Source organism: Cohnella sp. OV330, assembly GCF_900112065.1.
Taxonomy (GTDB): Bacteria; Bacillota; Bacilli; order Paenibacillales; family Paenibacillaceae; genus Cohnella.
Map to the genome: position 1 here is coordinate 403,239 of NZ_FOKE01000006.1, position 57,671 is coordinate 460,909.

Annotated in this window: 42 protein-coding genes (2 of these 42 cut by a window edge); 38 read left to right on the forward strand and 4 right to left on the reverse strand. The window is 62.4% G+C overall.

Features of this window, described 5'->3' with window-relative positions:
- The 17 genes from BM235_RS16990 to BM235_RS17070 form a co-directional block, all read left to right on the forward strand.
- Positions 1-1,541, forward strand: the 3' portion of a protein-coding gene (locus BM235_RS16990; protein ID WP_090115393.1) for an AraC family transcriptional regulator. The gene continues 754 nt to the left of window position 1, outside the view; 1,541 of the gene's 2,295 nt are visible here — the last part of the coding sequence; its start codon lies off the left edge, out of view; its stop codon occupies positions 1,539-1,541.
- A gap of 538 nt (positions 1,542-2,079) precedes the next feature.
- Entirely contained in the window at positions 2,080-3,057 is a 978-nt protein-coding gene (locus BM235_RS16995) for an ABC transporter permease (protein ID WP_090115394.1), read from the forward strand.
- A 15-nt stretch (positions 3,058-3,072) separates the two neighbouring features.
- Entirely contained in the window at positions 3,073-3,981 is a 909-nt protein-coding gene (locus BM235_RS17000) for a carbohydrate ABC transporter permease (protein ID WP_090115395.1), read from the forward strand.
- A gap of 94 nt (positions 3,982-4,075) precedes the next feature.
- On the forward strand, positions 4,076-5,755 hold the full coding sequence (locus tag BM235_RS17005) for an extracellular solute-binding protein (RefSeq protein WP_369803520.1): 1,680 nt from the start codon (positions 4,076-4,078) through the stop codon (positions 5,753-5,755).
- A gap of 162 nt (positions 5,756-5,917) precedes the next feature.
- Positions 5,918-8,314, forward strand: coding sequence for a glycosyl hydrolase family 95 catalytic domain-containing protein (locus BM235_RS17010; RefSeq protein WP_255374436.1), 2,397 nt, complete (start codon positions 5,918-5,920; stop codon positions 8,312-8,314).
- Positions 8,315-8,319: 5 nt separating this feature from the next.
- Positions 8,320-13,011 (forward strand): X2-like carbohydrate binding domain-containing protein, encoded by a 4,692-nt coding sequence (locus BM235_RS17015; RefSeq protein ID WP_090115397.1) that lies wholly within the window; start codon positions 8,320-8,322, stop codon positions 13,009-13,011.
- A gap of 218 nt (positions 13,012-13,229) precedes the next feature.
- Positions 13,230-14,855, forward strand: coding sequence for a response regulator (locus BM235_RS17020; RefSeq protein WP_255374437.1), 1,626 nt, complete (start codon positions 13,230-13,232; stop codon positions 14,853-14,855).
- Entirely contained in the window at positions 14,848-16,635 is a 1,788-nt protein-coding gene (locus BM235_RS17025) for a cache domain-containing sensor histidine kinase (RefSeq protein ID WP_090115399.1), read from the forward strand. The genes BM235_RS17020 and BM235_RS17025 overlap by 8 nt, the downstream gene beginning before the upstream one ends.
- A 190-nt stretch (positions 16,636-16,825) precedes the next feature.
- Entirely contained in the window at positions 16,826-17,767 is a 942-nt protein-coding gene (locus tag BM235_RS17030; protein WP_090115400.1) for an ABC transporter permease, read from the forward strand.
- 27 nt (positions 17,768-17,794) lie between these two features.
- A complete protein-coding gene (locus tag BM235_RS17035; RefSeq protein WP_090115401.1) occupies positions 17,795-18,688 on the forward strand; it encodes a carbohydrate ABC transporter permease in 894 nt (297 codons plus the stop codon).
- A gap of 73 nt (positions 18,689-18,761) precedes the next feature.
- Positions 18,762-20,465 carry a type 2 periplasmic-binding domain-containing protein gene (locus BM235_RS17040; RefSeq protein ID WP_090115402.1) on the forward strand — a complete coding sequence of 568 codons (1,704 nt, stop codon included), beginning with the start codon at positions 18,762-18,764 and terminating at the stop codon, positions 20,463-20,465.
- Positions 20,466-20,489: 24 nt separating this feature from the next.
- A complete protein-coding gene (locus tag BM235_RS17045) occupies positions 20,490-22,532 on the forward strand; it encodes an endo-alpha-N-acetylgalactosaminidase family protein (protein ID WP_090115403.1) in 2,043 nt (680 codons plus the stop codon).
- Between the two features lie 159 nt (positions 22,533-22,691).
- Positions 22,692-24,404 (forward strand): right-handed parallel beta-helix repeat-containing protein, encoded by a 1,713-nt coding sequence (locus tag BM235_RS17050; protein ID WP_143106691.1) that lies wholly within the window; start codon positions 22,692-22,694, stop codon positions 24,402-24,404.
- A 70-nt stretch (positions 24,405-24,474) separates the two neighbouring features.
- Positions 24,475-25,137 (forward strand): GntR family transcriptional regulator, encoded by a 663-nt coding sequence (locus BM235_RS17055; protein WP_090115405.1) that lies wholly within the window; start codon positions 24,475-24,477, stop codon positions 25,135-25,137.
- 117 nt (positions 25,138-25,254) lie between these two features.
- Entirely contained in the window at positions 25,255-26,016 is a 762-nt protein-coding gene (locus BM235_RS17060; protein WP_090115406.1) for an SDR family NAD(P)-dependent oxidoreductase, read from the forward strand.
- A 28-nt stretch (positions 26,017-26,044) separates the two neighbouring features.
- On the forward strand, positions 26,045-27,142 hold the full coding sequence (locus tag BM235_RS17065; RefSeq protein ID WP_090115407.1) for a mandelate racemase/muconate lactonizing enzyme family protein: 1,098 nt from the start codon (positions 26,045-26,047) through the stop codon (positions 27,140-27,142).
- 53 nt (positions 27,143-27,195) lie between these two features.
- Positions 27,196-28,473 carry an alpha-L-fucosidase gene (locus BM235_RS17070; RefSeq protein ID WP_090115408.1) on the forward strand — a complete coding sequence of 426 codons (1,278 nt, stop codon included), beginning with the start codon at positions 27,196-27,198 and terminating at the stop codon, positions 28,471-28,473.
- Positions 28,474-28,489: 16 nt separating this feature from the next.
- On the opposite strand, the gene BM235_RS17075 is transcribed toward BM235_RS17070, so the two are convergent.
- Together BM235_RS17075 and BM235_RS17080 are read right to left on the reverse strand one after the other, a co-directional pair.
- Complete coding sequence (locus BM235_RS17075; RefSeq protein ID WP_090115409.1) at positions 28,490-30,280, reverse strand: sensor histidine kinase; 1,791 nt, start codon at positions 30,278-30,280, stop codon at positions 28,490-28,492.
- Positions 30,277-31,005, reverse strand: coding sequence for a response regulator transcription factor (locus BM235_RS17080; RefSeq protein WP_090115410.1), 729 nt, complete (start codon positions 31,003-31,005; stop codon positions 30,277-30,279). Before BM235_RS17080 ends, BM235_RS17075 begins: the two co-directional genes overlap by 4 nt.
- Before the next feature lie 193 nt (positions 31,006-31,198).
- Here BM235_RS17080 and BM235_RS32850 point away from each other — a divergent pair, with 193 nt between their 5' ends.
- Positions 31,199-32,227, forward strand: a complete 1,029-nt coding sequence (locus tag BM235_RS32850; protein ID WP_158543958.1) for a M23 family metallopeptidase — start codon at positions 31,199-31,201, stop codon at positions 32,225-32,227.
- Entirely contained in the window at positions 32,224-32,976 is a 753-nt protein-coding gene (locus BM235_RS17090) for an alpha/beta fold hydrolase (protein ID WP_090115412.1), read from the forward strand. The genes BM235_RS32850 and BM235_RS17090 overlap by 4 nt, the downstream gene beginning before the upstream one ends.
- Before the next feature lie 29 nt (positions 32,977-33,005).
- Here BM235_RS17090 and BM235_RS17095 read toward each other — a convergent pair whose 3' ends face one another.
- The gene (locus BM235_RS17095; protein WP_090115413.1) at positions 33,006-34,736 is read right to left on the reverse strand and encodes an Rqc2 family fibronectin-binding protein; all 1,731 of its coding nucleotides are present in this window, start codon (positions 34,734-34,736) and stop codon (positions 33,006-33,008) included.
- A gap of 179 nt (positions 34,737-34,915) precedes the next feature.
- On the opposite strand from BM235_RS17095, the gene BM235_RS17100 reads away from it, so the two are divergent.
- The 17 genes from BM235_RS17100 (at position 34,916) to spoVM (ending at position 56,365) form a co-directional block, all read left to right on the forward strand.
- The gene (locus BM235_RS17100) at positions 34,916-37,738 is read left to right on the forward strand and encodes a calcium-translocating P-type ATPase, SERCA-type (RefSeq protein WP_090115414.1); all 2,823 of its coding nucleotides are present in this window, start codon (positions 34,916-34,918) and stop codon (positions 37,736-37,738) included.
- 417 nt (positions 37,739-38,155) lie between these two features.
- Positions 38,156-38,986 carry a diaminopimelate epimerase gene (gene dapF / locus BM235_RS17105; protein WP_090115415.1) on the forward strand — a complete coding sequence of 277 codons (831 nt, stop codon included), beginning with the start codon at positions 38,156-38,158 and terminating at the stop codon, positions 38,984-38,986.
- Positions 38,987-39,194: 208 nt separating this feature from the next.
- Positions 39,195-41,108, forward strand: coding sequence for a bifunctional homocysteine S-methyltransferase/methylenetetrahydrofolate reductase (locus BM235_RS17110; protein WP_090115416.1), 1,914 nt, complete (start codon positions 39,195-39,197; stop codon positions 41,106-41,108).
- A gap of 168 nt (positions 41,109-41,276) precedes the next feature.
- On the forward strand, positions 41,277-41,537 hold the full coding sequence (gene remA, locus BM235_RS17115; protein ID WP_027084220.1) for an extracellular matrix/biofilm regulator RemA: 261 nt from the start codon (positions 41,277-41,279) through the stop codon (positions 41,535-41,537).
- 13 nt (positions 41,538-41,550) lie between these two features.
- Complete coding sequence (gmk, locus tag BM235_RS17120; protein WP_090115466.1) at positions 41,551-42,186, forward strand: guanylate kinase; 636 nt, start codon at positions 41,551-41,553, stop codon at positions 42,184-42,186.
- Positions 42,187-42,190: 4 nt separating this feature from the next.
- Complete coding sequence (rpoZ, locus tag BM235_RS17125) at positions 42,191-42,427, forward strand: DNA-directed RNA polymerase subunit omega (RefSeq protein WP_090115417.1); 237 nt, start codon at positions 42,191-42,193, stop codon at positions 42,425-42,427.
- A 63-nt stretch (positions 42,428-42,490) separates the two neighbouring features.
- On the forward strand, positions 42,491-43,759 hold the full coding sequence (coaBC, locus tag BM235_RS17130; RefSeq protein WP_090115418.1) for a bifunctional phosphopantothenoylcysteine decarboxylase/phosphopantothenate--cysteine ligase CoaBC: 1,269 nt from the start codon (positions 42,491-42,493) through the stop codon (positions 43,757-43,759).
- Complete coding sequence (gene priA / locus BM235_RS17135) at positions 43,756-46,266, forward strand: primosomal protein N' (protein WP_090115419.1); 2,511 nt, start codon at positions 43,756-43,758, stop codon at positions 46,264-46,266. Before coaBC ends, priA begins: the two co-directional genes overlap by 4 nt.
- A 56-nt stretch (positions 46,267-46,322) precedes the next feature.
- On the forward strand, positions 46,323-46,814 hold the full coding sequence (gene def, locus BM235_RS17140; RefSeq protein WP_090115467.1) for a peptide deformylase: 492 nt from the start codon (positions 46,323-46,325) through the stop codon (positions 46,812-46,814).
- Between the two features lie 3 nt (positions 46,815-46,817).
- Positions 46,818-47,777, forward strand: coding sequence for a methionyl-tRNA formyltransferase (fmt, locus tag BM235_RS17145; protein ID WP_090115420.1), 960 nt, complete (start codon positions 46,818-46,820; stop codon positions 47,775-47,777).
- A gap of 942 nt (positions 47,778-48,719) precedes the next feature.
- Positions 48,720-50,312 (forward strand): 16S rRNA (cytosine(967)-C(5))-methyltransferase RsmB, encoded by a 1,593-nt coding sequence (gene rsmB, locus BM235_RS17150; RefSeq protein ID WP_090115421.1) that lies wholly within the window; start codon positions 48,720-48,722, stop codon positions 50,310-50,312.
- A gap of 163 nt (positions 50,313-50,475) precedes the next feature.
- Positions 50,476-51,561 carry a dual-specificity RNA methyltransferase RlmN gene (gene rlmN / locus BM235_RS17155; RefSeq protein ID WP_255374426.1) on the forward strand — a complete coding sequence of 362 codons (1,086 nt, stop codon included), beginning with the start codon at positions 50,476-50,478 and terminating at the stop codon, positions 51,559-51,561.
- 5 nt (positions 51,562-51,566) lie between these two features.
- Positions 51,567-52,334: a Stp1/IreP family PP2C-type Ser/Thr phosphatase gene (locus tag BM235_RS17160; RefSeq protein WP_255374438.1), complete on the forward strand. Its 768-nt coding sequence runs from the start codon at positions 51,567-51,569 to the stop codon at positions 52,332-52,334.
- Complete coding sequence (gene pknB, locus BM235_RS17165) at positions 52,331-54,526, forward strand: Stk1 family PASTA domain-containing Ser/Thr kinase (RefSeq protein WP_090115423.1); 2,196 nt, start codon at positions 52,331-52,333, stop codon at positions 54,524-54,526. The genes BM235_RS17160 and pknB overlap by 4 nt, the downstream gene beginning before the upstream one ends.
- Before the next feature lie 3 nt (positions 54,527-54,529).
- Positions 54,530-55,477: a ribosome small subunit-dependent GTPase A gene (gene rsgA, locus BM235_RS17170; protein WP_090115424.1), complete on the forward strand. Its 948-nt coding sequence runs from the start codon at positions 54,530-54,532 to the stop codon at positions 55,475-55,477.
- 3 nt (positions 55,478-55,480) lie between these two features.
- A complete protein-coding gene (gene rpe / locus BM235_RS17175; protein WP_090115425.1) occupies positions 55,481-56,128 on the forward strand; it encodes a ribulose-phosphate 3-epimerase in 648 nt (215 codons plus the stop codon).
- Positions 56,129-56,284: 156 nt separating this feature from the next.
- Positions 56,285-56,365 (forward strand): stage V sporulation protein SpoVM, encoded by an 81-nt coding sequence (gene spoVM, locus BM235_RS17180; RefSeq protein ID WP_040711006.1) that lies wholly within the window; start codon positions 56,285-56,287, stop codon positions 56,363-56,365.
- 281 nt (positions 56,366-56,646) lie between these two features.
- Here the strand turns inward: spoVM and rpmB are convergent, their stop codons facing one another.
- Entirely contained in the window at positions 56,647-56,835 is a 189-nt protein-coding gene (gene rpmB / locus BM235_RS17185; protein ID WP_090115426.1) for a 50S ribosomal protein L28, read from the reverse strand.
- 184 nt (positions 56,836-57,019) lie between these two features.
- On the opposite strand from rpmB, the gene BM235_RS17190 reads away from it, so the two are divergent.
- On the forward strand, positions 57,020-57,379 hold the full coding sequence (locus tag BM235_RS17190) for an Asp23/Gls24 family envelope stress response protein (protein WP_090115427.1): 360 nt from the start codon (positions 57,020-57,022) through the stop codon (positions 57,377-57,379).
- Between the two features lie 108 nt (positions 57,380-57,487).
- Positions 57,488-57,671, forward strand: partial view of a DAK2 domain-containing protein gene (locus tag BM235_RS17195; RefSeq protein WP_090115428.1) — the 5' end (the start) only. Its footprint extends 1,646 nt past the window's final position; 184 of the gene's 1,830 nt are visible here — the first part of the coding sequence; it begins with the start codon at positions 57,488-57,490; its stop codon lies beyond the right edge, outside the window.

The window sequence follows — 57,671 nt, forward strand, 5'->3', positions numbered from 1 at the left end:
TGCGCGCGGACGAACAGAGCCAATTTTACGGCGACGACCTGGTCATCGCCATTCAGTCCGACAAGACGGGATGGACGTACCGTGCGGGCATCCCGCGGGCCGTGCTCATGGAAAACGCGAACCATATTAAATTCATCACGTGGACGGTGACGGCCGTCGCGCTGGTCGTCGGACTGCTGGCGGGCATCGTCTTGTCGTACCGGAACAGCGCCCCGATCAACCGGCTGCTCGGCGTTTTTCGCGACCAATTCGCCAAGGACCAGCCGCCGCTCGGCAACGCCTACGATTTCCTGCACGGCAACGTCGCCAATATGCTGACGAGCAACAAATGGCTGCAGAGCGAGCTCGATCGGCAGCTCCCGCTCGTGCAGGACGCCTATCTGAAGCGGCTGCTCTCCGGCGAATTCCAGACGCGCGACGAGGCCGAGGCCGCGGCGGACCAAGCGGGCCTTCGGTTCGGCTTCGCGTCCGGCGCCGTCGGCATTTTGCGCGTCGAAGGCTACGCCGGGCTGGACACGGTCGAGATTCTGAACGAATTGAACGCTGCGCGCCTGCTCGTCAAGCAAAACCTGCGCGAGCTATTCCCGGACCTGCAAATGACGGATATGGGCTCGGACCGGGTGGCGGCGCTGTTCGGCTTCCTGGCCGAGCAGCCGGAGGAAGCGGGGGAAAGCGAGATCGAGAGCCTGCTGCGTCCGCTCGCCGTCCGCTTGTTCGACGAGTACAAAATTTCCGTCACCGCCGCGTTCGGCGAAAGCTTTGGCACGGCGCTTGAGGTCAGCCGCTCGTGCGAGCAGGCGCGGGAGACGCTCGAGTACGCCGATTACGCCGTCCGCAAGGACATCTTGTGGCATCGGGACATCCGTTCCGAGAGCGCGACCTATTATTATCCGCTGGAGACGGAGCTTCGGCTCATCGGCACGATCAGAGCGGGCGAGCGGGAAGAGGCGCGCCGGATGGTGGAGGAGCTGCTCGCCCGCAATGCGGAGAGCCGGGAGCTCTCGCCGGATATGAAGCGGCAACTGATCGGGGAGTTAAAAGGAACGCTGCTCAAAGTGCTCGACCAGAAGACGTTCCAATCCGCCGAACCGTTCGAGTCGGTCAAAAACCGGACGCTTGCGATCCAGGAGACGGATTCGCTGGAGGCGGTCCGCGACGAGATCGGACAGATTACCGATACGCTGTGCGGCGTCGTGGCCGCGAAGAAAAACGATTTGCACCACAAGACGGTAGAGGAGATCAAGAAATACATCGCGGAGAAGTATTCCGACGCCGAGCTCACGCTGTACAAGGTAGCCGAGCAGGTGGAGCGGCCGGAGAAGTACATCTCGCAGCTGTTCAAGGACGTCACCGGCACGAATCTGTCCGATTACCTGGAGAAAATCCGCATGGATCATGCGGCCGAGCTGCTGCGGGACCGGAGCGCGACGATCGACGAGATCGCGTACAGGGTCGGTTATAATAGCTCGCATTCGTTCCGCCGGGCGTTCAAGCGGGTGTCGGGCGTATCGCCGAGCGCGTACAGACAGTCTTTTGATTGAAAATATGCCTAAACGACCGTCAGGGGGAATCCTCTGACGGTTTTTTTGCGCTGCGTGCATCATGGCGAGACGAAAATGGACCGAGTAGCCGGACCGTAAAGCCGCTATTTGCGGGAAGAGGGGCGAATTTCGGATCGTTGCGGACTTTGGATCCGCTATTTTCAATTTTTAAGGCATGCAGACGGGCTTCGAACGGGAATAACGGATGCTGAGTCCGCTTGCAGGTTCAAAGGCGTCTGCAGAGCAAAATAACGGCACTGGTGTCCGAAACGAAGGAAATCCGAGTTGCAGCCGCAAGAACGCCGCTTTAACGCCGCCCGAACCGACCGTACCGTTATCCCGATGGCCCGTCCCCGCGTCAGATCAGGGAAAATGGGCCGTTCCAAGGCGAATCGGCTCCTCGAAATCGGGTTTATGGTACCTCGAAATACCGATTTGTACCTTCCGAACGGCGATTTGGTTGCGCTATCATCGGACCTGTAGAAAGCGCTGCCAAGCAAAATTGGCGCTAGGGAACGATAGGAGGGGATCGTCAACGATGGATGGAGAAATCGCATGGGAAGGCAACGCGCAGCCGCAGCCGATCCGCAAGCGGGTGAAAAGGAGCCGGACGCTCGAAGCCAGGAAAAGCTTCAAGAAACATTGGCAGCTGTACCTGGTCGTCCTGCCGCCGCTTTTATTCTTTTTAATTTTTAAGTACTACCCGATGGCGAACGCCGTGCTCGCGTTCAAAGATTACAACGTCATCAAGGGAATCTGGGGCAGTCCCTGGGTGGGTTTTCGGAACTTCAAGCTCTTCTTCGATAACCCGATCTTCTGGGATCTGATCCGCAATACGATCCTGCTGAGCGGCTACCTGCTGCTGGCGGGCTTCCCGATTCCGATCCTGCTCGCGCTCATGCTGAACGAGATCCGCAGCGGCCGCTTCAAGCGCATCGTGCAGCTCGTGACGTTCGCGCCTTACTTTATCTCGACGGTCGTCATGGTGTCGATCATCATGCTGTTCCTTGCGCCGAGACTCGGCTTCGCCAATGTCGCCCTGAACCATCTGGGCTTCGATTCGATCAACTTCCTCGGCGAGCCCGGCATGTTCCGCTCCATCTACGTCTGGTCTGACATCTGGCAGACGGCCGGCTACTCCGCGGTCATCTATCTGGCGGCGCTGGCGGGCATCGATCCGACGCTTTACGAGGCGGCCAAGGTGGACGGCGCATCCCGTTTCCAAAAGATCGTTCATGTCGATCTGCCGGGCATTCTGCCCACGATCGTCGTCATCTTGATCCTCAACGTCGGCAACGTGATGGCGATCGGCTTCGAGAAGGTATACCTGCTGCAAAATCCGCTGAACCAATCGACTTCGGAAATTATCGCGACTTACGTTTACAGCATCGGCCTGCTGAACGCCAACTACAGCTTCGCTACGGCGGTCGGCCTGTTCAACTCGGTCATTAATCTGGTGCTGCTGCTCCTGGTCAACGGCATCGCCAAGCGCCTGACGAATAGCAGCATCTGGTAGAAAGGAGATTCGAACATGCAAGCACAAGCCGCAACCAAACGAACGGCGATCCGCGAATCGGCCGGCGACCGTCTGTTCATGGCCGTCGTCTATACGATTCTCACGATCGTCCTGATCGCCGTCCTGTATCCGCTCATTTATATTCTCAGCAGCTCGATCAGCAGCCCCGCCGCCGTCACGTCGGGACGCGTCTTCCTGTGGCCGGTGGATATCTCCTTCAAGGGCTTCGAGACGCTTTTCAACACGCCCGCCATATTGACGGGATACGGCAATTCGATCTTCTACACGGCCGCGGGAACGCTGATCAGCGTCGCGCTGACGGTGATGATCGCCTACCCGCTGTCCCGCAAAACGTTTTTCGGACGCAACGCCATCATGATGATCGTCACCTTCACGATGATTTTCAGCGGCGGCCTGATCCCGACCTACATGGTCGTCAAGTCGCTTCATCTGATCGATACCCGGTGGGCGCTGCTTATCCCGAACGCGATCTGGGTGTGGCAGGTCATCATCGCCCGCACGTTTTTCCAAGCTTCGATACCCGATGAACTCGCCGAGGCCGCCGAGATCGACGGCTGCAGCGACTTGCGCTTCATGCGCAGCGTCGTCATCCCGCTCTCCAAGCCGATTCTCGCCGTGCTGGTGCTTATGTACGCCGTCGGCCAGTGGAATGCTTACTTCGACGCGCTGATTTACTTGAAGTCCGCCAATCTGTTCCCGCTTCAACTCGTCCTGCGAAGCATCATCATCCAGAACAACAGCTCCGGCATGATGGACGCGATGAAGATGGTCGAGCGGCAGCAGCTGTCAGAGCTGCTCAAGTATTCGCTTATCGTCGTAGCGACGCTGCCTGTGCTCATCATCTATCCGTTCGTGCAGCGCTATTTCGTTCAGGGCATGCTGGTCGGTTCCGTGAAGGGATAACAAGGGACCGCGGCGAATGTGAGAGGGGGGATGCGTATGTAGCACGCTGCCGCAAACTTAGCATGCAACTATCCAAGAAAAGGGAGCGACCCACTTGAAAAAGAGAATCGTAAGTCTGCTGGCGATCGTCATCGCCCTAAGCATGGCACTCGCGGCCTGCGCCAAAAACGACAATTCGTCCGCCTCTTCCGGCGGCGCCTCGTCTTCATCCGCAGCCGCATCCGGGAGCGCTTCGGCCTCCGCCGCACCGGTGCCGATCAAGGTGTTCTCGATCCAGGAGTCCAACATCGATCTGACGACAAACAAATTCTCCAAGTTTATCGAAGATAAATTCAACATCAAGTTCGACTGGCAGCTGAACCCGTCCGACGGCGCGAAGGAAAAACGCCAGATCTCGCTCGCGAGCGGCGACTACCCGGACGCTTATATCCTGCCTTCTTACATCGATCATTTCTCGCAAGCGGATTTGCTCAAGTACGGCAAGCAGGGCGTCATCGTCCCGCTGAACGACCTGATCGACCAATACGGTCCGAACATCAAGGCAGCGATGGAAGCCCATCCCGACCTGAAGCAGTACATCACGGCGCCGGACGGCAACATTTACGGCCTCGTGTCCTACACGCAGTGCTTCCACTGCTCGTATCCGAACAAGATGTGGGTCAACACCAAGTGGATGAAGCAGCTCGGCATCCAGCCGCCGAAGACGACCGAAGAGTTCAAGGCGATGCTCGAAGCGTTCAAGACGAAGGATCCGAACGGCAACGGCAAGCAAGACGAAGTGCCGCTGAGCGGTTCGATCGAAGACTTCGGCGTACGCGTCGTGCCTTATCTGATGAACGGCTTCGTCTATGACGACGACCGCAACTACCTGAACCTAAAGGACGGCAAGGTCGTGTCCGCCGCGATCACGCCGGAATGGAAGGAAGGCCTCGCCTACATCAAGTCGCTGTACGACGAGAAGCTGATCGACCCGGGCGCCTTCACGCAAAACGCCGAAGCGTTCAAGAAGATCGGCGAGAACGGCGACGCGCAAATTCTCGGCGCAGGCGCAGGCATGCACCCCGCCATCTTCGTCAACATCGACAAAGGCAACCGTTTCTCCGCAGACTACGACGCATTGCCTCCGCTGACCGGCCCGAACGGCTCGTTCGCGACGCATGATGGCGGCGGCGTCGATCCGGGCGCCAAGTTCGTCATCACGAACAAGGCCAGCAAGGAAGCGCAAGTCGCGCTGATCAAGATGGTCGACTATCTGTTCACGCCGGAAGGCCAGACGAACGGCGCATCCGGCATGGAAGGCATCGATTGGGAGAAGCCGGGTCCGGACGACGTGGCTCTGGACGAGAGCGTCAAGGCGCAGTTCAAGCCGATCCCGGCAACCGAAGGCGAAGCGCCTCGCAATGCAGGCTGGAGCGGCGTCGCTCACTTCTACCAACCGAAGGAATACCGCGACAGCTTCGTCTCCGCTACGGACATCTACGATTCGGCCGGCTACGAGCGCAGACTGTACCAAGCGACCCTCGAGTATCAAGGCCACGAGCCGAAGGAACTGTTCCCGCTCTGGTCGCTGTGGATCGATCCGTCGTTGACCGACGAAGCCAGCATTCTGCAGACCAACCTCAAGAACTACATTGAGCGCAGCGAGCTTCAATTCATCACTGGCAACCTCGATCTGAACAAGGACTGGGACAGCTACGTCAAGGGCCTGAAGGACCTGAAACTGGACCGTTACCTGGAAATCCTGCAGCAAGCGTACGACAAGGCCGCGAAGTAAGCACGAACCGGCCGGCATAGGAACGCGCAGCACAGGCCTTCTGGCCGCAAAGCCGGAAGGCCTGGCTCGTCATGCCCGAAAAAGGAATCCGAGGGGAGGCGGGCTAGTGAAACCGCGTAAGCCATACATCAAACATGCAATGGAGGACACCGCTTGAACGTCATGGAACGGGCAGCCGCCCACGGCATCCGGTACGATCGTCCGGCCGCGACGTTCTTCGAAGGCGCGCTGCTCGGCAACGGCAAGCTCGGCGCCGTCGTCACGACCCGGCCGGATGCGGTCGTCATCCATTTCGGCCATAACAACGTTTGGGACATCCGGATCGCGGAAAACAACAAGGAAAAGCTCGGTAACTTCGAGAGCCTGTTCGCGCGGCTTAAAGAGATTCCCGCGCATTACGGCTCGCTCTCCGAGGAGCCGTGGTATCGCGAGTACGTGGAAATGGCGGCCGAAAATTACGCCAAGCCGTATCCGCGCCCGATGCCCTGCGGCTCGCTGCTGCTCGGCTTCGACCGGCGGCGGGTCGAGGTGCTCGGCCACACGCTGCGCATACACGACGGCATGTGCGAGATCGATTTGCTCGCGGACGGCAAGCAAGTACAGCTTTTGACGTTCGTCGAGCAAGATGCGGACGCGCTGCGACTGGCGCTCAGGACGGATGGCGGATCGGACGTACCGATCGTGTTCAACCGCGTCAAGCTGATCGCCGATCCGGAGACGCCGCAAGAGCTGCCTGCGCCGAAGCCCTATATCGATGCGTCGCGGGGGCTGATGGCCTTTCGCCAGCGTCTGCCCGCCGCAGCGGGCGATGGGACGGACGATGCCGGACAGGCAAACGACCGCGCCTTCCGCCTGACGGCGACGTTCGAACCGGCGTCCGTCCTGCAGGCAGGCGTTTCCTCCTGGGAAGGGCTGCTGAATCCGGTGCCGACGGAGCAAAGGTTCGAGGTGCGCGTCACGCTTGACGAGGGTCCTGACGCAGACGTGCCGGAGCTGGAAGCGTCGCAACAGGACGGCAAAGCCGGATTTGCAAGCGCATTCGCGCAGTCGGCGGACTGCTGGTCGCGCTATTGGTCGCGCTCCGGCGTGGCGCTCGGCGACGCTTTTCTCGAGCGGGTCTGGTACCGCAATTTATACTTTTTCAACTGTGCCGTCTCGCCGGACGCGATCTGTCCGGGCTTGTTCGCCAACTGGAGCTACGGCAAGATCGGCTCCGAATGGCATGGAGATTACCACATGAACTACAATACGCAGCAGCCGTTCTGGCTTGCCTTTTCGAGCAACCATGTCGACAAGCATCTTGCCTACGTGGACATGGTCGAACGGATCGGACCGATCAGCCGCAAATGGGCGCGCGAGTATTACGGCCTGCGGGGCGCTTATTACCCGCACTCCGCATACCCGGTCGAGATGACTATGATGCCTTATCCCGTCCCGCACTGGGGCTGGGAAATTTGCGAGACGCCATGGACCGTGCAGAGCCTATGGTGGCATTACCTGTATACGATGGATCTCGAATTTCTCGGCGGACGCGCGTTCGGCCCGATCCGCGACGCCGTGCTGTTCATGGTCGACTACATGAAAAGGCCGGACGCGCGGGGCGAAGCTTGGGGCGACGACCGCTATCACGTTTATCCGACCGTCGCGCCGGAGCTGTACGAGCTGACGCCGGGCTTCAAGCTGAACCGGGATTGCATCGTCGACCTGACGCTGACGAAGTTCTTGTTCCGCGCTTTCGGGCAAGCTTGCGCGGCGCTCGGGCGGACGGAAGAAGAGGCGGAGCTGCTCGCGGAGGTCGAGGAGGTGCTGACGCATTTCCCGGACTATCCGACCGCCCGATCGGCGCGGGAGACCGTGTTCGTCTCGGTGCCGGGCGAGGACCCTGAGGTCGTGTACAACGTGCCGAACGGCATCGCTACGGTGTTCCCGGGCGAGGACCACGGCTTGCATTCGCCGCCGGACGATTATGCGACCGCGGCGAACAGCTACCTCAACCATCGCAACGAGGGCGGCAACGATTTGGTGTTTTACGCGATGGCCGGCGCTCGCCTGGGCATGCTCGATCTCGAACGGTTCAAACGTCAGATCGATTACTGCCTGCTGCCGAACGGTACCTGCACCGACAAACTGCTCGAGGCGGGCGGCCGCTATTCCGATACGACGCCGTTCGATTATATGGGGCAAATGGGCATTTGGATCGAAAACTTCGCGCTGCCGGCGGTCATCAACGAGTGTCTGCTGCAGAGCTACAACGGCGTATTGCGGCTGTTCCCCAACTGGCCCAAGCACCTGCCGGCTTCGTTCTCCACGCTGCGGGCGGCGGGCGGCTTTCTCGTAAGCGCTTCCTTTGAAAACGGCCAAGTACGATGGGTCGAGATTTTCAGCGAGGCCGGCGCTCCCCTTCAAGTCTGCAATCCATGGTCGGGCGATGCGACCGTTCTGCGAGACGACGCTGAGGAAAGGGCGTCCGGCGCGCTGCTGGCGTTCGATGCGCCGGCTGGAACGTCGATTCGGCTGACGCCGGTTAAAGATGGATTCTATCAATTAATAAGGAGCTGATTGATTTGCATCGAATCCTTAAGACAAAAAGCCTCGTCCTGCTGCTCGTCGTCGCGCTCTTCGCGCAGCTCGGTCTCGTCGCGCCGGGCGCCGAACGGGCGGCGGCTGCCGACAAAGAGCTGGCGCAGAAACCTTACATGGGCTGGAGCAGCTACAGCATGCAGGTGTACGACGGTCCGTCCGGCGGCTGGACATCGGCTGCCAAGATCAAGCAAATGTCCGATGCGATGCACGAAAAGCTGCAATCGCACGGTTATAACTATATCAATATCGATGCCGGCTGGAACGGCGGCATGGACGAATACGCCCGCCCGATTCCGAGCGAGACGCTGTATCCGGACGGCTTTCAGAGCGTCATCGACTACGTCCACGCCAACGGGCAGAAAATCGGGATTTATCTGATCCCGGGCTTGTCCCCTGCCGCATATGAAGCCAACCTGCCGATTTACGGCACGGAGAGCTGCCATATTCGGGACATCACGAAGGAGCCTGTCCAAACCGCGGACTATTGGAAAATCGGCTACAAAATCGATTTCAACAAGAGCCCCCTTTGCGCGCAGGCCTATATCGATTCGATCGCGGATCTGATCGGCTCCTGGGGCATCGACTTCGTCAAGTTCGACAGCGTGACGCCGGGCTCCGGCCACAACGATACGTCGATCGACGCGCGCGACGACGTGGCGGCCTGGTCCAAGGCGCTGGCCCGTCATAACATCTGGTTCGAGCTGTCCTGGGCGCTCGACCATAACTATGCCGACGTGTGGAAAAAGTACGCCAACGGCTGGCGCGTCGACTGGGACGTCGAGTCCTACGATCCGAAGGTCGGCCTGACGCAGTGGGCGAACATCGCCCGGCTGTTCCCGGACGCCGCGATCTGGTGGCGAGACGCGGGTCCGCGCACCGGCTGGAACGACTTCGACTCCTTGAACGTCGGCAACGGCGCGATGGACGGCCTGACCAAGGACGAGCGCCAAACGGCGATGACCTTCTGGGCCGTATCGGCTGCGCCGCTCTACACGGGCAACGATCTGACGCGCCTCGACAGCTACGGCCTCCAGCTGCTGACGAACGACGAGGTGATCGCCATCGATCAAGCGGGCCGCCCGGCGCACCCCGTATCGACCGCGACCAGCCAGCAAGTCTGGTACGCGAACAACGGCGACGGCACGTATAATGTCGCGGTGTTCAACCTCGGCACGAAAGCTGAATCGATCACGGTCAATTGGAGCGATATCGGACTGGACGGTCCGGCGTCGGTCCGCGATCTGTGGAGCCATAGCGAACTCGGGACGTTCGAGAAGGGCTATACGGCGGAAAGCGTCGATCCGCATGCCTCGCGCCTGTTCAAGGTGACCGCGAAGAGCGGCACGTCGTTCGTAAACGACGACGATACGGGCTTCATCTATGACGGCGCCTGGACGCGCAACGGCGGCAAGGAAGTGTCCGCCGAATCGCAGGATCTGACGGTGAACGTCGGCAGCGCAGCGCCGGGCCTCGCGGCAGGCGCAACCATTTCGGTAGATGGATCGGAGACGCTCGAGGCTGCGAATGGCGGCAATCAGGTGAATGGGTTGCTCGCTACTCCGGCGGATCATTATATCGTCGTCAACGACGATGACGCGGATATTCATTACACCGGCGTCTGGAACGACAGCAACAATCGAGGCGTCGGCGACTACCTGGATGACGCTCATTGGACGCAAGGAAACGGCAATTATTTCGAATATGCGTTCAAAGGCACGGGTATCGACTATATAACCGAAAAAGAAGGCGATCAGGGCAACGTCGACGTCTATCTAGACGATGCGCTGCAAGGCACGGCGGATACGGATAGCGACTCGGGCCGATCGGTACAGCAGACCGTCTACTCGATTGATGGGCTTGACGGCAAGACCCATACGCTGAAAGGCGTAAAACAGTCCGGCGGCTACGCGCTGCTTGACGCGCTGAAGGTGCATGTCGAGCATCTCATCGACCCGGCGGCAGCCGCGTTCGACTCGGATCAACCGGCCGACGTCCAGGCCGCGCTGAAGGTGGACGCCCGCTATCTGAAAGGCGTGACGCTGAACGGCAGCGCGCTCGCAAGTCCTGCGGACTACACAGTAGCAAGCGGTACGGTCACGGTGAAAAAGGACGCCTTCGCGGGACTCGCTGCCGGCGATGCGACGCTCGCCTTCTCCTTCGCGGGCGGCGATTCGGAGACCAAGACGGTCACGATCAGCGGACAGAGCAGCGCGATCAACCCGAAGGCGGCTTCCTTCGACAAGAAGCCTGCGAACCAAGCCGACGTGTCCACGACGCTGACGCTGAACGGCAACACGCTTGTCGGCATCGCGAACGGCGATAACGCGTTGACGGCGGGCGCGGATTATACCGTCGCGGGTAACACGGTCACCGTCAAGAAATCGTACCTGGCCGGTCTGCCCGTCGGCACGGCGCAGCTGGCGTTCTCGTTCAGCGGCGGCGCGCCGCAGACGCTGGCGATCAACGTGACCGATACTTCGGGCCTTCGGTACGTGCTCGTGAACAACAGCGATGCGGGCATCGCCTACAGCGGCTCCTGGAACAATAACGGCGGCCGTCCGTACGGCGATTATCAGGGCGACGTGCAATTTACGGAAAATAACGGCGATTCGTTCACGTATGTCTTCTCGGGTACGGGGATCGGCATCGTCACGGAAAAAGACAATTCCCAAGGCGATATGGAAGTGTACCTGGACGGACAGCTCGTCTCGACGGCCGACACGCGCAGCACGGTTCGCCAGGGCTTCCAGACCGTGTACAGCGTCTCCGGTCTGCCGAACGGCCAGCATACGCTGAAGGGCGTCAAGAAAAACGGCCAATTCATGCTGCTGGACGCGCTACGGATCGAAAAGCCGAGCCTGCTCGGCGAGGAAGCGATCGGTTTCGATCCGGCGCAGCCGGCGGACGCGACGGTTACCTTGCTCCGCGACAGCGGCAGCCTGGTCGACGTCAAGAACGGAACCAAAACGCTGTCGGCAGGCACGGATTATACCGTGACCGGCAATACGGTGACGATTCGCTCCGCCTATCTGGCATCCCTGCCGGCCGGCGCGACGACGCTCACGTTCGGCTTTAAAGGCGATGCGTTCAGCGATATCCACTATACGACAGCGGACGGCGACGCCTACAGTTACACGTTTAAAGGGACGGGGTTCGCACTGACCATGCCGACCGGTCCGTCGCAAGGAGATTTCGAAGTTTACGTGGACGGGGAATCGAAAGGAACGGGCAGCGCCATGAGCGCCTCGCTCAAGCTGCAGCAAAACGTTTTCCATCTCGACGGCTTGACGAACGGCATGCATACGGTGAAGGTCGTGAAAACATCGGGCGACCTGCTGCTCGCCGACGGCCTTGCATATACGGTGGCTGGCGCGGACGCGGTGCCGCAGACGCCGTCAGGCCCCGTCTCTCAGACGCCTGCGCCTGAAAAGGTTCAAGGCAGCGTAGAAGGCGCGTCCGGCAGCGGCGCGGTCTCCGTAGACGTCAGCCGTACGACGCTTAGCGACGGCACCAAGCGGGACGAATTGTCCTTCTCGGGCACGTCGGTTAAAGATGCGATCGCCAAGCAGGCTGCGGCCGGCGCAAAATCGATTACGCTTGCCATTCCCGATGCTAAGGACGCAGTGTCCGAGACGAAAGTGACGATCGCGGCAGAGATCGCCAAGCTGCTCGCGGACGGCAAGCAGGACTTGAAATTATCGGTCGGCGGTACCGCTATCGTCATCCCGGCAGCATCGTTTAGCGCTGCCGGCGCGGATCTCGTCTTTACGATCAAGCCGCTGAAGAGCGAGGCGGACCGGTCGGCCGCGCAAAGCCGCGCGAACGCGTCGAGCGTCGTCAAGGCCGCTTACGGCAAAGAGGCGGCCGTCATCGGACGCCCGCTGACGATCGATACGAATTTGCAAGGCCATGACGTCGACGTCGTGCTGCCGCTCGGCGAAGCCGTCGGCGCCGGCGCGAATCAACTGGGCGTCTACGTCGAGCACAGCGACGGTTCGACCGAGCTGAAGCGCGGCGAGATCGTCGATCTGGGCACCGGCAAAGGCTTGAAAATTACGGTGAACAAGTTCAGCACCTTCACGCTGCTGAAGCTGGGCGATCAGCCGGCGACGTCCCGCAAAGCTTATATTCAAGGCTTTGCGGACGGTACCTTCAGACCCGGCGCCGCGCTGACGCGGGCGCAAATCGCGACGATCGTCGCGAGGCTCGGCGCAGACTCGAGCGGCACATCCGACGGGCAGTCCAAGTCCTATAAGGACGTAGCCGCAAGCCACTGGGCCGCGGCGGACATCGCTGCCGTCGGCAAGCTCGGACTCATGAACGGCTACGCGGACGGCACGTTCCGTCCGGATCAGCCGGTCACGCGCGCCGAGATGGCGGCACTGGCCGTGAAGCTCGCGCAGCCTTCCGGCACGCCGGGCGCCGGATTCGGCGACACGGCCGGCAGCTGGGCCGAAGCGGCGATCAAGCAAGCGCAGGGCGCAGGCTGGATCGGCGGTTACGGGGACGGCTCGTTCCGTCCCGGGCAGGCGCTGACGCGCGCAGAAGCGGTGACGATGCTGAACCGCGTGCTGGGCCGCGAGCCTGCGCAAGCGGGCGGCGTCTCCAAGTGGTCCGACGTGCCCGCCGGGCACTGGGCGCTGGCCGATCTGCTCGAAGCGTCGGCTGATTGACCGATCCGATGGCGAACTGACAAAAGACGGGCTCTTCCAATATGGAAGAGCCCGGTTTTTTTTTAGGAGGAACGAATTCATTAGAATTGTCCGAGTAAAGCTTAGAATCGTCATCGTTGACTTCGGTCCGGGCATGGCGAACAATAAAACGGTGGAACGATAGGTGCGTTGCCGTCCATACAGCCAGATCCCTGCGAGGAGGAGCAGACTTGTACAAAGTGTTGATCGTGGAGGATGAACCGGCCATTCGCATCGGCCTGGCGCGTCATTCGATCTGGAGCGAGCTCGGCTGCGGGCAGGTGCTCGACGCCGACGACGGTACCGGCGCCCTCGAGCTGGCGGCAAGCGATCCGGATATCCGGCTAGTCGTCACGGACATCCGGATGAAAAAGATGTCCGGCCTGACGCTTATCGCGCAGCTGTACGATACGTTGGATTTTAAGGGCAAAGTCATCGTTCTGAGCGGTTACGACGATTTCCAATATGCGCGCGCGGCGATGGCTTACGGCGTCGTCGATTACTTGCTGAAACCGGTCGATATGGCCGAGCTGGCTTCGGCCGCGGCCCGAACGCTGGACAGGCTGGCGCGGGAGGATCGGCAGCACGAGCGTCTGCGCGTCATGGACAGTGCCCTGCCGAAGCTGCAGGAGGAGCTGCTGCAGCGGCTCACGGAAGGACCGTCCGGCGCCGAGACTGCATCCGCGCTTCGACGGGAATTGGAGTCCCGCGGCTTGTCGTGGCTGGCGTCCGAGAGGTTGTCCTTGCTGGTGCTCGAAGCGGACAATTTACGAGTCCCGCATCCGCCGCAGGTCGGAGCGGCCGATCCTGACCTGGCTTTTTTCGCCGTCGGCAACGTGGCGGAGTTTTCGTTATACGAATACGGGTCCCGCATCGGGCCGTACGCGAAGTTCCGCTCTTCGCGGCATGACCGGTGGATCGTTATTTTCGGAGAGTCGCCGGGTACGGCGGATGCCGGCCGGGGATGGCTCGACGAGCTGGAGCGCTTGCTTGGAGAGCGAATGCGAACCTACGTGAAGATCGGGGTCACCGTCGCCGCGATCGCCGGAGCGGCCGGCATGCCGGCAGACGAACTGTACAGAGCCGCGATAGACAAGCTCAATCGGATCCGTCTGTACGGCTCGGCGGACGAAGAAGAAGCGCAGGGCGAGGGCGGCTACCGCGAGGTCGACGCCTTGTCCGGGGCGCAGCCGCTCGTCGACCTGCTGCGATACGGACAAGCCGCCGACGTGACCGAGGCTATGTCCCATTTTCCGCTGCTCGTCAGGGAATGGGATCCCGGCAGCGTCCGCGAGCTTCACCGGCGGTCGTTCGATTGGCTGCTCGAGCTGTTCGAGACCGCGCGCAAGGCCGGCTGGAAAGAGGATTATTGGCGGCGCGATCCGATCCTGCTGTGGGAGCGCATCCAGGCTTACGATACGGTCGAGGCGCTGCAGGCGTTTATCGAGGCGCAGCTGCTTCAGGTGCACGGGACGCTGCGCGAGGCGCCGAGGAGCCAGGTGCTGCAGCAGGCCGAACGGTACATTCGCGAACATTTCACCGAGCCGCTGACCGTTCAGGCGATCGCGGAGCGAGTGTACGTTACGCCCGAATGGCTCAGCACCCTGTTCAAGAAAAATCACGATTGCACCGTGCTCGATTACGTTACCCGCCTTCGCATGGAGAAGGCGAAGGAGCTGCTTAACGACGTCGGCTTGAAGATCTACCAGATCGGCGGAATGGTCGGCTATAGGGACAGCGTCTACTTTTCAAGGCTGTTCCGCAGGCTGACCGGCGCGACGCCGAAGGAGTACCGCAATCAGAGGGGCTTACCGGCCGATGAGTAAACCGATCCGCTTGACGCGGCTGTCGATGCGGTATCGGGTTCTGTTCGTTTTTTTCGTCCTGATCGTCGTGCCGTTTCTGCTCGTCGGGTATATCGCGCTGTCCAAGTCGGAGAAGACGATACGGCAAACGAACTTGGACGCCGTCGTGCTCACCGGTAAAAACCTGAATTCTTTTTTCCACTACGTCCAAAACGAGCAGGACAAGCTGATGGCTTCGGACGAGCTGCAGGCGCTCATGTCACGGGGCGTCCGGCAGGGGACGGACGAGATCGCGTTCGCAAACGAGCTGCTTTCGTATATCGACAGCGTCAATTATTCGAATCAATTGTTCAATATTCGCGTCCTGCCGCTGGATCCGGCCGCCATGCCTACTTTTATGCATTCCGCTTACGGCGCGCAGGACGTGGCTTCGCAAGGGTGGTATCGCAGCATTGTGCAAGAAGGACGCGCTTTTTGGAAGGTATTCGCGCCCGCGGAGCTACCCGGAGCGGCGCTGGAACCGACGCTAAGCGATATCAAGCGTCTGCACAGCCTGAAGTCATTCGCGCCGCTCGGCGTCGTCGTCATGGACATTCGGCCTTCCATGCTGTCCAGCTTCATCGATCCGATCAAGCAGTTTCCCAATCAACGGATATGGCTGCTGACCAAGGACGACCGGATCGTATACGCGACGGACGGCCGTTACGGCGATCTGCCGCCGGACGCCGCCATGCTCGGAACGCTCTCGCCTCCGAAAGCTTCAGCGACCTTGAAATTCGACGGGCAGCCGTCCCTCGTCAACGCCGCGTCGCTGCTTGAGAACGAGCTGAAACTGGTGAGCGTCACGCCGCTTACGGATCTGGACAATCCCGTCTCGGTGCTGAGCCGGCTGAATTTCACCTTTTTGCTGTTTTACTTTGCGTTGTCTATCACGCTGGCGGGCTACATCACCGTGAAATACACGAATCCGATCACCGCGCTCGTCCGGGAAATGAGGGAGATCGTTCGTCACAGCTTCAGCGAGACGGCCGTATCCGAATCGCGACTCGCCGACAGGCGCGACGAGATCGGCTGGCTGTACAGGGGCATGTACAACATGATCCGGGAGATCCAGCATCTGCTTAAGGAGACGAAGGAGTCCGAGAAGCGCAAAAAGCAGCTTCAGTTCGAAGTGCTGAATTATCAGATCAATCCTCACTTTCTGTACAACACGCTCGACACGATTCGCTGGAAAGCGGAGGAGAAGCAGGCAAGCGAGATCGGAGAGATCGCGAGCTCCCTCGCCTCGTTGTTCAGATTGACGCTGAACCGCGGCAAGGAGATCACGACGGTTCGCCGGGAGCTTGCGCTGCTCCAGGCGTATCTGAACATTGAGCAGGCGCGCCAGGACAGGCCGGTCCCCGTTATCTTCCGAATCGACGACGCCTTGCTGGAGCTGCCGCTCATGCGCCTTATTTTGCAGCCGCTCGTGGAGAATGCGATCCGGCACGGCATTGCGGACAAAGGCGAGGAAGGCATGATCGTCGTCCAGGGCGGGCTGGAAGACGGCCGGATCGAGTTCAGGATCGCCGACAACGGCCCGGGCATCCCGGAGGACATCCGCAGTACGCTGCTCGAGCCGTCGGCGGCGGCGAAGCGGGACCGGGAGGGCGGATTGGGCCTCATCAACGTCCATGAACGGCTGCGCCATTATTTCGGCGAGCCGTTCGGCCTGCAGGCGATCAGCGAACCGGGAAGAGGTACGACCATCGTGCTGATCCACCCCGTGCTGCCCGACGGGCGGACCGAGCTGGACGAGTAAGAGACAGCCATTCAAGCCCCTCCGGCCCTTGCGGGCAGGAGGGGTATTTTGCAGACCGCGCATGTCTGCCGGACCGCGCCAGGCGCACCGCGCGATAAACGGCTTAGTCCTGTATCAGTAAACCTTATTCCCGTCACATGTCAGCATGCGGGCGCTCGGTGCTATGCTGAATGCAGGGAGGGAAGCAAGGATGAAGGACGCGTTTCGAAGACGCAAAAGAAGGGGCGGAAGCGGACTCGGGACGTTCAGGTCCCAGCTTACGCTGCAGCTGATGGTGCTGCCCTGCATGGCGTTTTTGCTGATTTTCGCTTATGTGCCGATCGCGGGGAACGTCATCGCTTTTCAGGATTTTAACTTGTCGGGCGGATTTTTCGGCAGCCGGTTTATCGGGCTGGCTCATTTTCGCGAGATGTTCTCCGACCCGAGCTTTTACATGGCGATGAGAAATACCGTCATTCTAAGCTTGCTCAATATGCTTATCGTTTTTCCGGCGCCGCTGCTTTTCGCGCTGATCGTGAACGAGATTCCTATTTTGCGGTTCAAAAAAATCGTTCAGACGAGCAGTTATTTGCCCAACTTCATCTCGTTCGCGATGGTCGCTTCGATGTGGATTTTTCTGCTGGACCCGAAGGGCATGGTCAATCAATCGCTGATGCTGCTCCATCTGACGAAGCATCCGATCGAATTTTGGACGGAGCCCGGGCTGTTCCGCCCGCTGTCCGTCGTGATCGGCATCTGGAAAGGCGTCGGCTGGGGCGCGATCATTTATCTCGCCGCGATCTCGGGCATCAATCCCGATCTGTACGAGGCGGCCAAGATGGACGGAGCCGGACGGATCAAGCGCATTTTTTACATCACGCTGCCCAATCTGATTCCTTTGTTCTCGATTCTGTTCATTTTGAACGTCGGAACGCTGTTCAGCGGCAATCTCGACCAATCGGTACTGCTGGGCAACTCCTTCAACAAAGAAACCTCTTACGTGATCGAGTACTATTCGCTGCAGATGGGATTGGAGCTTACCCGCTATTCTTACGCAACGGCCGTCAGCTTTTTCCAATCCGTCATGGCGATCGTACTGGTGCTTATCGCGAATTGGTTCTCGGGAAAAGTATCCGGCAACCGCTTGTTCTAATATCGCTGCGAACGGAGATGAAAGCACATGCATGCCCGCATCAGGCTTACGGCGGAGGACAAGGCCGTCAACGTATTCGTGATCGTCGTCACCGTCCTTGCGCTGCTGGCGACCTTTTATCCGATCTATTACTTGCTCGTTTATTCGCTCAACGATCCGATCGACGCCGCGAGCGGCGGCCTCTATTGGTTCCCCCGCAAATTCACGCTCGAAAATTACGAATACGTGTTCAAAAACGACCATTTGCTGGGCTCGTTTCTGATCACGGCGGCCCGTACCGCGCTCGGGACGCTGACCGGCGTGCTGTTTACGGCTTTGGGCGCCTACGCCCTGTCCAAGGATCGGCTTGCGCTGCGCAAGGTTTATTCGATCGTGGGCCTGGTTACGATGTATTTCAGCGGCGGCCTGATTCCCAGCTACCTGCTGTACCAGCGGCTGCACTTGCTCGACACGTTTTGGGTATATATCGTCCCGGCGCTGTTCAGCATTTACAACGCCCTGCTGTTCATGGCTTTTTTCCGTCAGCTGCCGAGCGAGCTCGAAGAGTCGGCCAAAGTGGACGGGGCGGGGGATTTCTACATTTTCGCAAGGCTGGTGCTTCCTTTATCCAAGCCCGTGCTGGCAACCGTTTCTTTGTTCGTAGCCGTCAACCATTGGAACGACTGGTTCTCCTCGGCCTATTTCGTATCGAATCAAAATCTGTGGACGCTGCCGACGATCATCGTACGCATGCTGTCGGACAATTCGATCATGGACAATATGAAAAACATGTCTCCGGGCATGCGCATGGATCCGCTGTCCACGCTGCTGGCGATCAAGTACGCGACGCTGATCGTCACGATCCTGCCGATCGCGGCCGTGTATCCGTTCATCCAGAAGTATTTCGTCCAAGGCATGATGGTCGGGGCGATCAAGGCTTAATTTCCGCTGCGGTATCTGAGGCCTTCGGGCCTTTCGATATAAAAGGTAGAACAGATCTGGGGAGGAAACGAAAATGGGGAAAAAAGCGAAGGGTTTGTCTGCGCTGCTCGCCGTCTGCATGGGAGCCGCGCTGCTGGCGGGCTGCGCCGGCAATAACGACGGGGGCGCCGCCAGCGCGACCGGCACGAACGGCGCCGCGGGAACGAACGAATCGGCCGCATCCGGCACGGCTGCCGCAAGCGGCGATTCGTCGCCGATCACGCTCAGCCTGTATTCGGACAGAGGCTGGTACAGCGACTGGACCGGGCCCGGCGCGCAGCGGATCGAACAGAAGACCGGCGTTCATTTCAACGTCAAAAAACCGGTCCAGGACGATGGGGACGGCAAAGACATCGCGCTAATGATCGCCAGCAATAACATGCCGGACGTGATGGTGGTCGATTCGGGCAACAAAATGCTGCAGCAATTGATCGAAGGCAATTATTTGTATTCAATGGATGAATTGATCGAAAAATACGCGCCCGGTCTCGGCACGATCCTGAATGAGCAGTACGGGCCGGAGCTGCTGACCAATTTCAAGGAAAAGGACGGCAAAACGTACAAGCTCGTGTCCGGCTATCAGACGGAAAAATACTTGGAGGAAGCGAAGAAAAACGCGGGACTCGCGCCGGTGTGGCTGCCGCAGCTCGTCGTCCGCAAAGATTACTACGACGAGATCGGACGGCCGGACACGTCTACGCCTGAGAAATTCATGAAAGCGCTCGAGCAGATGGCCGCCAAGCATCCCGACAAAATCCCTTATATCGGCGACAAAAGCCAGCATACCGGCGATCTCAGCTGGTTTAATCCGCAATTCGGCGTCGCCCCCTATTACGTGGACGGGGACAGCGTTAAAAATACGATTCACGATCCAAAGTGGAAAGAGGCGCTCAAGTTCGGCTTTGAGCTCGCTAGCAAAGGCTTGCTGACGAAGGAATCGTTCGTCAACACCAACGACGTGACCGCGCAAAAGGTCGCGGCCGGCGACGCGATCGTATGGGCTTACAATTCGACGGCCGAAAACGCCGCGCCGCCCAAAGACAATCCGGACACGCAATTCGAGGTATTGCCTCCGTTCGAGAGCTACATGTATCCGACGATCCCGACGGGATGGCTCGCGCTCGTCGTTCCGAAGAGCAACAAAAATCCGGCGCGCACGATGAAGATGCTCGAGTACGCGGCGTCCAAGGAAGGCCAGGAGGACTTTTTCTTCGGCATCCAGGGACAAGGCGCGGACGACTTCAAGAGCCTGTCCGACGGTCCCCACTTCTATTTCGACTCGGCGGTGCCGAACGATTATTTCCAGGAAGGCAAGCCGACCTACACGAAAAGCTTCTCGGACGCGCTGAACAAGGATTGGGGCGGAACGTGGAGCCAAGTCGGATTCGGCGAGCCGATCGTGCTGATCGCCAATTGGGCCGTCACCAATACCGTGCAGTGGAATCCGACCGACGAGAAGAAGGTCGCTTACGATAAGCTCATGTCTTCCAAGATGAAGTTTTTCCCGGAATTCAACTTCAAGATCGACAGCGCCGGCGAGTTCGGGGTCATCGACGCGAAGATCAAATCGCTGAAGGCCGACTATGTGACGAAGCTCGTATTCGCGCATTCGGAAGCCGAGTTCGAGTCGACGTTCGCCAGCTTCGAGAAGGTCGCCGACCAACTTGGCATCGCCAAGCTCGAGGCGGAGTACACAAGGCAATACGCGGAGTTGAAGCAGAAGCTGGGCAATCCGTAACAAAAGCGGGAGTGGAGAGGTCTTATGCTTGAAATTGAGAACGATCGGCTGGCCGTTCGCTTGTACGAATGGCCGGCAGTCGAGCGGTATACGCACAAAGCGACCGGAACGAAGCTTGGCGGCAGCGGGCCCGAGGGACGATTGGCCGTCAACGGCGAGGAGGTCGGCTGGGACGAGTGGGCGATCGTGCGCTCGCCGTCGGCCGACCGGACGGCGCTCGGCTACACTCTGACGATGAAGCGGACCGGCCTGCGGATCGCGATGGACTATCGGCTGGAGGAGGCTGCGCTGAAACTGACCGTCACGGTGACGGACGACCCCGGCGAGCGGCTGGTACGTTTGGATTGGATGGGCCAGCCGCTGCTATCCTGCGACGGATCGGCATTCTCCTTCGAGCGGACGGAGATCCGGCAGAAGAGCTGGAAGCTGATCCCCGGCGGAGGAAGAGGACTGTATGACCGGAGCCGGGAATTCGACAAGATCGGCGATGCGATCCCGGACGCCGCCGACGTGCCGACCATGCACGCCTGCCTGTTCGATGGCCGACTATGCTGCTTCGTGCAGACGAATTATCCCGTCATTCCGCTGCTCAGCCGCTTGTCGCCGCACAAGCGCGACCCGGGCCGCTCGGGCGGCTTCGCGATCGGGCCGAATACGTACCAGTACCGTGTCCGCAAGCAAACGATGGAGCCGCTGGAGCTGAAGGTCGTATTTCTGGAGGATATGAACGGGGACGGCATCGCCGACGAATGCGACTACCAGCTGTGGATGAACAGGCAGCTGCCCGACGCCGATCCGATGTATACGAAGGGAATCTGGTACAAGGTGTTCAACGCGGAGAAGGAACGCGGCGTGCTGACGTCCTTCAAGGAGACGCTGGAGATCATACGAATGATCTATCAGGTGACGGATGGCATGCCGCAGATCGCTTATCTGACCGGCTGGCAGTTCGACGGTCACGATACGGGGTATCCGTCCATGAACCGCGTCAATCCGAAGCTGGCCGAAAATCCGGAGCGCGCTTCGGAGGAGCTTGAGGCGCTCGTTCGCGTCGCGCGCGAGCGGTACAATTGCATCGTGAGCTACCATATCAATCTGGACGACGCATACGTGGATGCGCCCGACTTTAATCCGGACCTGCTCAGCCGCGACCCGGACGGTGCGGCGCGAATCTGGCTCGACACGGCGAAGCAGCGCGCTTATCACATGAGTCATACGAAGGACGTAGAGAGCGGCGACGTCTTCCGGAGAATCGACGACTTTTTGCGGACGGTTCCCGTATCGCATACCGTGCAGGTGGACGCGTTCCGAAATACGAACGCCAGCTGGGAGCCGGACGGATATATCGGTCCGCTGGAAGAACTCGTCTGCGGCATGAAGCCGATATTGGCCTATTTCCGGGAGCGCGGCATCGACGTGTCGACGGAAGGACAGAACGGCATGCCGGTAGAGGACGGCGGATTGTTCGGCGCCTACTGGCACTATTCGCCTTCCCTTCAGTACCACGGCAAGATCGTGGGCGGCGGCAGCGTCGACATGAATGCGGTCGCCTGGGGCAAAGGCGCATCCTTCGACTCCGACGTGCTGTACCGGGGAGCGCCGACGCGGCTGCTCGGCGAGCAGTTTCATGCCAACGATTTCGTAGCGGGCTGGGAACGCATCCTCGACATTATTTTTCTGGGTTCGCTGCTCTATCAATTTTACCTGGCCCGCGAGATGGTCGAATGGCGGGAAGACGAGAAGAAGGTATACATCCGGTACGCGGACGGCGTGACGGTGAATATCCGCAAGGCGGAGCAGCAGCTGGCGGTTCGCTGGGACCGGCTCGCGATCGCCGACAACGACGATCGGTTCATTCCGCTTGGAGAACGAATCTACCTGTACAGCAAGCACGGCGCCGACCGGTCCTGGCCGCTGCCGCCGGATTGGCAGGAGACGGGCATCGCGGCTGTCCGGCTGGAGTCGGACGGCGGGAGACCGCCGGTGGCGTTCGAACAGGCGGACGGGGAGATCCGGCTGCGGCTCGATCCAAGATCGCCCGTCATGCTGACCCGTTCGGGAGCCTGATTGCATTCATTTATTTAATCCATGCCTTAGATAAGGAAATGCCTGCCGGGAAGCCGGACAGGCATTTCCTTGCGCTTCTGAAGGAAACGGCGGCGCAGCTTAACTTTGACTGCCAGAAAGGGGAAAGAGATGAAGAAGCAGAAAGCAGGACACGAAGCTTTGGCATCAAATTCATTGGATCGAGCCGTTTTTCGGCTTGAAGACTACGGCGCGAAGCCGGATTCCGGCCTGGATGCCACGGTCGCAATGCGCCGCGCGATCGCCGCGGTTTCGTCCGCAGGAAGACCGGCACTGCTAGCCTGCGGACCGGGGCGATACGATTTTTATCCCGCAGAGGCCGCGAAGGTGCCTTATTTTATAACGAATACGGCCAGCGAAGCGGAAAATCCAGATATCACGAAGACGATCGGCATTTATCTGAAAAACGTACGAGATCTGACGATCGACGGGGGCGGCGCGCTCTTCGTCTTCCACGGCAAGCAAACGATGCTTGCCCTGGATCGCTGCGATCGTATCGCGATTCGTCGGCTCCGCTTTGACTATGCGGCGCCGACGGTGACGGAGGCGAAAGTGACCGGCGTCGGCGCATACTGGCTGACGCTTGAGGCGCATTCCGACAGCCGATATGAGATCGACGACGGCCAATTGTATTGGACCGGAGAAGGCTGGCGATTCCGCGACGGTCCGATGCAGGCATTCGATCCCGCGAGCGATTCGACCTGGCGGATCGATAATTTGATTCAAGCGGCTTCCTCGGCGGAGGCGGAGGGGCCGGGGCGGATTCGGCTGCAGTTCGACGCATCCGGCGCGCGGACGCTGTCCGGCATCGAACCGGGGTTCGTCCTGCAATGCCGCGACGGCATCCGCGACCAGGTCGGCGTGTTCCTGCTGAACAGCCGGGACGTGACGATGGAGGAGGTCGGCCTGCACTTCATGCATGGGTTGGGCGTAGTCGGACAGTACAGCGAGCGCCTTGCTTTTTCGCGGCTCACGCTCGCTCCCCGTCCGGAGACGGGCCGCACCGTTGCCGCATTCGCGGACTTCATTCATTTGATGGGCTGCAGGGACAAAATCTCAATCGCGGACAGCTTTTTCTCCGGCGCCCACGACGACGCCGTCAATGTGCACGGTACTTATTTGCGTATCGAGGGGAGGCCCGCGCCAAACCGGCTCCTTGTGCGGTTCATGCATCCGCAGAGCTACGGCTTCGAAGCTTTTCGCGCGGGCGACGAGATCGAATTCGCCGGCGCCCGCACGCTGACGGCGAGCGGCATGGGAACGGTCACGGCTGTACAGCGGCTCAGCGACCGGTTGCTCGAATTGTCGCTGGCGGAGCCGGCGCCGGAGGCAGTCGGCGTGGGGGACGTCGTGGAGAACGTGACCTGGACGCCGGAGGTGCATATCGCCGGCAACCGGTTCGCGCGCATTCCGACGCGCGGCATCCTCCTGACGACGCGCCGCCCGGCAATCATTGAAAACAATTCGTTCGAACGGACGCGGATGAGCGCCGTTTGGATCGAGGGCGACGCGTCCTCCTGGTTCGAATCCGGTCCGGTGCGCGATCTGACGATCCGCGGGAACCGGTTCGCCGACTGCGGCGACGCCGACTGTCCGGTAATCGCGATCGTGCCGGCCGTTTCCGAGCCGGATGCGGAGCGGCCGGTCCACAGCCATATCCGTATCGAGGACAATCGCTTCGAGACGCGGGACGCCATCGTGCTGGAGGCGCGCGGAACGCGGGGCCTTGCATTCGTCGGCAACGAGATTCGCGCGTCGCAGGCGGCAGGCTTCGGTAAGCCCGACGACGCGATCCGGCTGACGGCATGCGCCGATACGGACATGCGGGGCAACCGGTTGTTTTTTAGCGGATAACGGGTCTTAAACCAGGCGCGGCATGTATCGTGTATGATAAGATGGAGCAAACATTGAAGAGGGTGAGCCCATGCCGGACAATCCGCCGTCCTTGAACCGATACGTCCTCGCCGACGAGCTGTATGCATTGCTGAAAAAGCGCATATTGTCCCATGAAATGTCCGCAGGAGACAAAATCAATATCGACAAGCTCGCGAGAGACCTGGGCGTCAGCAACATTCCGATCCGCGAGGCGCTCTCGCGGCTTTCATCCGAGGGACTCGTATCCGTCGTCCCTTTTAAAGGCATGTTCGTGGCGGCGATGAACGCCAAGGACATCGACGAGATCTTCGAGATCAGACTTTCTCTGGAGTCGCTCGCCCTGCGCAAAGCGGCAGCCCGCATCCCGAAGGATCGGCTTCGCCTGATTTTGGCCGAGACGAAGGCCCCGCAAGAGGATGCGGACGCGAATCAGGAGTCTGCGAGCCGGATGTTCAAAATGAACGAAGGGCTGCATGGCACGATATTGGCTTATGCCGACAACGAAAATTTGCAGCGCATGGTCGTGTCGTTGATCGAGCGTATATACCGCTATTTGAACTTGCTGAACTTTACGATCGCGCTCGCCGACGAAAGGGAGGAGCACGTTCGGATTTTGAACGCGCTGCTTGCGGACGACATGGACGAAGCAGGCGCCGCCTTGGAGCGGCATTTGCAGCGCGCGCGGCAGCGTCTGCGAGACAGTTTTAATTAAGCAAAAACGGGGAACGATTCCCCTTTACGGAATGAATCATGTATGATACTTTTAAAATCATACACGATTTATGATTTTGCTAAACCGGCAGCAGCCGGAGAAAGGCAGGGCAGACCCATGCTGCTAAACGAGAAAGTATGCCTTATTACGGGGGGCGCTTCGGGGATCGGCGAGGTGGCCGCCCGGCGATTCGCTGCCGAAGGCGCGATCGTCGCGGTGGTCGATATCGACGCCGACAACGGGCGCCGCGTCGCGGACGCGATCGCGGCCGAAGGGGGGCGAGCCTTCGCCGTACGCGCGGACGTCTCTTCGGAAGCGGATGTCGCGCGTGCCGTGGCGGAGATCTTGCAGGCCTACGGCAGGATCGACGTGCTGCTCAACAACGCGGCGACGATCTTGCCCAAGCCGCTTGAAGAGGTGAGCGAGGAGGAGTGGACGCGCGTCATCTCCATTAACCTGAAAAGCGTGTACCTGACGATCAAGCATGCGATTCCCGCGCTGCGCCGTTCGAAGGGCAACATCGTGAACATGGCCTCGCTTAACGGTCTCGTGGGCCAGAAGCAAAACGCCGTCTACGCGTCTACGAAGGGAGCGGTCATCGCGATGACGAAGGCGCTGGCGCTCGATTATGCGCCCGACGGCGTCCGCGTGAATTGTCTGTGTCCCGCCGGCGTCATGACGCCGCTGCTGGAGCAGTGGCGGCTTCGGCAGCCGGATCCCGACGCGACGACCCGTCTGCTGAACGACATGCACCCGCTCGGGCGACCGGCCTCGTCCGAGGAGATCGCGGACGCCGCCCTCTTTCTCGCCTCGGAAGGCGCCCGGTTCATTACCGGCGTCGCGCTGCCCGTGGACGGCGGCGCCTCGCTCGGTTATTGATGCACTTATAAACTTTAGGAGGATACCCATGAAAATCACGAAAGCCGAAAGCTTTATTTTGCACGTGCCGATCACCCCGCCCATCACCGACGCCATCAACGTCGCCACGCACTGGGGCGTCACCGGCGTCCGCATCGAGACGGACGAAGGCATCGTCGGGTACGGCTATACCGGGACGACCGCCAAGGGAGACGAGATGATCGCGGATACGATAGACCGCTATTACGCGCCCGCGCTCATCGGCAGGGACCCTTTTATGGTCAGGCGCATTTGGGACGATCTCCGTTTCGGGCCGATGCACTGGGTCGGACGCGCGGGCATTACGCATATGGCACTCGCGGCCGTGGACGTCGCGCTCTGGGACATCATGTCCAAGGCGGCCGGCAAGCCGCTCTGGCAGTACCTCGGCGGGCACAAGCCGGACAAGATCAAAGCCTACAACACGAACGGCGGCTGGCTCAACTGGAGCAAGGAGCGGCTGATCGCGGACATGACGGCGATGCTGGAGCAGGGCTTCACGGCGGTGAAAATGAAGGTGGGCAAGCCGGACCCGCGAGAAGATTTCGACCGGGTGCAAGCCGTCCGCAAAGCGATCGGAGACGAGGCGGGGCTCATGATCGACGTCAATCAGCAGTGGAACATCACGACGGCGATGACGTGGGGAAAAAAGCTGGAGCAGTTCGACCTGATTTGGCTCGAGGAGCCGCTTAATCCAGACGATATCCCGGGTCACCGCAAGCTGGCCGACGAACTGAACGTGCCGATCGCGCTCGGCGAGCATGTGTACAACAAATACGCGTTCCGCGATTATATCGCGCAGGGCGCCGTCGAATACGTCCAGGTGGACGTGACGCGGGTGGCCGGCGTGACCGAGTGGCTGCAGGTGGCCGGCCTGGCCGCCGCATACGACCTGCCGGTTTGCCCCCATGTCGGGGATATGGGACAGATTCACCAGCATCTCGTGGCGGCGACGCCTAACGCCGTCATGCTCGAATACATTCCGTGGATCCGGCATATTTTCGAGGAGCCGATCGAGGTAGCGAACGGCTTTTACAAGCTGCCCGAGCTGCCCGGCGCGTCCACGACGATTTTACCGCGTTACTTTGAGGAATATCGCGTTAAATAAGCGGCGCGGAGCGGAAGCTTGCGCATTGCCGCATAAGGAGGAGCGACTTGGGCATGAGAGCCTTGCACCCGGAAGCGCAGTGGTTCGACGAAGCGAGATTCGGCCTGTTTATCCACTGGGGGCCGTATTCCCTGAAGGAGATCGAAGCGTCGTGGCCGCTCCTCGACAAGAGCGACCAGGCGATCGGCGTCGAAGCCTACGAAGCGCTGGCCGACGAATTCAATCCCGAGCGGTACGATCCCAAGGCTTGGGCGCGCGCGGCGAAGGAAGCCGGGGCCAAGTATGTCGTGCTGACCGCTAAGCACCATGACGGATTTTGCTTGTTCGACACGAAGACGACGGATTACAACGCCGTCCGGCGAGGGCCGAAGCGCGATCTGATCGCGCCGTATGTCGAAGCAATGAGGGAAGCGGGGCTTAAAGTCGGTCTCTACTTCACGACGATCGACTGGCACGATCCCGACTTCGCGACGATCCCGATCGCGCCGTGGCTGGCGTCTCCCAAGCCAAACGTCTACGATCCGCTTCGATGGTGGTCGTTTCATCAGCGCTTCGTCGAGCAATTGCGGGAGCTGCTGACCAACTACGGCCGGATCGACCTGATTTGGTTCGACGTGCCGGGGTTCGGCGCGGACCGATGGCGCAGCCACGAGGTGAAGCGGATGATGCTGAACCTGCAGCCGCATCTCGTCATCAACGACCGGCTGCCGGACGCAGGCGATTACGAGACGCCCGAGCAGTTCGTGCCGCTTCATCCGCCGGAGGAATGGTGGGAGACGTGCATGACGATGAACCATCAATGGGCGTACCACTCCGATCCCGATACGTACAAGCCGCCATTGGCGCTGCTCGACACGCTGCTCGAGGTCGCGACCAAAGGCGGCAATCTGCTCCTGAACGTCGGCCCGCGTCCGGACGGTACATGGCCGGGGCCGGCGCTCGCGCGGCTGGAAGCGATCGGCGCCTGGCTGCGGCATTCCGGCGAGAGCATTTACGGCACGCAAAGAACGCCGGCGCATTTTCCTCCGGCGTTCTACGGTCCGACGACCGTCAAGGAGAACACGGTATACCTGCACGTCAGGGATATCCCGAGGTTCCCGCTCGAGCTGCGCGAGATGGGCGGCGGGGTCCGGGACGTCAAGCTGGTTAAGACGGGCGAAGCGCTCCATTACCGGACGGAAGTCATCAGCGGATTCTCGAGCGGCGTCGACGGGCATCACAGCGTCCAGCGGCTTTCGATCGACTTGCCGCAGGCGTTGCTGGACGAGTGGAACACGGTCGTGGCGGTCGAATTCGAAAGCCGTCCCGTCTGGCCTGCCAAGCGCGGCTGATAGGGCGCCGCGGCGCTTAAGCGATCGCGGATCGTTCCGTGCCGTCCTCCGCAGACGCAACCGACGTCCAGACGAGACTGATCGTCGTGCCCTCGCCCGGCGCGGACCGCACCTCGATCCTGCCGCCCATCGCCTGGACGAGCTCCTTGGCGATCGCCATGCCGAGTCCGCTGCCTTCGGGCGCCCGATCGGTGTCCGTGCCGCGGTAGTACCGCTCGAACAGCTGGCTTGCCGTCTCCGCGTCCATGCCGATCCCGTCGTCGCGGAAGTCGACCTGCCAGCCGCCCCCCGGCCTCTCGAGCAGCTCCACGGTCAGCCGGGTTTCCGGCGGATTGTGGATGAGCGCGTTGGCGACGAGATTTTCGACGACCCGGCCGAACCAGGGCGCGTGGACGCGCCCGACGATCTGCTGCTCTGGCATCACGCACCGCACGCGAGCGCCGCCGTACCCGGGATGGGCGGCGGCGCATTGCACGCTTTGCGCCAGCAGCGCGCCGATGTCTGCCGGCTCGAGCGAGGCCGCTCCCGCGTCGTGCCTCAGCCGGTAAGTCAGCGCCAAATCGTTGATCAGGCGATCCATATAGGCCGATTTTTCAGCGATCGTGAGGGCGAATTGCCGCATCTCCTCCTCGGTCCAACGGTAAGTATCCGAGGCTAGCAGATGCGCATAGCCCTTAATGGACGAGAGCGGCGTTTTCAAATCGTGCGACAGGCCCGCGATCCATTCTTCCCGATGCCGCTCCGCGGCCTGTCGCTCGCGCGCTCTTGCGCGAAGCGCTTCGTCCGCCGAATCGATCGTCCCCATCATTTCCGCGAACATCCGGTCTCCGCGCTTTTTCCCTTTTTTGCCGGAAGCGGGCTTCGGTCCTTGCGCCGACTCGCAGGCATCCTCCCGGCTGCCCATCCGCCTGATCCGTTCGACCATATGCAGCAGCGGTCCTCCGTACCGATAGCCGTACCAGAGCGCGAGCAGCGCTACGACCAGCATGGCCGACAGCAAAAACAGCGCGATGCCCTGGAACAGCACGACCGTCTCCGGCGTGAACGAACGGGCGGGCACCGCCTCGCCGTCCGCGCCGCGCACGGGAACGTGCACGATCCAGGTCAGTCCCGTCCGCGCGTCGTAGCGGGAATCCAGCGAGGCGTTGTACATATCCCCGTTATGCATGCGCATCGCCAGCTCCGTCAGCGTATAGGAATTCGGCGCCGTCTCCGGCCTGCGCCACGACGCGTACTCGGAGCCGGCTCGGTCCAGTACCTGCACCCAAGCGCCCGCTTGATCCAGCAAGGCGACCGTAGCCGCAGGGAACGACAGCTGCGCCCTGCTCAGGGAACCGTCGTCCATGGCCCTGCGGAGCAGATCGTCGGTCGGGGCGCGCAGTCCGTACAGCATCGTGTACAGGCGGCCGTCGCGGGGCTGGATCCAGATGAACAGACGATAGGGAAAAGAGGCTTTGCCGGACCAATAATCCATCAGTTGCCCGGGGGCATAACGGGACAGCAGGTCGGCGGGCGCGTTGAACGCCTGGCGTACGCGTCCGTCCTCGGCCAGGCTCTGCAGCCAGCCGCCGTCCTGGCGCAGCATCCCGAGCAGCTTCGGGTCGAACCGGAGGAGGCCGTCCGGGCTTGCGTCCGCCTCCTGAATCATCCGGGACAGCCCGCCGGGCGCGAACTCGCGCTCGATCCCGATATCCGAGAAACGCTGCCGCATCCAGAGCACGATCGCGGCCGCCAGGACGAGCAATACGATGCCGGCTGCCGCGAGCTGGTAGACGTAGCGGACGATCAGTCGCTTGCGTATCGTCATGCGCCGCTCTCCCGGGCAGGCGCGCACAGCTTGTACCCCATGCCCCGGACATTCACGAGCAGCGCGGGCTTGGACGGATCGAGCTCGATCCGCTCCCGGATCCGATGGATGTGCACCATAACCGTATTGTCGTCGCTGTAGCTGTGCGCGCCCCAGACGCGTTCGTACAGCTCGCTTTTGCCGAATATCCGGTTCGGATGCTTGCAAAAAAACAGCAGAAGCTGGAAGACGAGCGCGGGACAATTGGTCTCCGTGCCGTCGACGGTCAGCGTGCCGGCGGCTTCGTCGATGCGGAAGCGGCCGTAATCGTAGGCGGTGCCGACCGGTTCCGCCGCAGGCGCGGATTTCGCAGAATTCAAGTGCCTGCGCAGCTGCGCGCGCATGCGGGCGACCACCTCGATCGGATTAAAAGGCTTGACGATATAATCGTCGCCGCCGACCGCGAAGCCGGTCAGCTTGTCGACGTCGGACGTCCGCGCGGTCAGGAAAAGAATCGGCGCATTCGTCGTCCGGCGGATGTCCGGCGCGATCTCGAGCCCGCTGCGGTCCGGGAGCATGACGTCGAGCAGCACGATATCGTACGTCTTGGCGGCGCATGCCGCGACGGCCGACCTGCCGTCCGCGGCCGTGTCGATTTTCGAGAAGCCTTCCTTGCGCAATACCGCCGTCATCATCTGAAGGATGGCCAGCTCGTCGTCGACGAGCAGAATCTCTGCTTGTTCCATCCTGTCCACCCCCTATCGAAACTGATGCCAGTATAGCACGGCGACCCGCGAACGGGCTGTCGCGGCGTCTTAACGGAACCTTAATTTTAGGATTCGCGCCCTGAATTAAGATGCCGTTAAGCTTGCGTTACGTTAAAAGTAAGACCGGCGCCGTACGATGGGGAAGACACGAACGGAGGGAGTGGAGCAAGCGATGAAACGATACGGCGCTTTGAATACGGGGGGAAGAGGCCTTGGCACCTTCGGCCTTGTCGCGATGACGATCCTGCTCGCGTCAGGCTGCGGCGGCGGTCAAACGGAGAAGCGCACGGCGGGCACGGCAGCGGCGTCTGAAGAAGGCGCTGCGCGCTTCGGCGGCCCGGAGCTCGCGGACCGGCTGCTCGCCGGCGAATACGAGCGTTTGTATGCGCAAATGGACGAGGGCATGCGCGGCGCGGTGACGCTGGACGCGTTCCGCGAGACGGGGGAGCGGTTCACGGCGGACGTCGCCGCATTCCGTCCGTCGTCCGTCTTGACGCTGAACGGCAGAACCCAGTACGTATGGACGGACGATGCGGCCGCGAAGGGGCTGTCCGCCACGGTAGACGCCACGGGCACGATCGTCGGCCTGCGGCCGCTGACGCTCGCGAGGCATCCGAATACGGACCGGATGGCGGCCGGGACGGCGCTTCTGCCGCCGTTCCGAGGGCAATGGCTGGTCGTCTGGGGCGGGCTGAACGAGCTGGAAAACTATCATTACGCGTATGAAGCCGTTCGCTACGCGGTCGACTTCGTGAAGGAAAAGGACGGTTACTCCTTCGAAGGCGATCCGGCGTTGAACGAGAGCTATTACGCATACGGCCAGGACGTGTTGGCGCCCGCCTCGGGGGAGGTGATCGCGGCTGTGGACGGCATCGCGGACAATGCGCCCGTCGGCAAGGTCAACCCGCAGCAGCCGGCGGGCAACATGGTCGCCATCCGCCATGCGAACGGCGAGATCACGACGCTGGCGCACCTGAAGAAGGGCTCGGTCATGGTAAAAGCGGGTGATCGCGTGGCGGCGGGACAACTTATCGGCCAGTGCGGCAATTCGGGCGAATCGACGGAGCCGCATCTGCATATTCAGACGGGGGGCGGCGACGAACCCGCGTCGGCCGGTTCGATCCCGATGAACTGGACAGGCGGACTGGAACTGAAGCCGGGCATCGTCGTGAAGGGCGGCGAGGAGGAGGAGCGGACATGAGGAAAATCGCCAAGCGGACGATCGAAGTCGGCGGCAAAAAAACCGAGTACGCGCTGGAGGGCGAAGGGACGCCGGCCGTCGTGCTGATCAACGGCGGCGGCGGGCCGATCGAAGGCTGGCATAAGGTGTACCATTCGCTCGCGGAAAAGTCGAAGGTATTCGCGTACAATCGGCCGGGCATCGGAAAAAGCGCGAAGCCGGACGGCCCGCAGGACGGAGAGACGATCGTGGCGGCGCTTCGCGGCACGCTGTCGGCAGTCGGATTGAAGCCGCCGTACGTGCTCGTCGGTCATTCGCTCGGCGGACTGTACGCGAATTTGTTCGCCAGGCTGCATCCGGGGGAGACGGCCGGCGTCGTCCTGCTCGAAGCGTCCCATCCGGGCGATCTCGCCATCGGCGAGCTGCAAAGCGGGGCGGTGCGGGGGGCGAACAAACTGCTCGGGTGGATGGACGCGCTGACGGGCCGTCGCAAATGGCACGAGACGAACGCGGTGGCGGAGACCGCTGCGCAGATCGCGCGCGCGGGCGCTTTTCCCGACGTGCCGCTCGTCGTCGTCAGCGGAGGCAAGCGGCCGCCCATGATGCCGGAAGCCGTCTATGCCGTTCGCCGGGACAATCAAACGGAACTCGCCCGGCTCAGCGCCCGCGGCCGGCAGATCGTCGCCGCCGGTAGCGGACACTTCCCGCAGTTTTCCGAGCCGGCGCTTGTCGTCTCCGCGATCGAGGACTGCCTGGAGAAGGCGCGGTAGAACCCGTACCGGGCGGCGGCGAAGCGATTTTAAGCCTTTTTGACGACGCTGGGGAGATTGCGCACGAGCGACTCGTCCGGCGTGATGAACAGCGTCTTCTGCCCTTCGTAAATGACGAAGCCCGGCTTTGCGCCGCTCGGCTTGCGCACGAGGCGAATCTTCGTATAATCGACCGGCACGAGGCTCGACTCTTTGCCTTTGCTATAGTACGCAGCCAGCATGGCGGCTTCCTTCAGCGTCTGCTCGCCGTAATCGACTGCGCGGATGAGCACGTGCGAGCCGGGCATGTCCTTGGTGTGCAGCCAAGTATCGCTGGGCTGTCCAAGACGGTTGGTTACATAATCGTTTTGCGTATTGTTTTTGCCCACATAGATCGGCACGCCCTCGCTGGACGTATAGCAGAGGATGGCGGGCCGGTCGTTTTTCTTTTTGCCGCGGTCGCCTTTGCGGCCGCCGCGCGCGCGAATGTACCCCTGTTCCGTCAGCTCCGCGCGGATCTCTTCGATATCCGCCGGCGTGGCCGTGTCCAGCCCCTGCAGCACCGACTCGAGGTAGGCGATCTCGCGCTCGGTTTCTTCGATCTGCTCGGAGACGACCTCTCGGCTGTTTTTCATTTTCGTATATTTGCGGAAATAGCGCTGGGCGTTTTCGTTCGGCGTCAGCAGCGGGTCGAGCTGTACTCGGACCTTCGGCTGATCCTCCTCGTAATAATCGGTTACCTCGACCTGCTTATCCCCTTTGCTCATCGCGTACAGATGCGCGGTCAACAGCTCGCCGAGCCGGCGGTACTTGTCCGCGCCTTCGGCTTCTTCGAGCGTCTGGCGGAGCTTCTCCAGCTTTTTGGCGTTTTTGGCCGTCTCGTTCTGCAGCAGGCGGGTGAGATCGACGGTCCGCTGGCGGACGAGATCGCGCTCGGCCTTGTGGATGTAGTACGCCTCGAGGCATGCGTGCATGGAATCGTAGCCGCGCGGCTCTCCTTGCACGTGCGTCAGCGGCAGCGCGTGGAACTGGGTCCGGCCGGCCGGTTCTTCTACGATGGACGGCGCGTAGCGATGGGCCGCGGCATCCGCCATTAACGCAGTGAAGGCGGCAGGAACGTCCGCTTCGCGGTCGCCGGCGCGGTAGGCGATTTCTTTGGCGAGGAGCGGGCTGAGACCCGTGAAGGCTGCGACCAATGCGCCTGCGGGCGGAGAGCCGGCAGCTTCGGATAGCGCGCGCGCAACGTCGTCGGCGGTCGCTTCGAGCGGATCCTGTTTGTCCTGAGCCGGCGGCGCCACGTATTTGACGCCGGGCAGCACGACCCGGTAGCTGCTGATGGCCGGCGTCACGTGCCGGATGCTGTCGTGGACGATGCCGGTCGCCGGATCGAGCAGCACCAGGTTGCTGTGGCGGCCCATGATCTCGAGGACGAGCCGTTTGAGCGACAGGTCGCCGAGCTCGTCCCGGTGGCGGACGTCGATCTCGACGATCCGCTCGGCGCCCGGCTGGCGCACCGCTTCGATGACGCCGCCTTCGCAGTGCTTGCGCAGCAGCATGCAGAACATCGGCGGTTCCTGGGGGTTCGCCCAGGGCTGCTCCGTATAATGAAGCCTCGGCATCGAAGGATGCGCGGACAGCAGCAGCTTGCGGCCGAAGCCTTGGCCGCGGATATGCAGGACGACCTCGTTTTCGGTCGGTTGATAGATTTTAGCGATGCGGGCGCCGACGATCTCCCCCAGCTCGTGGACGAGCGCGCGCGCGACGATGCCGTCGAGTGACATAAAGGCATGACTCCTGACCGGTGCGTTTTTCGGAATTTCCGTTTCTTTATGATGCCACAGATGGTCTGAAAGGGAAAGGCGGCGGACAAGGGGATATTTCCGGGCTTGACCGAATAGACATAGGCTAGTAGGCTGTCCGGCTTCGTCCGGAGGGCGATATCCGGGAGGAGGAACCCGTCGTGGAAGGGAAGGCCTGGCATCAGCTAAGCGAAGACGAGCTAGCCGTATTGCTCCAGACGAACACGAAGGAAGGGCTGGCGCCGAGCGCCGCGCAGGAGAGGCTGGCGGGACACGGGAAAAACGAGCTGGCGGAGAAGCGCAGGGAGTCTCCGATCAAGCTGCTGCTCAATCAATTCAAGGATTTTATGGTGCTCGTGCTGGCCGGGGCGACGGTCGTATCGGGGCTGCTCGGCGAGATGCTGGACGCGCTCACGATTATTGCCATCATCGTCTTGAACGGCTTGCTGGGCTTCTACCAGGAATTCAGGGCGGAGCGCTCGCTCAGGGCGCTCAAGGAGCTGTCCGCGCCGAACGCGAAGGTCATTCGCGGCGGCAGCCTGCAGGTGGTCCCCGCCAGCGAGCTGGTGCCGGGCGATCTCGTCGTGCTCGAGAGCGGCGACCGCGTGCCCGCGGACTTGCGTCTCGTGCAGAGCAGCCAATGCATGATCGAGGAGGCCGCGCTTACCGGGGAGTCCGTCCCGGCGGCGAAGCAGTCCATGCCGCTCTATGCGGCGGAGCTGCCGCTCGGCGACCGCAAAAACTGCGCGTATCTCGGCACGATGGTGACGCGCGGCACCGCCCGGGGCGTCGTCGTGCGCACCGGCATGGGCACCGAGATGGGCAAGATCGCCGACCTCATCCAGCAGACGGACGAAGCCGAGACGCCGCTGCAGCACCGGCTGGAGCAGCTCGGCAAAATTCTGATCGTCGTCGCCCTGGCGCTCACCGTGCTCGTCGTCGTCGCCGGCGTGCTGCACGGGCAGCCGCTGTACGGCATGTTCCTGGCCGGCGTCAGCCTCGCCGTCGCCGCGATCCCCGAGGGTTTGCCCGCGATCGTCACGATCGCGCTCGCGCTCGGCGTGCAGCGCATGATCCGGCGCAAGGCGATCGTGCGCAAGCTGCCGTCTGTCGAGACGCTCGGCTGCGCGTCCGTTATCTGCTCCGACAAGACGGGGACGCTTACGCAGAACAAGATGACCGTCACGAAGGTTTGGACGGGCGGCAGGGACATCGACGTCACGGGCGAAGGCTACGGGCCGGCAGGCCAGCTTCTCGAACGCGGGAACGCGGTCGACGTGAAGGGAGACGCGTCGCTGCGGAGGCTCATCCAGGTCGCTGCGCTGTGCAACAATGCGGACTTGGCTAAGGCTGAACGAAGCGCGGACGCGCGCGGGCGGAAGGCGGAGCGGACGGAAGGCGAGGAGGCCGAAGCGGCCGATTGGCAAGTGAAAGGCGATCCGACGGAAGGCGCGCTGCTGGCGCTCGCGGCCAAGTCCGGGCTGCCCCGCGCCTCGCTCGAAGCGCTGTACCCGCGCGTAAAGGAGTTTCCGTTCGACGCCGACCGCAAGCGGATGTCGGTGCTCGTGTCGCATCAGGGCGGCCGCCTCGTCTGCACGAAGGGCGCGCCGGACCTGCTGATCGACCGCTGCGCCTACGTCCTGTGGGACGGGAAGGTCGTGCCGTTCACCGGGACGCTTCGTCAAAAGGTACTGCGCGCGAACGAAGCGATGGCGAACGACGCGCTGCGCGTGCTCGGTTTCGCGTACCGCGACGCCAAGGGCGGCGAAAACTGCGAGTCCGAGGACGAGGCGGAGGAGGGACTCGTCTTCGTCGGCCTCGGCGGCATGATGGACCCGCCGCGCCGCGAAGTGCACGACGCGATCGTCAAGTGCAAGGCGGCCGGCATCAAGACCGTGATGATCACCGGCGACCATCAGATGACCGCGGAAGCGATCGCGCGCACGCTCGGCATCCTGCCCCGCGACGGCAAATCCGTCAGCGGCGCGGAGCTGGCAGGCATGACCGACGATCAGCTCGACAAAATTTCGGACGACATCTACGTCTACGCCCGGGTATCGCCGGAGCACAAGCTGCGCATCGTGCAGTCGCTGCAGCGCCGCGGCCACGTCGTCGCCATGACCGGCGACGGGGTGAACGACGCGCCGGCCGTCAAGGCGGCGGACATCGGCATCGCGATGGGCATTACCGGCACCGACGTGACCAAGGAAGCCTCGGCGCTCGTCCTGGCCGACGACAATTTCTCGTCCATCGTCGCGGCGGTCGAAGAGGGCCGGGGCATCTACGAAAATATCCGCAAGTTCATCCGCTATTTGCTGGCTTCGAACGTGGGCGAAATTCTTGTCATGTTTTTCGCGATGATGGCGGCCTTGCCGCTGCCGCTGATCCCGATCCAGATTCTGTGGGTCAATCTGGTCACCGACGGGCTGCCCGCGATGGCGCTCGGCGTCGATCAGGCCGAGAGCGACCTGATGCGGCACAAGCCCCGGTCGGCCAAGGAAAACATTTTCGCGCGGCGTCTCGGGTGGAAAATCATCAGCCGCGGCGTCCTGATCGGCGCCTGCACGCTGGCGGCGTTCGTCATCGCCCTCGGCGGCCGGGACGCGGATGCCGCGGCGCTCGTCCACGCGCAGAGCGTCGCGTTCGCCACGCTCGTCATGGCGCAGCTGATCCACGTGTTCGACTGCCGGAGCTCGCGCTCCATTTTCCATCGCCGTTTTTTCGAAAACAAGTTTCTCGTGCTGGCGGTGCTATCCTCGCTGCTCCTTCTGCTCGCCGTCCTGTACTTCGAGCCGCTGCAGCCGATCTTCAAGACCGTGCCGCTTAACCTTCGCGACTGGGCGCTCGTCTTCGTGGCGGCCGGCATCCCGACCTTCGCGATGGGCATCGGCAGCGTATGGGGATCGTCTCGCCGCCGCCGTTCCGGCGGTCGCATCTCGTACGGCGGCCGCGGCGCGGGCCCTGTCAAGACGGTCGCCCGTTGATTCGCGTACCGGGCTGATCCGCTAGCTTAAACGTTCCGCTATCGTTGCCGTCCCGATCATTCATCCATTGGTCAGCCTGCCCCGACCGCGCCGTTCAGGCGCGAGGGGCGGGCTTTTCTCATTTTGTCCATCCGACGTCGCGGAGGGACGGGCCTACGTGGTGAACGACTCCTGGGGGAACTACAACACGATCACGCTGGAAAGCCATCTGGGCGAGATGGAGCGTCTGCTCGGGCGCGGCGGCGTGTAGCGGGCGGCGGGCGATTCGCGAGCAGGCTTTCCGACCGCGGCATTCGATGCGGAAAAGTACAAACAAATTTGCGAATCCTGTATGCGCAGCGAAGTCCCGGTGCGGTATGATAGGGACACGGAAGGACAGGTCCGACCATGAACTTCATACCAGGAGGGCTTACCCCTATGCAATTTACGAAAATGCACGGCCTCGGCAACGACTTCATCGTGGTGCACGGCGAACCGTCGCTGCCCGCAGACGCGGCCGAGCGCGCCGTCAAGCTTTGCAACCGGTACTTCGGCATCGGCGCCGACGGTCTCGTCTACATCCTGCCGTCGGAGCGCGCGGACTTCAAGATGCGCATCATCAATTCGGACGGCTCTGAGGCCGAACAGTGCGGCAACGCCATTCGCTGCGTCGCCAAGTACGTGTACGACAACCGTCTCATCGACCGTGAAGCGATCACGATCGAGACGCTGGGCGCCGGCGTGCAGCCCGTTCAGCTCGAAGTCGAGGGCGGCCTCGTCCGCCGCGTCCGCGTAGACATGGGCGAGCCGATCCTGAACGGCCTCGACGTGCCGACGACGATCGACGCCAATCCCGTCATCGGGCAATCGGTCGAGATCGACGGACGCGAGTTCAAATTCACCGCCGTCTCGATGGGCAATCCGCACGCCGTCATCTACGTGGACGACGCGGTCGGCTTCGACCTGGCCAAGTGGGGACCGAAGCTCGAGACGCATCCGCTGTTCCCGCGCAAGATCAACGTCGAATTCGCGAAGGTCAATTCGGCCGAGCAAGTCGACATGCGCGTCTGGGAGCGCGGCGCGGGCCCGACGCTGGCTTGCGGCACCGGCGCCTGCGCGACGCTCGTTTCTTCCGTGCTGAACGGGCTGACCGGCCGCTCGGCGACGATCTCGCTCGCCGGGGGCGACCTGTTCATCGAATGGAACGAGGATAACAACCGCGTCTACATGACCGGTCCGGCCGAAGCGGTCTATACCGGCACGGTCTGACGAAGCGTGCGCGGCGAAGAGCCGCATACGCTCGAATCGCTTATTGGGGAACCCGGACTTGTCCGGGTTCTTCTCCGTTTATAGACGGATTAGAGGCATTTGGAGGCTGTCGAGGCGCACCGGCCATTTCCGCGCGGGAAGAAGTATGCTACATTAATAGAACGATTCTGCATACATCATTTATGACATAGATAGGATGGGAAGCCTCTTGAAACCGGATTTTCGCACAGCGCTGAGCCAGCGGCCGCTCGTCGGCGACGGGGCGATGGGAACCTACCTCTACCAGCTCGGATTCCCGATCGGCGTCGCGTTCGAAGAATACAACCTGATCAAGCCCGAGATGATCCTGGAGGTTCATCGCCGTTACGCGGCCGCCGGCGCGGAAGTCCTCGAGACCAATACGTTCGCCGCGCAGCACGGCAACCTGGTACGGTTCGGCCTTGAAAAGCGGACCGCCGACATCAACGCGGCCGGCGTCGCGCTCGCGCGGCAGGCCGGCGGGGACGCGGCCTACGTGCTCGGCGCGGTCGGCGCGATCCGGGCCGGCCAGCGCAAAAACGCGCGGACGGCGGAGATCACCCGCGACTACGAGGAACAGATCGGCGCGCTTATGGGCGCCGGCGCGGACGGCATCCTGCTCGAGACGTTTTTCGAGCTCGACGAGCTGATGCTGGCGCTGCGCGTCGCGCGCAGGCTGGGCGACCTGCCGGTCGTCTGCCAGTTCGCCGTGGACGATCCCGCGGTGACGCGCGACGGCGTGCCGATGGGCGAGGCGCTTCGCCGGCTTAAGGACGAGGGGGCCGACGTCGTAGGCTTCAACTGCCGCAGCGGTCCGAACGGCATTCTGCGCGCCGTCCAGAACATCCCGCTCGATCTCGGGCTGCCCCTCAGCGCCTTCCCGAACGCCGGCTTGCCGGATTACGAGGACGGCAAGGTCGTCTATTCCGCTTCGCCGGCCTACTTCGGCGAGAACGCCAGGGCGTTCGCGGACAACGGCGTCCGCCTCATCGGCGGCTGCTGCGGCACGACGCCCGAGCATATCGCTGAGATCGCCGCGGCTTTGCGCGGGTACGCGCCTGACGAGACGGAATCGTCGCGCCCGGCGACGGCCGCCGAGGTTCGCGTCGCGCCGTCCCGTCAGCCGTCCGAATCGGCGGTCGGCGGCGGCGAAGAGCCGGCCAACATCGTTCAGCTCGTCCGCGAGCGCCACACCGTCATCGTCGAGCTCGACCCGCCGAAGGATCTCGACATCGGCCGCTTCATGGACGGCGCGGCGGCGCTTCGGGACGCGGGCGCCGACGCGCTGACGATGGCGGACAATTCGCTCGCCGTCACGCGCATGAGCAACATGGCGCTCGGCGCGCTCGTTCAGGAGCGGGTCGGCATCCGGCCGCTCGTGCACATTGCCTGCCGGGACCGCAACCTGATCGGCACGCAATCGCTCATGATGGGCTTCGACGCGCTCGGCATCGACCACGTGCTGGCCGTGACCGGCGATCCGGCGAAGTTCGGGGACCTGCCCGGCTCGAGCTCGGTGTACGACCTGACCTCGTTCGAGATCATCAAGATGATCAAGCAGCTGAACGAAGGCATCGCCTTTTCCGGCCGAGCGCTCAAGCAGAAGGCGAAGTTCGTCATCGGCGCGGCGTTCAACCCGAACGTCAAGCATCTGGACAAGGCCGTGCAGCGGCTCGAAAAGAAGGTGGCCGCCGGCGCGGACTACATCATGACGCAGCCGGTGTACGACGCCGAGCTGATCGAGCGGATCGCCGAGGCGACCAAGCATATCGGCGTTCCGATTTTTATCGGCGTTTTCCCGCTGGCGAGCGGGCGGAATGCCGAATACTTGCACAACGAGGTGCCCGGGATCCAGCTGTCCGACGCCGTCCGCGAGCGGATGCGCGGCCTGGAGGGCGCGGAAGGGAAGGCTGAAGGGATCGCCGTCGCCAAGGAACTGCTCGACGCGGCGATGAAGCATTTTAACGGCATCTATCTCATGACGCCGTTCCTTCATTACGAGATGACGGTCGAGCTGACGCGGTACGTCAAGGAGAAAAGCGGCGTTCATGCCGACAATTGCGGCTGCGCCTCTTGTCCGACCAACGATTATCAAGTAAAATGAGTCAATATGGCCTGCCGCTGACCGGCGTTCTTCATATGCCAGACGCGGACGGTGCCAAAGCGTATTCCATCGATTGCGGTATGCGGAAGCGCCACAGTGGCAACAATGGTGCCTATCCGGCACCATCCGGCCGCTGCCAGCAAGACATGGACCGGAGGGAATAGTGGCATGGCGATCAAGCTGATCAACATCGGATTCGGCAATATCGTATCGGCGAATCGGATCATCTCCATCGTGAGTCCCGAGTCCGCGCCGATCAAGCGGATCATTCAAGAAGCGCGCGACCGGCATATGCTGATCGACGCGACTTACGGCCGCCGCACGCGCGCCGTCATTATTACGGACAGCGATCACGTGATTCTGTCCGCGGTCCAGCCGGAGACGGTGGCGCATCGCCTGTCCACCAAAGACGACGAACATGACGAATGAATCGGGGAAGTCCATGAACAGAGGTTTGCTGATCGTATTGTCCGGTCCGTCGGGCGTCGGCAAGGGCACGGTGTGCGCGGCGCTGCGCCGCAAGCTGCCCGAGCTGACATATTCCGTCTCGGCGACCACGCGGTCTCCGCGGGCCGGCGAGATCGACGGGGTCAATTATTTTTTCAAGACGCGCGAGCAGTTCAAGGATATGATCGAACGCGACGCGCTGCTTGAGCACGCCGAGTACGTAGGCAACTACTACGGTACGCCGCGCGACTTCGTGGAGAAGACGCTCTCCGAGGGCAAGGACATCATCCTGGAGATCGAGGTCCAGGGCGCGGTCAAGGTTCGGGAGAAGTTTCCCGAGGGCGTCCTTGTGTTCTTGCTGCCTCCGTCGCTCCAGCAACTGAAGGACCGGCTCACGGGGCGCGGCACGGAGACCCAGGCTACCATCGATCATCGTCTTTCCGTCGCGGTCGAAGAGATGAACCTGCTCGAGCATTACCATTACGCAGTGGTCAACGACGAGATCGATGCGGCTTGCCGCCGGATCGAGAGCATTATGATCGCCGAGCATTGCAAGCGCGAGCGCTTCCTGCACGAGCTGTTCGTCGAGCTCGAGGGCTTGCGCGAAAAGCAAAACATACCGGAGAGGTGATTAGATGCTATACCCATCGATCGACGAGCTCGTCCGCAAGGTGGACAGCAAATACACATTGGTAGTTGCGGCCTCCAAGCGCGCGCGGTCCCTGCGCGAAGGCCAGACCAGCAAGCTGCGCGCGCCCAAGTCCCACAAGTTCGTAGGCGTCGCGCTCGAAGAGATTTTCAAGGACTACATTACGGTCGAAGCGATCTCCGAAGAGGAATTGGCCGCAGAACAGAACGAAGAAGAAGCATAAACGGCTGCAAACAACCCTTCGAGGTTGTTTTTTTTTCAGAATCGCGAGGGAGGGGCGCTCTATATGAATCAATCGCTCTCGGGGAAGACCATCATTCTCGGCATCACGGGCGGGATCGCGGCCTACAAGGCGGCCACGCTGTGCAGCCGTCTCGTCGGCCTCGGCGCTAGCGTGCGCGTCATCATGACCGAAGGGGCGACGAAGTTCATCGCGCCGCTGACGCTCCAGACGCTGTCGCGTCATCCGGTGGCGACGGACGTGTTTGACGAGCGGGACGCGGCCGTCGTGCAGCATATCGACTGGGCGGACGCGGCCGACCTGGTCGTGGTCGCTCCTGCGACCGCGAACAGCATCGCGAAGCTCGCGCACGGGATCGCCGACGACATGCTGAGCACGACGCTGCTCGCGACGACGGCGCCGGTGCTGATCGCGCCCGCGATGAACGTGCACATGCTGGCGCATCCGGCCGTGCAAGACAATCTCGACACGCTCGCGCGCCGCGGGGTACGGTTCGTCGAATCCGGTACCGGCCAGCTCGCCTGCGGATATGTCGGCAAGGGCAGGCTGGCCGAACCCGACGAGATCGTGCAGGTCGTGGTCGAGCTGCTCGCCGGTCCGAAGCCGCTTGCCGGCAAGCGGGTGCTCATCACCGCCGGCGGCACGATCGAGCGGCTCGACCCGGTCCGCTATATCACGAACGATTCGTCCGGCAAAATGGGCTTCGCGCTCGCCGAGGAGGCTCGCTCGCTTGGCGCGGACGTGACGGTGGTGTGGGCGCGTACGGAGCTCGAACCTCCGCCCGGCGCCGAGGTCGTGCGGGTCGAATCGGCGCAGGACATGTACGACGCCGTCATGGCGCGGCTTCCGTCCATGGACGTCGTTATTAAGGCGGCGGCTGTCGCGGACTACCGGCCGGTACAGCGCGAAAAGGTCAAAATGAAAAAGGGGCCGGACAAGCTGACGCTGGAGCTCGTCCGCAATCCCGATATTCTGCAGGCCATCGGCGACTGGAAACACGACGGCGGCGGAGCGGGCAAGGACAAGCCTTACGTTATCGGGTTTGCCGCGGAGACGGGCGACGCCGAGCGCTATGCGCTGGACAAGCTGCGCCGCAAGCGCTGCGACCTGATCGCCGCGAACGACGTCTCCGAGCCGGGCGCGGGGTTCGGGACGGATACGAACATCCTGAGCCTGTACGGCGCCGAAGGCCTCGTCGAATCGCTGCCGCTCCAGTCCAAACGCGAGGCGGCCGGCCGCATCTGGCGGATCGCGCTCGCTCGCGCGCCCGGTCTGCGCGCCGGCGAAGGCGACGGCGGAGGCTCCCGGGCATGAACGTCGCCAGAATAAGCGTGGACGTGCCGACCCGCGACGCGGATCGGCCGTTCGACTATGCCGTGCCGGCCCATCTCGAAGGCTGGGTCGAGGTCGGCAGCCGGGTGGCGGTGCCCTTCGGCGGACGGACGCTCCAAGGCATCGTGCTGGCGCTGCCCGAGGATTCGGAGGTCGATCGGCGGAGACTGAAGCCGATCGCGGACGTGCTCGACGCCGTGCCGCCCTTGTCGCCTGAACTCGTAGAGCTGGGGATCTGGATGAGCGAGCGGTGGCTGTGCCCGCTCACCGTCGCGCTGCAGGCGATGCTGCCCGCCGCGTTGAAGGGCAAGGCGGAGAAATATATTTCGGCGGCGCCTAACGCGGAGTGGGCGCCCTTGGATCGTTTCGAGCAGCCTGAGCTGATCGAGGCGCTGGAGCGGCATGGCGCGCTGAAGCTGTCGCAGCTGCTCCAGCAGCATCCGGAGCGCGGCGCGGCCGTCAAGCGCTGGCTCGCGGAGGGCAAGCTGGAGGAGCGGCAGCAAGTCGAAGACCGACTGTCGGTCAAAACGGTGCTGACGGTCGTCCCGCCGTCCGAGGCCGAGCTGCGCAGCGCGTTGCTCGAGCTGCCGAACCGGGCCGCCAAGCAGCGCGAGGTGCTCGCGTATTTGCTCGCCAATCGCGAGCCGATCGCCCAGCAGGCGCTGGCCGAAGCGGCCGGCACGACGACGGCGGTCATTCGCAGCCTGGCGGACAAAGGACTGATCGGGCTCGAGTCGGTAACCGTGCAGCGCGATCCGTACGCCGGCCGCAGCTTCGAGCCCTCGGCTCCGCTCGCGCTGACGCCCGCGCAGCAGCAGGCGTTCGCGCCGATCGCCGACGCCGTCGACAGCGAGGCGCACCGGGTCTTTCTGCTGCACGGGGTGACCGGCAGCGGCAAGACCGAACTATACCTGCAGGCGATCGACAAGGCGCTGCGCCAGGGGCGCGAAGCGATCGTGCTCGTGCCGGAAATCGCGCTCACGCCGCAGATGGTGGAGCGGTTCAAGAGCCGGTTCGGCGCGAGGGTGGCGGTGCTGCACAGCCGGCTGTCGAGCGGCGAGCGGTACGACGAATGGCGCAAGATCCGCGAGGGAAGAGCGACCGTGGCGGTCGGCGCACGCTCCGCGATCTTCGCTCCCTTTTCCCGGCTCGGACTCATCATTATCGATGAGGAGCACGAGACGACCTACAAGCAGGAAGAGAGCCCGAAGTATCATGCGCGCGACGTCGCGGTCCGGCGCGGGCAGCGTCACGGCGCGGCCGTCGTGCTCGGCTCGGCGACGCCGTCGCTCGAGACGTACGGCGCGGCGATCGAGCTCGCGCCGGGCATCGGCGGACGCGGGGAGGAGGTCGTGCCCGTCTACGTGCCGCTGCCCGAACGGGTCGCGGACCGTCCGCTGCCGCGCGTCGCCATCATCGACATGCGCGAGGAGCTGCGGCTCGGCAACCGGGCGATGTTCAGCCGCGCGCTGGCGGACGCGCTGCGCGCGCGGCTCGCGCGCGGGGAGCAGACGGTGCTGCTGCTCAACCGCCGCGGCTACGCGACGTTCGTCATGTGCCGCTCCTGCGGGTACACGGCTTCGTGTCCGCATTGCGACATCGCGCTGACCTATCATCGGGGCTCGCGGAATTTGCGCTGCCACTATTGCGGCTATTCCGAGCGGGAGCCCGAGGCGTGTCCGTCCTGCGCGAGCCCGCATATCCGCTTTTTCGGCACGGGTACGCAGAAAGTCGAGGAAGCGCTCGCCGCGACGTTTCCCGGCATCCGCGTCATCCGCATGGACGTCGACACGACGACGGAAAAAGGCTCGCACGAGCGCTGGCTGACGGAATTCCGCGAGCGGCGGGCGGACGTGCTGCTCGGCACGCAAATGGTCGCGAAGGGGCTCGATTTCCCGTACGTCACGCTGGTCGGCGTGCTTGCGGCAGACGCCGCGCTTCGCTTGCCGGACTTCCGGGCGGCGGAGCGGACGTTCCAGCTGCTCACGCAGGTGGCGGGCCGCGCCGGCAGGCACGAGCTGCCCGGGGAGGTCATCGTTCAGACGTACGAGCCGGAGCACGCGTCGATCGCGGCCGTCGAGCGGCACGATTTCCGCGGCTTTTCGCATCAGGAGCTCCGGCATCGCCGCGCGCTTGGCTATCCGCCCTACGGCCGGCTGCTCACGCTCACGCTGACGCACGAGCAGGTGCCGCTGCTGCTGTCCATGGGACAGACGTTCGCCTCCAAGATGCGGGAGCGGGCGGCTGCCGCAGGCGTGGAGGCTGACGGCAGGCCCGGTCCCGGTGGCATCGCCGTGGAGGTGCTGGGTCCCGTGCCCTCGCCGATCGCGCGGCTCAAGGATCGCTACCGTTTTCAATGTATGATAAAATATCAAGGGAATCCCGACGTGCCCGGCTGGACGGCCGAGGTAATGAAGGAACTGCAGGACGGCGCGAAGCGCCACGGCGTGCAGCTCGGCGTGGACGTCGATCCGCAGATGATGCTTTAAGCGCGCATGTTTATCGGCATTTTATATTAGATATAGACTGAAAGGTGGGGATGGCATTGGCGATTCGGTTGATCGTGAAGCATCCTGATGACGTGCTGCGCGAGAGAGCGCAGGAAGTAACGAAGTTCAACGCCAATCTGCACAAGCTGCTCGACGATATGGCGGACACGATGTACGATGCCGACGGGGTCGGCCTGGCGGCGCCGCAGGTCGGCGTCTCCAAGCGCGTGATCGTGGTCGATGCGGACGAGGAGCATGGCCTGATCGAGCTGGTCAATCCGGAGGTCGTCTCCTCCGAGGGCGAGCAGTTCGGACCGGAGGGATGCCTCAGCATCCCTGGGCTCCAAGGCGACGTGCGCCGCCCGCTTAAAGTAAAGGTCAAGGGGCAGGACCGCAACGGAAAGCCGGTGGAATTCGAAGGCACGGAGCTGCTCGCAAGAGCGTTTCTGCACGAGATCGACCATCTGAACGGCGTCTTGTTCATCGACCTCGCCGAATCGATCTACGAGCGCCGCGCGCCTGAGCCGGCAGAAGAGGGCGAGGCGTAAGGCATGACCCGAATCGTATTCATGGGAACGCCCGACTTCGCCGTGCCTTCCCTGCGCCTCCTGCTCGAGCGCGAGGATGTTCAAGTGGTCGCGGCCGTCTCCCAGCCCGACCGGCCGAAGGGGCGCAAGCGCGAGCTGACGCCGCCGCCGGTCAAGGCGTTCGCGCTTGAGCACGGACTGCCGGTGCTCCAGCCGGAGCGCATGCGCGCGCCGGAAGCGGTCGAGGCGGTGCGCGAGCTGGCGCCGGACCTGATCGTGACGGCGGCGTACGGGCAGATCCTGCCCAAGTCGCTGCTCGATATCCCGCGCCTTGGCTGCGTGAACGTGCATGGCTCGCTGCTGCCGCGCTACCGCGGCGGGGCGCCGATCCAGCGCTCGGTCATCGACGGGGAAAAGACGACCGGCGTAACGCTGATGTTCATGGCCGAGGGCCTCGACACGGGCGATATGATCGCCCGCGTCGAGCTGCCGATCGCCGACGACGATACGTCGGGCACGCTGTTCGACAAGCTGAGCGTCGCGGGAGCGGAGCTGCTCGGCGAGTGGCTGCCGCGGCTGATCGCGGGCGACGCGCCGCGCGAGCAGCAGGACGATTCGCTGTCGACCTACGCGCCGAACCTGACGCGGGACGACGAGCGGCTCGACTTCGGCGCTACGTCGCGTCAGCTGTTCGACCGCGTGCGGGGCTTGTCCCCGATGGCGGGCGCGTTCACGATGCTCGGCGGCGAGGTGTTCAAGGTATGGGGCATCGCCGTGCCTGGGGAAGCGGACGCGAAGCTGAAGGCCGAATGGCAGGCGGCGGCGCCCGGCACGGTGCTGGACAGCGGGGCCTTCGGCATCCGCGTACGCTCCGGGGACGGCAGCGTCGTGCTGACGGAGGTGCAGCCGGCGGGCAAGAAGCGGCTGTCCGCCGCGGACTACGCCAGAGGGGCCAGGCTGGCTCCGGGAACGACGCTCGGTTAACCGGGCGTCGTTTTTTTATGGTTTGGGCAGTCGCGCGGTCGGATAAAAGTCCCGTCATGGAAGGATCGCTGACTTTCGGCGGTCGAGAAGTCTTGATTGAAAACAAATCGGTTTCAGTGGTTGCCCGCCCTAGCTGCAATAGTCCCGGTTAGAAACAAATTGGCCTGACTGGATGCCCGCCTTTCCGCGGAGGTCTTAGTTAGAAACAAATCGGCCTGCGTGCTGGCTGCCCTAGCTGCAGAAGTCTCGATTAGAAACAAATTGGCCTGATCGGATGCCCGCCTTGCCGCGGAGGTCTCAGTTAGAAACAAATCGGCCTGCGTGCGGCGACTTTCCGCCTCACGTAGCAAACTGCTTATTCGCTGTCTCCCTTATCGAGTTAACATACAGTTTCTCCGCGCGGCTCCCGCCATTTCCGCCCGCTCCCCGATAGGCGTTGTTTTCTCATACCGTCACATAAATGCAATAATGTGGTTATTCATATGAACCTTTGCGCACTTTGTGCTATATTTGAATGCATGAAATGAGAGCGGCGCGAGCGGGCATGCTAGAAATAGGCAGAAATGCGCGTCGTCGGCTCGTTTGCGCTTCCGTAGGGGAGCAGATCAAAGAGGTGTTATAATGAGTCAACCTATAAATCCGGATCGATCCCAAAAGTCGACGGCCTCAAGCCGGGAAAACGGCAAACCGGCACGTTCGGGCGGCAGACCGTCGGGCGTGCGGGGAGAGAGTGAGGGATCGTCCTACCGCGGCGGTAAAGCCCGTTCGCAGGGAGCGGCTGCTCAGGGGCGACCCGGTCACAGTGCGGGCCAAGCTGCCTCAAATCAGAACCGCGGCCAACGACCGGCGCCCGGTACCGGCCAGGCATCCGCGCAGAATCGCGGCCAACGGCCGGTACCAAGTGCCAGCCAGGCATCCACGCAGAATCGCGGCCAACGCCCGATGCCAAGTGCTGGCCAAACGTCTGCGCAACGACCCGATCAACGGCCAGTATCGGCGCAAAGGTCCGAGCCCGCGCAACGGTCGTCTGCCCAACAACCCAAATCCGCCCAACGGCCGACGTCTTCCCAACGCCCCGCGCACGCGCAGCGTCCCGATCAACGTTCCGGCCAGCGGCCGGGCCAACGCCCGCCTTCGGCAGCGCAACCCTCGAAGCCGTCCGCGCCGCGCAAGCCGCAGACGGCGCGCGAGGTCGCGCTGCGCGTGCTGCTGCGCGTCGAAGAGCAAGGTGCTTTCAGCGGCCTGGAGCTGAACCGCGTGCTCACCGATGCCGGCCTGTCCCGCCCGGACGCGGCGCTGGCGACCGAACTCGTCTACGGCACGATCCAGCGCCGGTTCACGATCGATCACGTGCTGGCGGCCCGCGTCAAGGGCTGGCCGAACAAGGTCGAGCCGTGGGTCCGCTGCCTGCTTCGCCTCAGCTATTACCAGCTGCGCTGGCTTGACCGGGTGCCGGCGCACGCCGTCACCGACGAAGCCGTGCGCATCGCCAAGAAACGCGGCCACGGCGGCATCGCCGGCCTCGTGAACGGCACGCTGCGCGCCCTGCTGCGCGAAGGCGTGGCCCCGCCTCTGCCGGCGGAGCTGCCCGCGGCCGAGCGGCTCTCGCTCGTCCACAGCTATCCGCTGTGGCTGGCGGAGCGATGGGTCGCCGCCTACGGCGAAGCCGGCGCCGAGGCGCTCATGGCGGCGGGCAACGAGCCGCCGCACATGTCCGTGCGCGCGAACCGGCTGCGCGGTACGCGCGACGCGCTGCTCGCGGAGCTCACAGGCGCGGGCGTATACGCCGAGCCGTCGAAGCTGTCGCCCGACGGCATCGTGGCGGCGCGCGCCGGCAGCCTGGCGCAGACGCCGTGGTATGCGTCCGGCCGCCTGTCGGTGCAGGACGAGAGCTCGATGCTCGTGGCCGCCGTCTGCGATCCGCGGCCCGGCATGAACGTGCTGGACTGCTGCGCCGCGCCCGGCGGCAAGGCCGCCCATATGGCCGAGCGGATGGCCGGCCAAGGCCGGGTGACCGCGAACGACGTGCATCCGCACAAGGAAGCGCTCATCCGGGAGCAGGCGGACAGGCTCGGCTTGCCGAATGTCGTTACGACGGTTTCGGACGCGCTCTCGCTGTCCGAGCGTCTCGTGCCGGGTTCGATGGACGTCGTGCTCCTCGACGCGCCGTGCTCAGGACTCGGCGTCATCCGGCGCAAGCCGGAAATTAAGTGGAACAAGTCGGCGGACGATATCGCGAGCCTCGCGTCGCTGCAGCGCAGGCTGCTCGCGTCGGCCTCGCGCATGGTGAAGCCGGGCGGCCGGCTCGTCTACAGCACGTGCACGATCGCGCCGGAGGAAAACGAAGAGGCGGTGCGCGATTTTCTGAACGCCCATCCGGACTTCCGGCTCGATCCGGCCTGGCCCGAAGAGACGCTCGCGCCGCTTCGCGACGCCGGCGTCGTGGACGATGGCTTCGCCGGCATGGCGCAGCTGCTGCCGCAGCACTTCGGCAGCGACGGATTTTTCATTGCGCGGCTCGCCCGGGCGCATTAACGGTCGGCGCCCTTTACAATAGGAAGGGAGCAGCCACGCAGCATCGGCTCGCGATCGCGTTTGCGCCGAGCCGCCGGCAAAGTCTCCCTTTAAGCACGATCGGCCGCCTTCTACTGCGAAGGCGGCGTTTATGGTAAAATAGAGCGAATGGTGGTGACTATCCTTGATTGGATTAAAAAATAAAGATTACGTTCCCGCCGACGGGAAGCCTTTCATTTACGACTATACGCTGGATCAGCTCCAGGACTGGGTGAAGTCCGCGGGTGAGCCCGTTTTCCGCGCCGGCCAGATTTACGACTGGCTGTACGTGAAGCGGGTGAGCACGTTCGAGGAGATGACGAACCTGCCGAAGGCGCTTCGCGAGAAGCTCGAGGGCGCCTTCAACTTCGTCACGCTGACCGAGATCACGAAGCTTCAATCGAAGGACGGGACGGTCAAGTTCCTGTTCGGCCTGGCCGACAACCATGCGATCGAGACGGTCATCATGCGGCACAACTACGGCAACAGCGTCTGCGTGACGACGCAGGTCGGCTGCCGGATCGGCTGCACGTTCTGCGCCTCGACGCTGGGCGGCCTGAAGCGCAATCTGACGGCCGGCGAGATCACCGCGCAGGTCGTCAAGGCGCAGCAGCTGCTGGACCCGGAAGGCGAGCGCGTATCGAGCATCGTCATCATGGGCTCGGGCGAGCCGTTCGAGAACTACGAGCCGACGATGACGTTCCTGCGGACGATGACCCACCCCAAGGGGCTCAACATCGGGCAGCGCCATATCACCGTATCGACGAGCGGCATCGTGCCGAACATTTTGAAGTTCGCGGACGAGAATACGCAGATCAACCTGGCGATCTCGATCCACGCGCCGAACGACGAGCTGCGCTCGAAGCTCATGCCGGTTAACAGACGGTACCCGTTCGAGGAAGTAATGAACGCCTGCAAGTACTATATCGAGAAAACGGGTCGCCGCATCACGTTCGAATATGCGCTCATCGGCAGCGTCAACGACCGTCCCGAGCATGCGGAGCAACTGGCCGAGGTGCTGCAGGGCATGTTGTGCCATGTGAACCTGATTCCCGTCAACTATGTGCCCGAACGGGATTACGTCCGTACGCCACGCGACGATATTTTCGAATTTCACCGCATCCTTGAGCGCAGGAACATCAATGCGACCATCCGCAGGGAGCAGGGGCACGATATCGCGGCGGCATGCGGCCAGCTGCGGGCGAAGCACATGGAGAAGCAGGCGAGGTGACGGGGTTGAAGACGGCTGTGCGAAGTCATATCGGACGAGTCAGGCAACTGAACGAAGACCGGGCTTGGGTCGGCACGACGCCGGGCGGCCTGACGGCCGCCGCGGTGGCCGACGGCATGGGAGGACACAACGCTGGCGACGTCGCCAGCACGCTGGCGGTCGACAGCCTGTCGAAGTCGCTGTCCGCATGGGAGGGCGTCATCTCGGCTTTCGAGGCGGAGGAAAAGCTCAAGGCGATCGTGCTCGCGGCGAACGCCGCCGTGTTCGAAGCCGCTTCGACGCATCCCCAATATCATAACATGGGCACGACGGTCGTCGTTGCCCTTCTTGACGAGCGGGAGGGGCTGATCGGCCATATCGGCGACAGCCGCGCCTATCGGATCAGAGGCGGCGCCATCGAGCAGCTGACCGACGACCATACGCTCGTCAACGAGCTGGCCCGTTCGGGGCAGCTCAGCCGGGAGGAGGCCGCGAACCACCCCCGGCGCAACGTACTTACGCGCGCGCTCGGCACCGATGCGGACGTGTCGGTCGACCTGCAGCGGATCGACATGCTGCCGGGCGATCGTCTTTTGATTTGCAGCGACGGCCTAAGCGCTCTGGTAGACAAGGCACTCATACTCGATACGATGAATACCGAAGGCGTCACCCTGGATCAACGCGCCGACCGTCTCATCGCGCTGGCGCTCACCGCCGGCGGCGACGACAACGTGACGGTCGCCCTGATCGAATACGAGGCGGGGACCGGGACGCGGGATGGAGGAACGTCATGACTGCGATCGGACATTTGTTGGGCGGCAGGTACGAGCTGCTCAGCCGCGTGGGCGGCGGGGGCATGGCGCTCGTATACAAGTCCCGCGACATATTGCTGAACCGCTTCGTCGCGGTCAAGGTGCTCCGGCAGCAGTTCATGCACGACGACGAGTTCGTGCGCCGCTTCCGGCGCGAAGCCCAGTCGGCGGCCGCGCTTTCTCACCAGAATATCGTCAGCATCTACGACGTGGGCCAGGAAGAAGACACTCATTATATCGTCATGGAATATATCGACGGCGCGAACCTGAACGAAATTATCCGCGAACGGGCGCCGCTGCCGGTAAACGAGGCCGTTCGCATCGCGTCGCAAATTTGCGACGCGCTAGACCACGCGCATCACAGCCAGATCATTCACCGCGACATCAAGCCGCACAACATCCTGATCGGCACGAACGGCCGGGTGAAGGTGACGGACTTCGGCATCGCGCGCGCCGCCACGTCGTCGACGATCACGCAGACAGGCTCGGTTGTCGGCTCGGTTCATTATTTTTCCCCGGAGCATGCCAAAGGCGTGGCCACCGGCGAGAAATCGGACATTTATTCGCTTGGCATCGTGCTGTACCAGATGCTTACGGGCCGGCTTCCTTTCCTCGGGGAGAGTCCGATCAGCGTGGCGCTGAAGCATCTGCAGGAGCCGTTCGAGGACCCGCGTCTCGTCAATCCGTCGATCCCGCAGAGCGTGGAAAACGTCATTTTGCGCGCGATGCGCAAAAACCCGCTCGAACGGTATGCCTCGGCGCAGGATATGCTCGACGATCTGGCGACCTGCCTGCAGCCTCAGCGGTTGAACGAGCCGAAGGTACGCTTCCCGAGCGACGCGGACGAAGAAGAGCAGACGCGCGTCATTCCGGCGATCCGTCCGGAAATGCGCTCTTCCGCGGACGAGACGCTGGCCGGCAAAGGCTCCAGAAGAAACGGGCTGCCTGAGGAAGGGCAGACACGCGAAGGCGACCCGGAAAAGCGCAAGCGCAAAAAGTGGGTGCTGCCTACCGTATTCGGCGTCATCGCCGCCATTTTGATCGCTATCCTCATCTGGGCCATCTTCGCTTTGAAGGGACAGCTGGTGTCCCCGGACGTACAGGTGCCGACGGTCGTGAACGAGACGCTCGAGGTCGCGACTGCGGAGCTGGAAAAAGCAGGTCTTAAGGTCGCGGATCCGGTCCTCTACGAGCAGAGCGAGACGGTAGACAAGGATCTCGTCATTAGGCAGAGCAAACAAGACATGCCGGTCAAGAGCGGGTCGCTCATCACCTTGACGGTGAGTCTGGGCAAGGAATTGCCGAAGCTCGACGATTATACGGGCAAACTGTACGACGACGCCGTCGAGGCGCTGCAGGCGCAAGGGGCGAAGAACGTGGATAAAGTCGAAAAATTCGACGACGAGGTGCCCGCGGGCACGGTGCTCAGTCAGTCGCCGGCTCCCGGCGGCACGTACGATCCGGAAAAGGATACGATCACGCTGAACGTCAGCAAGGGCCCCGAATCGTTCCCGATGCCGAATCTGATCGGCATGTCGCTGTCCGAGGCGCGGGCGGAGCTGACCAAGAGCAATCTGGCGCTGCCGAACGACAAGGTGCTGCAGGAGCCGAGCTACACGACCAAAGGCAAGGTGTTCAAGCAGTTCCCCGCGGAGCAGAACGAGCTGGTGACGCCGGGAACGGAAGTCACGATCTGGATCAGCAGCGGATATCCGGCGGACGCCAAGGAGAAAACTTGGAACGTAACGGTGTCGCCCGCGGTCGAAGGCCAGACGAGCACGGTCAAGATTTTGCTGACCGACGCCCGAGGCGATAGCGAGTGGGGCACGAAGAAGATCAAGACGACGCAGACGTTCCCGATCAACCTCGTCGTGTCGCCGGACAAGGAAGGCCAGATTACGGTTTACCGCGACGATCAGTTCCTGGACCGAATCCGGGTGCCGTACGCGGACGTAGAACAGACGCCGGATCCTACGCCGACACCGACGCCGTCCGACGAGATTACGCCGCCGCCGACCGAGTCTCCTGCCGAAGACGCGACGACCGAGATAGACCCGGGAAATGAAAATACGGACGACCAGGGCGGCGCTGCGAGCAACGATACCGCAGCCGTAGGCCCAGGGAAGGGAAAAGGCGATGACAAAGGAAACGGAAAAGAAAAAGGGCGAGGCTAGCCGATGAAAAACAGCGGCAACGGCGCGGCGCGAACGAGTGCGGCGGAGCGTCATGGCATCATCGTCAAGGCGCTCAGCGGTTATTATTACGTGCGGGACGACGAGCGCGATATGACGCTTCAATGCAGGGCACGCGGCATTTTCAAAAAACGGGGCGAGTCTCCGCTCGTCGGGGATAAGGTCGTATACGAAGAGACGGAAAACGGAGAGGGCGCGGTCAACGGCATTTTGCCCAGGTCCTCGTCGCTGATCCGGCCGCCCGTGGCCAACGCAGACCAGGCCGTGCTCGTGTTTTCCGTGATTCGGCCGGAGCTCAATCTGCAGCTGCTCGACAAGTTCCTCGTGCATATCGAGCATGCGGGAATGGATGCGCTCATCGTGCTGACCAAGCTCGACGCTGCCGAGCGATCCGAGGACGCGGGACGGATCGGGCGGGATATCGACGACGCGGTGGCGCTTTACGAAGGCATCGGATACCGGGTTCTCGCCGTCAGCGCGCGCCAGGGCACCGGCCTCGAAGAGCTGCAAGGCCTGCTGTCCGGCCACGTCAACGTATTCGCGGGCCAATCGGGCGTCGGCAAGTCTTCGCTGCTTAACGCGCTTGTGCCGGGGCTGAAGATGGAAACGAACGAGATCAGCGAGAAGCTCGGCCGAGGCAAGCACACGACGCGTCACGTGGAGCTCGTCGAGCTGCCGGGCGGGGGATTCGTGGCGGATACGCCGGGATTCAGCCAGCTGGATTTTCAGGAGCTCGGGATCGACGAGATCGGCTCGTGCTTCCGGGAGTTCCGGGAGCTGGCGCAGGGCTGCAAGTTCAGGGGCTGCACGCACGTTCACGAGCCCGGCTGCGCCGTGCTGGCCGAGCTGGAGACCGGAGGCATCGCGGAGAGCCGGTACCGCCACTACAAAGAATTTATGAACGAATGGAAAGAAAAAGCGCGGAGGTACTAGCATATGGCCATTATCGCACCATCGATCCTGTCGGCCGATTTCGCTCGGCTCGGCGAGGAGGTTCGCGTCGCGGAAGCCGCCGGCGCGGACTGGATTCACATCGATATCATGGACGGGCAGTACGTCCCGAATCTGACCTTCGGGCCGCCCGTGGTCGCGGCGATCCGTTCCTATACGGCATTGACCTTCGACGCGCATCTCATGGTCCAGACGCCGGATCGGCTGCTCGCGGACGTCGCGGCATCCGGCGCGGATCGGATCACCGTGCATGCCGAAGCCAGCACGCATCTGCACCGGACCGTGCACGCGATTCGCGAGCTCGGGAAAGGAGCGGGCGTCGCGCTCAACCCGCATACGCCGCTGTCCGTGCTCGACTACGTCCTGGACGACGTCGACCTCATTCTCATCATGACGGTCAACCCGGGCTTCGGCGGGCAGTCCTTCATCCACGGCATGCTGTCCAAGATCGATCAGCTTCGGCAGACGCTCGTCGCGCGCGGGCGGGGCGACGTTCACATCCAAGTGGACGGAGGCATCAACGCCGAGACTTCGAAGCTCGTGCGCGAAGCGGGCGCGGATGTGCTCGTCGCCGGCAATTACGTGTTCGGCCACGCGGATCGCGCAGCCGCCATCGCATCGCTTAGGGACTGACTTCGGTCGGTCCCTTTCGTTTTCCCCCGAGGAATAGGACAACTCCGCGCGCGCATACACATTTATCAACAGCGCGCGCCCTCGGGCGCTGCGCCGCCCCATGCAAGGCCCGTAGGGCCGCGGGCAACGCATCGGACCGGAGGAGGGGTGGGAACGATGAAGTTTTACACCATCAAGCTGCCGAAGTTCTTGGGCGGATTCGTCAAAGCGATCCTGAATACGTTTCAGAAAAGCTGATGCCTCCCGGGTGATGGATCCCGCGGCCTTGCAAGGCTCGTGTACCCGTCCCCGGAACGGGCAGCCCCGCCATGAGCGGGCGATCCGGGATGCCTCGCGGCGCCCAGCGCCGGCTGCGGCCGGACGGCCCGGGCGAATGCCGCGCCGCGGGACGCTTCATGATGGAACATTAACGCGAGTTATCTCGCGGATGCGGATATGGCGCGGAAAAACAAAAAGCACCTGGAGGTCCAGGTGCTTTTGCCATGGGCTGTCGTCCGCCGAAGCGAACGGGCAGTTAATTATACGCGAACGACTTTGCCGGACTTCAGGGCGCGAGTGCTGACGTAAACGCGCTTCGGCTTGCCGTTCACCAAAATGCGAACCTTCTGCACGTTGACGCCCCAAGAGCGTTTGTTATGATTGTTGGCGTGGGAAACGTTGTTGCCGGAAGCCGGCTTCTTCCCCGTGATATAACATTTGCGAGCCATGTAAATCCACCTCCCTGACCAGACCTTGCACACACTTTTCCTATCATAACACAGGCCTAGTCGGCTTGCAATGTCATCGGCTGACTTCAAACCGATTCTTTTTTATAGTACAATGGGAAAAGGTTCACCCATGAAGCCGTCTGTAGCGGACGGCGTTCGAGAACCGCCAAAGGAGCGTGTGGCCATGCCTATGCAGCTATCGACGGAAAACGGCAAAATCGACGTGGCCGATCAGGTCATCGCCGTCATCGCGGGTTCGGCGGCGCTCGACTGCTACGGCCTTGTCGGTATGGCCTCCAGAAAGCAATTGAAGGACGGGATCGCCGAGCTGCTCGGCCGCGAGAATCTCGCGCGGGGCGTCGAAGTGCGCCGCGAAGGGGAAGAGCTCCATCTGGATCTGTACGTGATCGTGAGCTACGGCACGAAGATCTCGGAGGTCGCCCACAATATCCAATCCAAAGTAAAGTACGTGCTGGAGGAAGTCGTCGGGATTGCCGTGGACCGTCTGAACATTTTCGTTCAGGGCGTGCGCGTCATTCGCTAGGCGAAGACCGGATCGTAACCACTTGCGCGATTATCCGATCTCACCTTGGCTTGCCGGGCTCTCCTGCCGGAGAGGCCGGCGTCGCGCCTTCGAAAAGGGGAATTTTCATTGACTACGAGGCTTTTAAACGGAAGCGACTGGACGGCCATGGTGCTGGCCGGCGCGGAGCGGCTCTCGCAGCAGGCGGAGCTGATTAACGCGCTGAACGTATTTCCCGTCCCGGACGGCGATACGGGTACCAACATGAACTTAACGATGACGGCCGGCGTGGCCGAATTGAAAAATAAACCTT

Coding starts and splice junctions, on each gene's coding strand:
- BM235_RS16995 (WP_090115394.1), top strand. CDS start 2,080: ATGGATGGAGAAATCGCATGGGAAGGCAACGCGCAGCCGCAGCCGATC.
- BM235_RS17000 (WP_090115395.1), top strand. CDS start 3,073: ATGCAAGCACAAGCCGCAACCAAACGAACGGCGATCCGCGAATCGGCC.
- BM235_RS17010 (WP_255374436.1), top strand. CDS start 5,918: ATGGAACGGGCAGCCGCCCACGGCATCCGGTACGATCGTCCGGCCGCG.
- BM235_RS17025 (WP_090115399.1), top strand. CDS start 14,848: ATGAGTAAACCGATCCGCTTGACGCGGCTGTCGATGCGGTATCGGGTT.
- BM235_RS17030 (WP_090115400.1), top strand. CDS start 16,826: ATGAAGGACGCGTTTCGAAGACGCAAAAGAAGGGGCGGAAGCGGACTC.
- BM235_RS17035 (WP_090115401.1), top strand. CDS start 17,795: ATGCATGCCCGCATCAGGCTTACGGCGGAGGACAAGGCCGTCAACGTA.
- BM235_RS17040 (WP_090115402.1), top strand. CDS start 18,762: ATGGGGAAAAAAGCGAAGGGTTTGTCTGCGCTGCTCGCCGTCTGCATG.
- BM235_RS17045 (WP_090115403.1), top strand. CDS start 20,490: ATGCTTGAAATTGAGAACGATCGGCTGGCCGTTCGCTTGTACGAATGG.
- BM235_RS17055 (WP_090115405.1), top strand. CDS start 24,475: ATGCCGGACAATCCGCCGTCCTTGAACCGATACGTCCTCGCCGACGAG.
- BM235_RS17060 (WP_090115406.1), top strand. CDS start 25,255: ATGCTGCTAAACGAGAAAGTATGCCTTATTACGGGGGGCGCTTCGGGG.
- BM235_RS17065 (WP_090115407.1), top strand. CDS start 26,045: ATGAAAATCACGAAAGCCGAAAGCTTTATTTTGCACGTGCCGATCACC.
- BM235_RS17070 (WP_090115408.1), top strand. CDS start 27,196: ATGAGAGCCTTGCACCCGGAAGCGCAGTGGTTCGACGAAGCGAGATTC.
- BM235_RS17075 (WP_090115409.1), bottom strand. CDS start 30,280: ATGACGATACGCAAGCGACTGATCGTCCGCTACGTCTACCAGCTCGCG.
- BM235_RS17080 (WP_090115410.1), bottom strand. CDS start 31,005: ATGGAACAAGCAGAGATTCTGCTCGTCGACGACGAGCTGGCCATCCTT.
- BM235_RS32850 (WP_158543958.1), top strand. CDS start 31,199: ATGAAACGATACGGCGCTTTGAATACGGGGGGAAGAGGCCTTGGCACC.
- BM235_RS17090 (WP_090115412.1), top strand. CDS start 32,224: ATGAGGAAAATCGCCAAGCGGACGATCGAAGTCGGCGGCAAAAAAACC.
- BM235_RS17095 (WP_090115413.1), bottom strand. CDS start 34,736: ATGTCACTCGACGGCATCGTCGCGCGCGCGCTCGTCCACGAGCTGGGG.
- dapF (WP_090115415.1), top strand. CDS start 38,156: ATGCAATTTACGAAAATGCACGGCCTCGGCAACGACTTCATCGTGGTG.
- remA (WP_027084220.1), top strand. CDS start 41,277: ATGGCGATCAAGCTGATCAACATCGGATTCGGCAATATCGTATCGGCG.
- gmk (WP_090115466.1), top strand. CDS start 41,551: ATGAACAGAGGTTTGCTGATCGTATTGTCCGGTCCGTCGGGCGTCGGC.
- rpoZ (WP_090115417.1), top strand. CDS start 42,191: ATGCTATACCCATCGATCGACGAGCTCGTCCGCAAGGTGGACAGCAAA.
- coaBC (WP_090115418.1), top strand. CDS start 42,491: ATGAATCAATCGCTCTCGGGGAAGACCATCATTCTCGGCATCACGGGC.
- priA (WP_090115419.1), top strand. CDS start 43,756: ATGAACGTCGCCAGAATAAGCGTGGACGTGCCGACCCGCGACGCGGAT.
- fmt (WP_090115420.1), top strand. CDS start 46,818: ATGACCCGAATCGTATTCATGGGAACGCCCGACTTCGCCGTGCCTTCC.
- rsmB (WP_090115421.1), top strand. CDS start 48,720: ATGCCAAGTGCTGGCCAAACGTCTGCGCAACGACCCGATCAACGGCCA.
- pknB (WP_090115423.1), top strand. CDS start 52,331: ATGACTGCGATCGGACATTTGTTGGGCGGCAGGTACGAGCTGCTCAGC.
- rsgA (WP_090115424.1), top strand. CDS start 54,530: ATGAAAAACAGCGGCAACGGCGCGGCGCGAACGAGTGCGGCGGAGCGT.
- rpe (WP_090115425.1), top strand. CDS start 55,481: ATGGCCATTATCGCACCATCGATCCTGTCGGCCGATTTCGCTCGGCTC.
- spoVM (WP_040711006.1), top strand. CDS start 56,285: ATGAAGTTTTACACCATCAAGCTGCCGAAGTTCTTGGGCGGATTCGTC.
- rpmB (WP_090115426.1), bottom strand. CDS start 56,835: ATGGCTCGCAAATGTTATATCACGGGGAAGAAGCCGGCTTCCGGCAAC.
- BM235_RS17190 (WP_090115427.1), top strand. CDS start 57,020: ATGCCTATGCAGCTATCGACGGAAAACGGCAAAATCGACGTGGCCGAT.